50 protein-coding genes (1 of these 50 cut by a window edge) are annotated in these 56,533 nt (G+C 69.0%); 22 read left to right on the plus strand and 28 right to left on the minus strand.

Annotated features, from left to right (window positions below; translation table 11 throughout):
• Window positions 1-55: 55 nt before the first annotated feature.
• The 6 genes from AC3WRN_RS00055 (at window position 56) to AC3WRN_RS00080 (ending at window position 7,851) form a co-directional block, all read left to right on the plus strand.
• On the plus strand, window positions 56-1,606 hold the full coding sequence (locus AC3WRN_RS00055) for a peptide MFS transporter (protein WP_492621380.1): 1,551 nt from the start codon (window positions 56-58) through the stop codon (window positions 1,604-1,606).
• 64 nt (window positions 1,607-1,670) lie between these two features.
• Entirely contained in the window at window positions 1,671-2,945 is a 1,275-nt protein-coding gene (locus AC3WRN_RS00060; protein ID WP_492621381.1) for an ATP-binding protein, read from the plus strand.
• 58 nt (window positions 2,946-3,003) lie between these two features.
• A complete protein-coding gene (locus AC3WRN_RS00065; RefSeq protein ID WP_068093406.1) occupies window positions 3,004-3,588 on the plus strand; it encodes a response regulator transcription factor in 585 nt (194 codons plus the stop codon).
• Between the two features lie 225 nt (window positions 3,589-3,813).
• Window positions 3,814-6,072, plus strand: a complete 2,259-nt coding sequence (locus tag AC3WRN_RS00070) for a TonB-dependent receptor (protein ID WP_492621382.1) — start codon at window positions 3,814-3,816, stop codon at window positions 6,070-6,072.
• 157 nt (window positions 6,073-6,229) lie between these two features.
• Window positions 6,230-7,396, plus strand: a complete 1,167-nt coding sequence (locus AC3WRN_RS00075) for a sialidase family protein (protein ID WP_492621383.1) — start codon at window positions 6,230-6,232, stop codon at window positions 7,394-7,396.
• The gene (locus AC3WRN_RS00080; protein ID WP_492621384.1) at window positions 7,393-7,851 is read left to right on the plus strand and encodes a hypothetical protein; all 459 of its coding nucleotides are present in this window, start codon (window positions 7,393-7,395) and stop codon (window positions 7,849-7,851) included. Before AC3WRN_RS00075 ends, AC3WRN_RS00080 begins: the two co-directional genes overlap by 4 nt.
• Window positions 7,852-7,937: 86 nt before the next feature.
• On the opposite strand, the gene AC3WRN_RS00085 is transcribed toward AC3WRN_RS00080, so the two are convergent.
• The 7 genes from AC3WRN_RS00085 to AC3WRN_RS00115 all read right to left on the minus strand — a co-directional run bounded on the left by AC3WRN_RS00085 (window position 7,938) and on the right by AC3WRN_RS00115 (window position 15,007).
• Window positions 7,938-8,939 carry an isoaspartyl peptidase/L-asparaginase family protein gene (locus AC3WRN_RS00085; protein ID WP_492621385.1) on the minus strand — a complete coding sequence of 334 codons (1,002 nt, stop codon included), beginning with the start codon at window positions 8,937-8,939 and terminating at the stop codon, window positions 7,938-7,940.
• 99 nt (window positions 8,940-9,038) lie between these two features.
• The gene (locus tag AC3WRN_RS00090; protein WP_492621386.1) at window positions 9,039-10,589 is read right to left on the minus strand and encodes a M56 family metallopeptidase; all 1,551 of its coding nucleotides are present in this window, start codon (window positions 10,587-10,589) and stop codon (window positions 9,039-9,041) included.
• On the minus strand, window positions 10,576-10,947 hold the full coding sequence (locus AC3WRN_RS00095; protein WP_068093400.1) for a BlaI/MecI/CopY family transcriptional regulator: 372 nt from the start codon (window positions 10,945-10,947) through the stop codon (window positions 10,576-10,578). The genes AC3WRN_RS00090 and AC3WRN_RS00095 overlap by 14 nt, the downstream gene beginning before the upstream one ends.
• Window positions 10,948-11,177: 230 nt before the next feature.
• Entirely contained in the window at window positions 11,178-12,296 is a 1,119-nt protein-coding gene (locus tag AC3WRN_RS00100) for a sulfate/molybdate ABC transporter ATP-binding protein (RefSeq protein WP_492621387.1), read from the minus strand.
• 10 nt (window positions 12,297-12,306) lie between these two features.
• Window positions 12,307-13,182, minus strand: a complete 876-nt coding sequence (gene cysW, locus AC3WRN_RS00105; RefSeq protein WP_068093396.1) for a sulfate ABC transporter permease subunit CysW — start codon at window positions 13,180-13,182, stop codon at window positions 12,307-12,309.
• A complete protein-coding gene (gene cysT / locus AC3WRN_RS00110; RefSeq protein WP_492621388.1) occupies window positions 13,179-14,003 on the minus strand; it encodes a sulfate ABC transporter permease subunit CysT in 825 nt (274 codons plus the stop codon). Before cysT ends, cysW begins: the two co-directional genes overlap by 4 nt.
• A gap of 5 nt (window positions 14,004-14,008) precedes the next feature.
• Window positions 14,009-15,007, minus strand: coding sequence for a sulfate ABC transporter substrate-binding protein (locus AC3WRN_RS00115; protein WP_492621389.1), 999 nt, complete (start codon window positions 15,005-15,007; stop codon window positions 14,009-14,011).
• A gap of 189 nt (window positions 15,008-15,196) precedes the next feature.
• On the opposite strand from AC3WRN_RS00115, the gene AC3WRN_RS00120 reads away from it, so the two are divergent.
• Window positions 15,197-16,555, plus strand: a complete 1,359-nt coding sequence (locus AC3WRN_RS00120; protein WP_068093391.1) for a 3-oxoacid CoA-transferase — start codon at window positions 15,197-15,199, stop codon at window positions 16,553-16,555.
• Between the two features lie 35 nt (window positions 16,556-16,590).
• Here the strand turns inward: AC3WRN_RS00120 and AC3WRN_RS00125 are convergent, their stop codons facing one another.
• From AC3WRN_RS00125 to AC3WRN_RS00135, 3 genes are all read right to left on the minus strand, one after another.
• Complete coding sequence (locus AC3WRN_RS00125) at window positions 16,591-17,613, minus strand: sensor histidine kinase (RefSeq protein WP_492621390.1); 1,023 nt, start codon at window positions 17,611-17,613, stop codon at window positions 16,591-16,593.
• A 24-nt stretch (window positions 17,614-17,637) separates the two neighbouring features.
• Window positions 17,638-18,369: a response regulator transcription factor gene (locus AC3WRN_RS00130; RefSeq protein ID WP_492621391.1), complete on the minus strand. Its 732-nt coding sequence runs from the start codon at window positions 18,367-18,369 to the stop codon at window positions 17,638-17,640.
• A gap of 99 nt (window positions 18,370-18,468) precedes the next feature.
• Window positions 18,469-19,080 carry an arylesterase gene (locus AC3WRN_RS00135; protein WP_068093384.1) on the minus strand — a complete coding sequence of 204 codons (612 nt, stop codon included), beginning with the start codon at window positions 19,078-19,080 and terminating at the stop codon, window positions 18,469-18,471.
• Between AC3WRN_RS00135 and AC3WRN_RS00140 the strand changes: the two genes are divergently transcribed.
• The 4 genes from AC3WRN_RS00140 to AC3WRN_RS00155 all read left to right on the plus strand — a co-directional run bounded on the left by AC3WRN_RS00140 (window position 19,079) and on the right by AC3WRN_RS00155 (window position 24,286).
• Window positions 19,079-19,777 carry an ABC transporter ATP-binding protein gene (locus tag AC3WRN_RS00140; protein WP_492621392.1) on the plus strand — a complete coding sequence of 233 codons (699 nt, stop codon included), beginning with the start codon at window positions 19,079-19,081 and terminating at the stop codon, window positions 19,775-19,777. The genes AC3WRN_RS00135 and AC3WRN_RS00140 overlap by 2 nt on opposite strands.
• A gap of 163 nt (window positions 19,778-19,940) precedes the next feature.
• On the plus strand, window positions 19,941-22,424 hold the full coding sequence (locus tag AC3WRN_RS00145; protein ID WP_492621393.1) for an ABC transporter permease: 2,484 nt from the start codon (window positions 19,941-19,943) through the stop codon (window positions 22,422-22,424).
• A gap of 146 nt (window positions 22,425-22,570) precedes the next feature.
• Window positions 22,571-23,065 carry an AmiS/UreI family transporter gene (locus AC3WRN_RS00150; RefSeq protein WP_068093378.1) on the plus strand — a complete coding sequence of 165 codons (495 nt, stop codon included), beginning with the start codon at window positions 22,571-22,573 and terminating at the stop codon, window positions 23,063-23,065.
• Window positions 23,066-23,149: 84 nt separating this feature from the next.
• Entirely contained in the window at window positions 23,150-24,286 is a 1,137-nt protein-coding gene (locus AC3WRN_RS00155; protein WP_492621394.1) for an SLC13 family permease, read from the plus strand.
• 105 nt (window positions 24,287-24,391) lie between these two features.
• On the opposite strand, the gene AC3WRN_RS00160 is transcribed toward AC3WRN_RS00155, so the two are convergent.
• Window positions 24,392-25,168 carry a DUF4097 family beta strand repeat-containing protein gene (locus AC3WRN_RS00160; RefSeq protein ID WP_492621395.1) on the minus strand — a complete coding sequence of 259 codons (777 nt, stop codon included), beginning with the start codon at window positions 25,166-25,168 and terminating at the stop codon, window positions 24,392-24,394.
• Between the two features lie 161 nt (window positions 25,169-25,329).
• Here AC3WRN_RS00160 and AC3WRN_RS00165 point away from each other — a divergent pair, with 161 nt between their 5' ends.
• Window positions 25,330-25,800 (plus strand): YfgM family protein, encoded by a 471-nt coding sequence (locus AC3WRN_RS00165; RefSeq protein WP_068093367.1) that lies wholly within the window; start codon window positions 25,330-25,332, stop codon window positions 25,798-25,800.
• Between the two features lie 55 nt (window positions 25,801-25,855).
• On the opposite strand, the gene mazG is transcribed toward AC3WRN_RS00165, so the two are convergent.
• The 5 genes from mazG to AC3WRN_RS00190 form a co-directional block, all read right to left on the minus strand.
• Entirely contained in the window at window positions 25,856-26,659 is an 804-nt protein-coding gene (gene mazG / locus AC3WRN_RS00170; protein WP_082823567.1) for a nucleoside triphosphate pyrophosphohydrolase, read from the minus strand.
• 101 nt (window positions 26,660-26,760) lie between these two features.
• Complete coding sequence (gene cysQ, locus AC3WRN_RS00175) at window positions 26,761-27,582, minus strand: 3'(2'),5'-bisphosphate nucleotidase CysQ (protein ID WP_492621396.1); 822 nt, start codon at window positions 27,580-27,582, stop codon at window positions 26,761-26,763.
• The gene (gene nudE, locus AC3WRN_RS00180) at window positions 27,579-28,136 is read right to left on the minus strand and encodes an ADP compounds hydrolase NudE (protein WP_492621397.1); all 558 of its coding nucleotides are present in this window, start codon (window positions 28,134-28,136) and stop codon (window positions 27,579-27,581) included. Before nudE ends, cysQ begins: the two co-directional genes overlap by 4 nt.
• A 23-nt stretch (window positions 28,137-28,159) precedes the next feature.
• Entirely contained in the window at window positions 28,160-28,936 is a 777-nt protein-coding gene (locus AC3WRN_RS00185; RefSeq protein ID WP_492621398.1) for an inositol monophosphatase family protein, read from the minus strand.
• A 15-nt stretch (window positions 28,937-28,951) separates the two neighbouring features.
• Entirely contained in the window at window positions 28,952-29,737 is a 786-nt protein-coding gene (locus AC3WRN_RS00190) for a type II secretion system protein N (RefSeq protein ID WP_492621399.1), read from the minus strand.
• 70 nt (window positions 29,738-29,807) lie between these two features.
• On the opposite strand from AC3WRN_RS00190, the gene AC3WRN_RS00195 reads away from it, so the two are divergent.
• Window positions 29,808-31,199, plus strand: coding sequence for an adenosylmethionine--8-amino-7-oxononanoate transaminase (locus AC3WRN_RS00195; protein ID WP_492621400.1), 1,392 nt, complete (start codon window positions 29,808-29,810; stop codon window positions 31,197-31,199).
• A gap of 12 nt (window positions 31,200-31,211) precedes the next feature.
• On the opposite strand, the gene AC3WRN_RS00200 is transcribed toward AC3WRN_RS00195, so the two are convergent.
• A complete protein-coding gene (locus AC3WRN_RS00200; protein ID WP_492621401.1) occupies window positions 31,212-31,535 on the minus strand; it encodes a hypothetical protein in 324 nt (107 codons plus the stop codon).
• 160 nt (window positions 31,536-31,695) lie between these two features.
• Between AC3WRN_RS00200 and AC3WRN_RS00205 the strand changes: the two genes are divergently transcribed.
• Entirely contained in the window at window positions 31,696-32,430 is a 735-nt protein-coding gene (locus tag AC3WRN_RS00205; protein ID WP_492621402.1) for a 16S rRNA (uracil(1498)-N(3))-methyltransferase, read from the plus strand.
• Window positions 32,431-32,439: 9 nt separating this feature from the next.
• Here AC3WRN_RS00205 and AC3WRN_RS00210 read toward each other — a convergent pair whose 3' ends face one another.
• The 7 genes from AC3WRN_RS00210 to pilG form a co-directional block, all read right to left on the minus strand.
• Window positions 32,440-32,949 carry a chemotaxis protein CheW gene (locus AC3WRN_RS00210; protein WP_492621403.1) on the minus strand — a complete coding sequence of 170 codons (510 nt, stop codon included), beginning with the start codon at window positions 32,947-32,949 and terminating at the stop codon, window positions 32,440-32,442.
• Entirely contained in the window at window positions 32,946-34,586 is a 1,641-nt protein-coding gene (locus AC3WRN_RS00215; RefSeq protein WP_492621404.1) for a chemotaxis protein CheB, read from the minus strand. Before AC3WRN_RS00215 ends, AC3WRN_RS00210 begins: the two co-directional genes overlap by 4 nt.
• Window positions 34,579-40,479: an Hpt domain-containing protein gene (locus tag AC3WRN_RS00220; protein ID WP_492621405.1), complete on the minus strand. Its 5,901-nt coding sequence runs from the start codon at window positions 40,477-40,479 to the stop codon at window positions 34,579-34,581. The genes AC3WRN_RS00215 and AC3WRN_RS00220 overlap by 8 nt, the downstream gene beginning before the upstream one ends.
• Window positions 40,480-40,568: 89 nt before the next feature.
• A complete protein-coding gene (locus AC3WRN_RS00225; RefSeq protein ID WP_068093331.1) occupies window positions 40,569-42,599 on the minus strand; it encodes a methyl-accepting chemotaxis protein in 2,031 nt (676 codons plus the stop codon).
• 128 nt (window positions 42,600-42,727) lie between these two features.
• Complete coding sequence (locus AC3WRN_RS00230; RefSeq protein WP_492621406.1) at window positions 42,728-43,267, minus strand: chemotaxis protein CheW; 540 nt, start codon at window positions 43,265-43,267, stop codon at window positions 42,728-42,730.
• Window positions 43,264-43,635: a response regulator gene (locus AC3WRN_RS00235; protein ID WP_068093326.1), complete on the minus strand. Its 372-nt coding sequence runs from the start codon at window positions 43,633-43,635 to the stop codon at window positions 43,264-43,266. The genes AC3WRN_RS00230 and AC3WRN_RS00235 overlap by 4 nt, the downstream gene beginning before the upstream one ends.
• Window positions 43,636-43,657: 22 nt before the next feature.
• Window positions 43,658-44,056, minus strand: a complete 399-nt coding sequence (pilG, locus tag AC3WRN_RS00240; protein WP_068093322.1) for a twitching motility response regulator PilG — start codon at window positions 44,054-44,056, stop codon at window positions 43,658-43,660.
• 345 nt (window positions 44,057-44,401) lie between these two features.
• Here pilG and gshB point away from each other — a divergent pair, with 345 nt between their 5' ends.
• From gshB to AC3WRN_RS00270, 6 genes are all read left to right on the plus strand, one after another.
• Window positions 44,402-45,379, plus strand: a complete 978-nt coding sequence (gene gshB, locus AC3WRN_RS00245; RefSeq protein WP_492621407.1) for a glutathione synthase — start codon at window positions 44,402-44,404, stop codon at window positions 45,377-45,379.
• Window positions 45,376-46,251: an energy transducer TonB gene (locus tag AC3WRN_RS00250; protein ID WP_492621408.1), complete on the plus strand. Its 876-nt coding sequence runs from the start codon at window positions 45,376-45,378 to the stop codon at window positions 46,249-46,251. Before gshB ends, AC3WRN_RS00250 begins: the two co-directional genes overlap by 4 nt.
• A 52-nt stretch (window positions 46,252-46,303) precedes the next feature.
• Complete coding sequence (locus AC3WRN_RS00255) at window positions 46,304-46,873, plus strand: YqgE/AlgH family protein (RefSeq protein WP_068093316.1); 570 nt, start codon at window positions 46,304-46,306, stop codon at window positions 46,871-46,873.
• Window positions 46,870-47,319: a Holliday junction resolvase RuvX gene (ruvX, locus tag AC3WRN_RS00260; protein WP_492621409.1), complete on the plus strand. Its 450-nt coding sequence runs from the start codon at window positions 46,870-46,872 to the stop codon at window positions 47,317-47,319. Before AC3WRN_RS00255 ends, ruvX begins: the two co-directional genes overlap by 4 nt.
• A 37-nt stretch (window positions 47,320-47,356) precedes the next feature.
• Window positions 47,357-48,283: an aspartate carbamoyltransferase catalytic subunit gene (locus AC3WRN_RS00265; protein ID WP_068093309.1), complete on the plus strand. Its 927-nt coding sequence runs from the start codon at window positions 47,357-47,359 to the stop codon at window positions 48,281-48,283.
• Between the two features lie 68 nt (window positions 48,284-48,351).
• Window positions 48,352-50,136, plus strand: coding sequence for a hypothetical protein (locus AC3WRN_RS00270; protein ID WP_492621410.1), 1,785 nt, complete (start codon window positions 48,352-48,354; stop codon window positions 50,134-50,136).
• A 470-nt stretch (window positions 50,137-50,606) separates the two neighbouring features.
• On the opposite strand, the gene AC3WRN_RS00275 is transcribed toward AC3WRN_RS00270, so the two are convergent.
• Together AC3WRN_RS00275 and AC3WRN_RS00280 are read right to left on the minus strand one after the other, a co-directional pair.
• Window positions 50,607-51,875 (minus strand): sensor histidine kinase, encoded by a 1,269-nt coding sequence (locus tag AC3WRN_RS00275; protein WP_492621411.1) that lies wholly within the window; start codon window positions 51,873-51,875, stop codon window positions 50,607-50,609.
• Window positions 51,865-52,560, minus strand: a complete 696-nt coding sequence (locus tag AC3WRN_RS00280; protein ID WP_492621412.1) for a response regulator transcription factor — start codon at window positions 52,558-52,560, stop codon at window positions 51,865-51,867. The genes AC3WRN_RS00275 and AC3WRN_RS00280 overlap by 11 nt, the downstream gene beginning before the upstream one ends.
• Window positions 52,561-52,750: 190 nt before the next feature.
• Between AC3WRN_RS00280 and AC3WRN_RS00285 the strand changes: the two genes are divergently transcribed.
• Complete coding sequence (locus AC3WRN_RS00285; RefSeq protein WP_492621413.1) at window positions 52,751-54,910, plus strand: TonB-dependent receptor; 2,160 nt, start codon at window positions 52,751-52,753, stop codon at window positions 54,908-54,910.
• A gap of 224 nt (window positions 54,911-55,134) precedes the next feature.
• On the opposite strand, the gene AC3WRN_RS00290 is transcribed toward AC3WRN_RS00285, so the two are convergent.
• The gene (locus tag AC3WRN_RS00290) at window positions 55,135-55,359 is read right to left on the minus strand and encodes a hypothetical protein (RefSeq protein WP_492621414.1); all 225 of its coding nucleotides are present in this window, start codon (window positions 55,357-55,359) and stop codon (window positions 55,135-55,137) included.
• A gap of 274 nt (window positions 55,360-55,633) precedes the next feature.
• Between AC3WRN_RS00290 and AC3WRN_RS00295 the strand changes: the two genes are divergently transcribed.
• The gene (locus AC3WRN_RS00295) at window positions 55,634-55,762 is read left to right on the plus strand and encodes a hypothetical protein (RefSeq protein WP_492621415.1); all 129 of its coding nucleotides are present in this window, start codon (window positions 55,634-55,636) and stop codon (window positions 55,760-55,762) included.
• Between the two features lie 395 nt (window positions 55,763-56,157).
• Here the strand turns inward: AC3WRN_RS00295 and AC3WRN_RS00300 are convergent, their stop codons facing one another.
• A protein-coding gene (locus tag AC3WRN_RS00300; RefSeq protein WP_492621416.1) for a TonB-dependent receptor crosses the window boundary here: on the minus strand, window positions 56,158-56,533 show its 3' end. 2,696 nt of this gene lie beyond the right edge of the window; the window shows 376 of its 3,072 coding nt (coding positions 2,697-3,072); its start codon lies beyond the right edge, outside the window — the gene reads right to left on this strand; the stop codon is at window positions 56,158-56,160.

Below are 56,533 nucleotides of genomic sequence, written 5' to 3' on the forward strand. Positions count from 1 at the left end.
AGGGAACGGGGGAGGGCCGACCCACGCCACGGTTCGAACCACGCACGGAAAACCTATGGCAACCCAGAACCCGCCCGTCTCGCAGACGCGGTCCTTCAGCACCGTCTTCCTGATCGAAATGTGGGAGCGCTTCGGCTTCTACGGCATGCAGGTGTTGATGGTCACCTACATGGTGAAGAAGCTCGGCTTCGTCGACAGCAAGGCCAACCTGATCTGGGGCGCCGCCGCGGCGCTGATCTACGCCACGCCGGCGATCGGCGGCTGGGTCGGCGACAAGCTGATCGGCACCCGCCGCACCATGCTGCTCGGCGCCGTCGTGCTGACGCTGGGCTATGTGATGTTGTGGGTTCCCACCAACAACGCCTACTTCCTGTACGTCGCGCTCGGCGTGATCATCGTCGGCAACGGCTTCTTCAAGCCGAACGCCGGCAACCTGGTGCGCAAGATCTACGAGGGCGACGACACCAAGATCGACAGCGCCTTCACCATCTACTACATGGCGGTGAACATCGGCTCGACCATCTCGATGCTGCTGACGCCGTGGATCCGCGACTACGTGGGCGCGAAGTACGGCGATGCCTGGGGCTGGCATACCGCGTTCGGTGTCTGCGCGATCGGCCTGGTGCTCGGCCTGGTCAACTACACGCTGATGCACCGCACGCTGGCGCACATCGGCTCGCCGGCCGACGACAAGCCGGTGGACGTCAAGCGCCTCGGCACCGTGCTGCTGGCCGCGATCGGCATGGTGTTCGTCTCCGCCTTCATCCTGCAGGACCAGACCGTCGCCAAGTGGTGCGTGTACGCCGCCGGCGTGGTGATCCTGGGCATCTTCACCCACCTGATCCGCAGCAGCGAGCAGCATGAGCGGGCCGGCCTGATCGCGGCGCTGGTGCTGACCGTGCAGACGATCTTCTTCTTCATCTTCTACCAGCAGATGTCGACCTCGCTGAACCTGTTCGCGCAGCGCAACGTCGACCTCTCGTTCGAGCTGTTCGGCCTGCACCTGTTCAACTGGATCCCCGAGCAGTTCCAGTCGCTCAACGCGATCTGGATCGTGCTGCTGAGCCCGGTGCTGGTGTTCGCCTACAACACCATGGGCAAGGTCGGCAAGAACCCGTCGGTGGCGGCCAAGTTCGCCTGGGGTTTCGCCGCGGTGGCGATCGGCTTCTTCATCTACGGCGTCGGCGCCCGCTTCGCGGTGAACGGCCAGGTCTCCTCGTGGATCATGGTGTGGGGCTACGGCCTGTACTCGCTGGGCGAGCTGCTGGTGTCGGGCCTCGGCCTGGCGATGATCGCGCGCTACGTGCCGGCGCGGATGGGCGGCTTCATGATGGGCGCCTACTACGTCGCATCCGGCATCTCGCAGTACCTGGGCAGCGTGGTGGCGAACTTCGCCAGCGTCCCCACCGACATCAAGGATCCGCTGGTGTCGCTGCCGATCTACACCGCGCTGTTCAACAAGCTCGGCTTCGCCGGCGTGGCCTGCACGGTGATCGCGCTGGCAATGCTGCCGCTGATGAAGAAGCTGTCGAGCAGCCATTCCGACTCCGTCGCCAGCAACCCGCTGCCGCCCGTGCGCAGCGAGGAATTCAACACGCCGTCGTGATCCGCCGGGCCCGTCGCGCACGGCGCGCCGGGCCCGACGGTTTCAGCAAGCCTGGATGACCGCCATGCCGCACCGGCATTCCCAACGCATCGGCCCGTTCGCACTGACGCGCACGCTGGCGTGGCTGCGGATCTGCGCCATCGCGGGCCAGAGCACCGCCGTGCTGGTGTGCGCATGGTGGATGCGCCTGAGCATCCCTCTGTTGCCGCTGCTGCTCGGCATCGGCCTGCTCGGGGTGTTCTCGGTGTTCGCCGCGTGGCGGCTGACCCAGCCGTGGCCGCTGCGCGAGTGGGAGGCGGTGGGCCACATCGCGTTCGACACGCTGGTGCTCGGCTACCTGCTGTACTTCACCGGCGGCGCCAGCAACCCGTTCATCACCCTGCTGCTGGTGCCGATCGCGCTCAGCGCCGCGGCGCTGTCGGGCCGGGCGGTACTGGCGGTGGCTGCCCTGGCCGGCGTCGCCTACGTGATCCTGCTTTACTCGTTCGTGCCGTTGCCGCTGCCGATGCCCGCCGGCTCGACCAGCCGCTTCACGCTGCACGTGGTCGGCATGGGCGTGAACTTCGTGATCATGGCGCTGCTGCTGAGCTTCTTCATCAGCCGGTTGGCCCGCGTGCTGCAGCAGCAGCAGCTCGAGGTGCAGCGGGTGCGCGAACGCGCGCTGCGCGACGAGGGCATCCTGGCGATCGCCACCCAGGCCGCCGGTGCCGCGCACGAGCTCAACACGCCGCTGTCGACCATGCGCACCCTGCTGCCCGAGTTGCGCCGCGAGCATGCCGGCGATGCGACGCTGGCCGAGGACCTGGCGCTGCTGGAAGGCCAGGTCGACCGCTGCCGCACGATCCTTCGCGAGATGGTCGCGTTCGGCAAGGCACAGCTGTCGCAGGAGCCGGAGCGGCTCACGGTGGCCGCGTTCATCCACGGCTGCCTGGAGCGCTTCCAGCTGCTGCGGCCCGAGGCCGAGCTGGATCTCGCGCTGGACCCGGAGATCGCCCGCGTCGTGCTGCGCACGCCGCCGGGCCTGCGCCATGCGTTGCTCAACCTGCTCAACAATGCCGCCGATGCCTCGGCCATCAACCAATCGCACGCGGTGGCGCTGCAGGTCGCGCGCGACGGCGACTGGCTGCAGCTGGGTGTGCGCGACCACGGCCCCGGCTTCGACGCCACCGGCGAACTGACCCTCATCGGCCACTCGCAGAAGCAGACCGGACTGGGCATTGGCCTGGCCCTCGCCGAAGCGACCGCCGAACGGCTCAACGGCGAGCTGGTCGCCAGCAACACCGGGCACGGCGCCGAGGTCTGCCTGCGCCTGCCGCTGGCGGTGATCGCCGAAAAATGACCCGCCGGGCGCGCTTCCGGCAGAATGGGCCACCGAGCCACCTCCAGGAACCACCGCCATGACCGAGTTGCCCCACGCCGCCACGGCCCGCCCGCTGCTGCTGGTCGACGACGATGCCACCTTCCTGCGCGTACTGGCACGCGCATTGGCTTCGCGCGGCTTCGAGGTCATCACGGCCGGCAACTTCGACGAGGCCCGCGCGCTGACGCGGCGGCATCATCCGCGCTACTGCGTGCTCGACCTGAAGCTGGGCGAGGAAAACGGCCTGCGCCTGATTCCCGAACTGCACACCCTGGTGCCGGACCTGCGCGTGCTGCTGCTGACCGGCTACGCCTCGATCGCCACCGCGGTGGAGGCGATCAAGCGCGGCGCCCACGACTACCTGGCCAAGCCGGTCGACGCCGACGCCGTGGTGCGCGCCCTGCTCGACGGCGACAGCGACGTCGAGGACAGCGACCTGCCGGACACCCCCGAGCAGCCGTTGGCACTGCGCCGGCTGGAATGGGAACACATCCAGCGCGTACTGACCGAGTGCGACGGCAACATCTCCGAAACCGCCCGCCGCCTCGGCATGCACCGCCGCACCCTGCAGCGCAAATTGAGCAAGCACCCGGTGCGCGAACGCCCCGACCGCGAAGACTGACCAGGGCGGCACGCGTAGGAGCGCACCCTGTGCGCGATAGCTCTTGGCGTGGTTCGGCATCAGGGCATCGCGCACAGGGTGCGCTCCTACGTGCATCCCGAGTCGGGCACCTTTCGCCGTGCCTGCGCATCCCATCGCCGACCACCGCTGCGACAACGCGCCATCTGTCGCGCGCACGGCAGCGGGCTATCCTCGCAACCCTAGACCACCATCCAGAGTGTCGCCTTGAATCCCCTGCCGCTCGGCCTTTGCGCAGTCGCACTCGCCGTATCCGCCGGCCCGCTGCTGGCCGCCGACGATCCCGCCCCCGCCACCACCACCCTGGCACCGGTCTCGGTACACGCCAGCGACACCATGGTGATGGAGACGCCCAGCGTACGGGTGCGCGTCGACCGGCAGAAGCTGCTGCAGCAGAACGTCACCGAAAGCGCCGATGCGCTGAAGTACGCGCCGAACATGATGGTGCGCAAGCGCTACATCGGCGACCCGAACGCGGTGATCAGCGGCCGCAACGCCGGCACCCTGCAGAGCGCGCGCAGCCTGGTCTATGCCGACGGCCTGCTGCTCTCCAACCTGATGACCAACGGCTGGGACGGCGCGCCGCGCTGGGGCATGGTGGCGCCCGAGGAGATCGGCGCCGTCGACATCCTGTACGGCCCCTACTCCGCGCTGTACCCGGGCAACTCGCTGGGCAGCACCGTGCTGATCCACACCGTGCTGCCGCAGCGGTTCACCGCCAGCGCGAGCACCCAGTTCTTCAGCCAGGACTACCGCGACGCCTACGGCGCCGGCGGCCACTACAACGGCCGCCAGGCCGCCGCCACGCTGGGCGACAAGCAGGGCCGCTGGAGCTGGCTGCTGGAACTCAGCCGGCTCGACAACCGCGGCCAGCCGATGCAGTACGCCACCGCCCGCGCCGGCGGCAATGCGGCCACGGCGATGCCGGTCAGCGGCGCCGTGCTGGACCGCAACCCGAACGGCACGCCGCGGCTGGTCTACGGCGCCAACAGCATCGGGCACACGGTGCAGGACCAGGCCAAGCTGAAGGTCGGCGTCGATCTCACCGACCGCGTCGCCGCGCTGTTCACCGTGGGCTGGTGGCACAACCGCGCCGAAGACCGCACCCGCAGCCTGATCCGCGATGGCGCCGGCCAGCCGGTCGCCGGCGGCGTGATCAGCGCGGCAGGACGAACCTGGACCCTGCCGGCCAGCGGCCTGTCGCCCTCCTCGTCCGGCGACACCCAACTGCTGTACGGCGCCGAGCTGAACGGCCGCCTCGACAACGGCTGGCGCTGGACCGCGGTGGCCAGCCACTACGACTTCCTGCGCGCGCAGGCGCACAGCGCGAACCGGGCCGAACCTGGCAGGCCGGTCAACGGCCCCGGCACCGTCGCCGACAAGGCCGGCTCCGGCTGGGACACCGTCGACCTGCGCAGCTCCGGCCCGCTCGGCGAGCGCCACATGCTGTATGCCGGCGTGCACGGCGACCGCTACGTGCTGGACAGCCGGGTGCGCAACGCCAGCTACTGGCTCGGCGCGGCCGACGGCGCACTGCTCAGCGCGTTCGCCGGCCGCACGCAGACCCGCGCGCTGTACCTGCAGGACGTGTGGAGCTTCGCCCATGCCTGGGCGTTGACCCTGGGTGGGCGCCTGGAGCAATGGCGCGCCTACGGCGGCCTGCTCGGCAACGCCAGCAGCACGCTGCGCTATGCCAACCGCCGGCGCACCGATTTCTCGCCCAAGGCGGCGCTGAGCTGGGACCTCGCCGACGGCTGGGAGCTGCGCCTGGCCCACGGCAAGGCGGTGCGCTACCCCACCGTGACCGAACTGTTCCAGGGCAGCCTGTCGGCCAACGCGATCGTCAACAACAACCCCGCGCTGAAGCCCGAGACCGACGAGTCCACCGACCTCACCCTGACCCGCCACCTGGAGCACGGCCACTGGCGCGTCTCGCTGTATCAGGACCGCATCGCCGATTCGCTGTACTCGCAGACCGACATCACCGTCACTCCCACCGTCACCAGCGTGCAGAACATCGACAAGATGCGCAGCCGCGGCATCGAGGGCGAGCTCGGCCTCACCGACTTCTGGCTGGACGGCCTCGACCTCTCGGCCAGCCTCGCTATCAACGACGCGAAGACGCTGGCAGACCGCCAGTACCCGCGGGCCAACGGCAAGACCTTCCCGCGCATCCCGAAAGTCCGCGCCAGCGTGTTCGCCGACTACCGCTTCGCGCCGCAGTGGGATGCCTCGCTCGGCATCCGCCATTCCGGCCGCCAGTACGGCACGCTGGACAACAGCGACTACGTGGACAGCTACGGCGCGGTGAGCCGCTTCACCGTGGCCGACGCGAAGCTGCGCTGGAAGTTCGCGCCGGGCTGGACCGCCGCGCTCGGCGTCGACAATCTCACCAACGAACGTTACTGGGTCTACCATCCCTACGCCGGCCGCACCTGGTTCGGCGAGCTGCGCTGGGAGTTGTGAAGATCCTTCCAGCCAGGCGCGCACTACTCCCTCCCCTGCTTGCAGGGGAGGGTTGGGGTGGGGTCGCTCTTGATCACAAGGCCAAAAGCCGTACCCCCTCCCAGCCTCCCCCTGCAGGCAGGGGGAGGAGTAACGCTTGCAACCCCGGGAATCCGCCATGCGCCACCTGCTGATCATCCTGCTCTGCCTGCTCTCGCCCGCGCTGCTCGCGCACGACGGCATGCACATGGAGATGCCCAATGGCCCCGAGCTGGGCGCCAGCGCCGCGTTCGACAGCCACGGCCGGCTGTACCTGGTGGACGCGGCGGACGGCCATGTGCGGCTGCGCCATTCGGACGACGACGGCCGCACGCTGAGCGCGCCGGTCGAGGTGAACGCCACGGCCGAGCGTATCTACGCCGAAGGCGAGAACCGCCCGAAGATCGCATTCGGGCCGCACGACGAAATCCATGTGAGCTGGTCGCAGCCGCGCGCCGAGCCGTGGACCGGCTTCGTGCGTTTCGCCCGCTCGCTGGACCATGGCGAACACTTCAGCGACCCGCTGACCGTGCACCGCGATCGCGCCGAGATCACCCATCGCTTCGACGCGCTGGCGGTGGACGGCAAGGGCCGCGTCGTGGTCGCCTGGATCGACAAGCGCGACCTGCTCGCCGCCACCGCCACCGGCAAGCCGTACCTGGGCGCCGCGATCTACTACAGCTGGTCGGACGACGGCGGCGCCAGCTTCGCGCCCGAGCGCAAGCTGGTCGACCAGAGCTGCGAATGCTGCCGCATCGCGCTGGCACGCACGCCTGATGGCGAAGTCGCCGCGTTCTTCCGCGGCATCTACGACGACAACATCCGCGACCACGCCTATGCGGTGTTGCATACGGACGGCCGAACCAGCCAGGTCGAACGCGCCACCTTCAGCGACTGGCGGATCGCCGGCTGCCCGCACCACGGCCCCGGCCTGGCGATCGGCCGCGACGGCACCCGCCACGCCGTATGGTACGAGGCCAAGGGCCAGTCCACGATCTGGTACGGCCAACTCGACCCCGGCCATGCACCGAAACATCCGCTGGCGATCGCCGGCGCCGGCGCCAGCCACGCCGACGTGGCCGTGCACGACCGCACCGTGCGGGTGGCCTGGAACCAGGTCGGCGCCGACGGCTACGTGCTGATGCTGCGCCGCTCGACCGACAACGGCGCGCGCTTCGACGCCGCCCGCGAAATCGCCCGCAGCAGCGGTGCGGTGGGCTCACCGCAGCTGCTGCTGAAACAGGGCCGCGCGTTCGTGGCCTGGAACACCGCCGCCGGCTTCCGCCTGGTCGAGGTACCGCGATGAAGCGCCTGCTGCTCGCCTTCGCCCTGTGCCTGCCGATGCTGGCCAGTGCCGCCGCGTTGCAGCCGCTGGCCGCCGCCGACATACCCGCCCTGCTGCAGACGCCGGCGCACGGCACACGGATCATCGCGCTGTGGTCGCTCGATTGCGCCTACTGCGAACCGAACCTCGCGGCGCTGGCCGCGCTGCAACGCACCGACCCGCAAGGCATCGAGCTGGTCACCGTGACGACCGACAGCATCGCGCTGCGCCAGGCGATCGAAGCACGCCTGCACGACATGAAGATGGACGTCTATCCCGCGCGCGCCTACGCCGAAGCCTCGCCCGAGCGCACCAACTTCCTGCTCGACCCGCACTGGGGCGGCGAAACCCCGCGCGTGCTGGTGATCCGCGCCGACGGCAGCCGGCTGGGCATCAGCGGCGCGCTGACACCCGCACAACTGCAAAAGCTCTTGTAGGAGCGCACCCTGTGCGCGATGGCTCTTCGTTACGTGACGAAAAGCATCGCGCACAGGGTGCGCTCCTACAGAAGCAGAGGCGCCGTCTAAGGCTGCGCGACGCTATCGGCCGGCGCCGGCGCCGGCAACTCCGCGGTGCCGTCGTCCTCGTCGCTGAAGAGCGCCACGTGCGGCACGCCGTCGGCGCCGACCCAGCCGCGGTACATGCCGTCGGTGTTGAACGGGATCGAGATGTGGCCTTGCGCATCCAGCGCGATCGCGCCGCCGTTGCCACCCATCGACGGGATCTCCTGGTTGATCACCTCGGCGGCGGCGCGCTTCAGCGGCACGCGCATCTGGGTGACCTTCATGCAGATCTCGTGCGCGGCCACGGTGCGGATGTAGAACTCGCCCCAGCCGGTGCCCGACACCGCGCAACCGCTGTCGGCATAGGTGCCGGCGCCGATGATCGGCGAGTCGCCGATGCGGCCCCAGCGCTTGTCGTTCATGCCGCCGGTGGAGGTACCCGCGGCCAGGCGGCCTTGCGCATCCAGCGCCACTGCGCCGACCGTGCCGAAGTGCCTGGCCGTCTCGACGTCCGCATGCGGCTGCTTCGCGGCATCCTCCTTCAGCGCCTTCTGCAGCTGCTGCCAGCGTTCCTCGGTGCGGAAGTACGACGGATCGACCAGGGCGATGCCGTGCTCCCTCGCGAAGGCCTCGGCGCCCGCGCCGGACAGCATCACGTGCGGCGACTGCTCCATCACCGCGCGGGCCAGCAGGATCGGGTTCTTCACCCGCTGCACCCCGGCCACCGCACCGGCACGCAGCGTGTTGCCGTCCATGATCGCCGCGTCCAGTTCGTTCTTTCCTTCGTGGGTGAACACCGCGCCCTTGCCCGCGTTGAAGTTCGGATCGTCCTCCAGCACGGTGATCGCCGCGGCCACCGCATCCAGCGCGCTCCGGCCCGCCTTGAGCCGGGCGTAGCCGTTCTGCAGCGCCTGGGTCATCGCCGCGCGCACCGCCTGCTCCTTCGCCGGCGTCATGTCGCGCTTGATCACGCCGGCGCCGCCGTGGATCACCAGCACGGGCGGGACGGCGGCGTGGCTCATGGCGGCAACCCCAAAAGCGGCGAAGGCAAGGAACAGGCGGTGCGGTCTCACGTGGGCGTTCTCCCGGACAACGGCACGAGTATACCGGGGCCCGGTTTGTCACTTGGGCGCGAAACGCACCCGCTTGCCGTCCAGTTCCGGCTTCATGCCGACGAGGTCGGCCACCCGCTGCAGCGCCGTGCCCGCCGGCATGTCGTCGAACGACAACGTGACCGGGGCATTGCCCAGCGCGTCCGGATTGACGAGCGTCCAGCCCGCCTTCGCCGCTATCGATTCCGCCACGGCGCGCGCCGTGCCGTTCGTGACATGTTCGGTGACCTTGACCGGAGAGGCTTCGGCAGCCACACGTGCCGGACAGCCCGCCTGCGGCGTGACGTCGATGGCATACGCATGCTTGCCGTCCACTCCGCTACCGGCGGCGTGCAACGTCTTGCCGAGCGCACCGTGCAACTGGCCGGGTACCTGCGGCGGGGTGCCGGCGCCGGTCACGGCAAGGTCGATGCGTACCTGTCCATCGCCGGCGGGCACGGTGGTCGCTTCGACCTTCAGGGCGCCCACGCTTGCCGCCGCGGCCTTGCCGGGCGCCATGCACAGCGCGAGGACCGCCGTCTCCACATGGCGCTTGTGGCCGTCGTCGTTCGTCAGCTCGACTTGCATGTCCAGCTGGTATTCCGGACCCTGGACCTTCCGGGCCGTGCGCTCTCCTTGCGGCGCACTGGCGGCATAGACCGAACCGGCCACGATGACGGCGAGTGCGAGGCCGGCGATCGTCCCGGCTTGCCGACGCCGGCGGTTCGGTGATGGCAGTTTCAACATGGCAATACGCTCCGTAAGTGGATGACGAGGGGACCACGTGCACCCCACTGGCAGCGCGAACGCGGCCGATTGGGTCTTCAACATCGCGTTCGCATAGCTGCGGCGCTGTTTCCCGTGCTCGCGCAGCACGGCGGCGTCGCAGGCCAGTTCCTGGTCTTGGCGCAGCGCGGCCAGCGCCCACCATGCCAGCGGGTGGAACCAGCACAGCGCGGCAAGGGTTCGCGCCAGCAGGCACCACCAGCCGTCGCGGCGGCGCGCATGGGCGGCCTCGTGGGCGAGGATCAGCGCACGCTCGCCGACGTCGTAGCGCTGCTCGAAATCCGCCGGCAGCACGATGCGTGCGCGCCAGGCGCCGACCAGGGCCGGGCCGACATCCGTGCCCGCGGCGCGCAGCACCGGCCAGCGGGAGGACAAGTTGGTCACGGCCGTGGCTCCACGCAGCCGGGCGCGGTAGCGCTTCTGCGCGAGCACGGCCAGCAGCAGGCTCAACACGCTGCCGGCAAGCCAGACCAGCACGACGCCGGCGCGCCAGTCGGGGGCACTTGCGCGTGCGGCATCCGCCGGCAACGCGCCGGCAACCGAGATGATCGCGATCACCGCTGGCGGCAGCGTCGCGACCGGCGCCGCCGCATGCGGCAGCTGGCTGGCCAGCATCGCCAGCGGCGGCAGCAGCCACAGCTGGAACGCGCGCTCGGCGCCGAACAGGCGGCGGCACGGCTTGCGCAATGCGGCCACCAGCAGCGCGGCGGCGGTGAAGGCGAGGATCAGCAGCCAGCCGCGCCCGAGCCAGTCGATCCCGATCCAATCCATTCCGACCCGCTCAATGTTGTTCATCGTCGAGCTCCTGCAGCAGCTTGCGCAGTTCGGCGATGTCCTTCTTCGACAGCTTGCGCTGTTCGGAGAAGTGCGCGACCAGCGGCGCCACGCGGCCACCGAACAGGCGGTCGAGCAGCCCCTTGCTCTCCTGCTGGACGTACTGCTCGCGCTTCAGCAGCGGCGTGTAGAGATAACGGCGACCATCGCGCGCGGCGTGCACGGCCTTCTTCCGCAGCAGGCGATTTAGCAGGGATTTCACCGTGCCCTCCTGCCAGTTCTGCGTCGGACCGACCTCGGCGAGGATCTCCTCGGCGCTGCGCGGGGCTTCGCGCCACAGCACATCCATCACCACCGCTTCCGCTTCGCTGATCGCCATGAGTCACCGTTTACGCGTGTAAGTGAAATGATGTTTACATGCGTAAATGCTCACGTCAAGCCGTGCCGCAATGCCACGCGAAGCGCGGGGTCCATGCCATGTCCAGCCAATGGTTTCAGTGACGTCGCAAACGGGGTCCGTGACGCCTGGTCTGCCGCTGGATCCGACCGTCGTCGCACTGCGCGCGCCCTGAATGCGAGCCCGCGCGTTGCCGCAACAGCAATGTGCGGTCAACGTGGCGCGGCTGCGCCTGCCTGCCACGTCCAGCGATCGCCGGGCACCGGCGTGCCGTCCTGCGTTTGCGGAAAGACCACCGCGCTGCGCGGCGCCACGTGCAGCTGCATGCCCGCACGCAGGCCGAGGCGGGCCAGATCCTCGCTCGCGACATCCGCTTCCAGCGTCTGCTCCGGCGCATCCACGGCAAGCTCCAGGTGCGCGATGCTGCCGGCGGGATAGACATGCCGCAGGCGCGCCGTCCAGCCGGGCTGCGCGGCAGACGCGTCCAGCGCGAGATGCTCGGGCCGCACGTAGGCGACCGCGCGCGCATGCCGGCCCTGCCACGGATCGTCGCCGAGCACCCACGTGCCGGCGGCCAGCCGGCCTTGTTCGCAGCGCAGCGGCAACCGGTTGACCTTGCCGATGAACTCGCATACGAACGGCGTGGCCGGCTGCTGGTAGATGGCCTCGGGCGAACCGACCTGCTCGATCCGCCCCCGGTTCATCACCGCGATGCGGTCGGCAAGTTCCAGCGCCTCTTCCTGGTCGTGGGTGACGAACACCGTGGTCAGGCCAAGCTCCTCATGCAGCTCGCGCAGCCAACGACGCAGGGCGACGCGCACCTGTGCATCCAGCGCGCCGAACGGTTCGTCCAGCAGCAGCAGGTCGGGCTCCACCGCCAGCGCGCGGGCCAGCGCGACGCGCTGGCGCTGGCCGCCGGACAGCTGCGCCGGATAGCGGCTGCCGAGGCCTTCCAACTGCACGCGCTTCAGCAGCCGCTCCACCCGTTCGCCGACCTCGGCGCGCGAAGGACGTGAGCGCCGCGGACGCACGCGCAGGCCGAATGCGATGTTCTCGGTCACGGTGAGGTGGCGGAACAACGCGTAGTGCTGGAACACCAGGCCGACCCCGCGCTCGCGCGCATGCATGGCGAGGAAATCCTCGCCGTCGCGCGAGACGCCTCCGCTGTCGGGATAATCCAACCCGGCCAGAATGCGCAGCAAGGTGGTCTTGCCCGAGCCGGACGGCCCCAGCAGGGCAAGGAATTCGCCCGGCGCAATGGTCAGGCTGACATCGTCCAGCGCGGGAAAATCGGTGAAGCGGCGTTGCAGGCGGGAAAGTTCCAGGGTCATGCGACGTCCTTCAGTGGCCGCCGGGTGCATGGGCGGCGATCTCGTTGCCGTAGCGCCATTCCAGCAAGGTCTTCACGGCAAGCGTGACCAGTGCCAGCAGGGCGAGCAGCGAGGCCACCGCGAACGCGCCGGCAAAATCATATTCGTTGTAGCGCATCTCCACCTCCAGCGGCATCGTGGTGGTCAGCCCGCGGATGTGGCCGGACACCACCGACACCGCGCCGAACTCGCCCATCGCGCGGGCATTGCACAGCAGCACGCCGTACAGCAGCGCCCAGCGGATATTCGGCAGGGTCACCCTGAAGAACATCTGCCAGCCGTTCGCACCGAGCACGCGCGCGGCCTGTTCCTCCTCGCTGCCCTGTGCCTGCATCAGCGGGATCAGTTCGCGCGCGACGAACGGCAGCGTGATGAATACCGTCGCCAGCACCAGCCCCGGCACGGCGAAGACGACGCGCACGCCGCGTGCGTCGAGCCAGGGCCCGAACCAGCCCTGCGCGCCGAACAGCAGTACGTAGACCAGGCCGGCGATCACCGGCGAGACCGAGAATGGCAGATCGATCAGCGCGCCCAGCAGCGCCTTGCCGCGAAACTCGAAGCGCGCCATCAGCCACGCCGCCGCCACGCCGAACACCAGGTTGAGCGGCACCGCGATCGCCGCCACCAGCAGGGTCAGGCGGATCGCCGCCAGCGCCTCGGGCTGGCGGATGCTGGCCAGATAGGCATGCATGCCGGCACGCAGCGCCTCGACGAACACCGTCGCCAGCGGCAGCAGCAGGAACAGCACCATGAAGCCGACCGCCACCAGTACCAGCGCGCCGCGCAGCAACCGCCGCGGCCAGTCCGGCGGACGCGTCGATGCAGGCGCCGATGCATGCGCGTTCATCGTGCCGGCTCCGCCCAGCGGCTGCTCCAGCGCTGCAGCAGCGTGACCGCCAGCAGCAGCACGAACGAGAACAGCAGCATCACCGCGCCCAACGCGGCGGCGCCGGCATAGTCGAACTGCTCCAGCTTCTGCACGATCAGCAGCGGCGCGATCTCCGAGTGCAGTGGGATATTGCCGGCGATGAAGATGACCGAACCGTATTCACCCACCGCGCGCGACAGCGCCAGCGCGAAACCGGTCAGCAGGGCCGGCAGCAGCAACGGCAGGATCACCCGCAGGAAGGTCTGCCAGCGCCGCGCCCCCAGGCTCTCGGCGGCCTCCTCCACGTCGCGCTCCAGCGATTCGAGCACCGGCTGCAGCGTGCGCACCACGAACGGGAAGCCGACGAACACCATCGCCAGCAGCACGCCCAGCGGCGTATACGCCACCTTGATGCCGAACGCCGCGAGCCAGCCGCCGAGCCAGCCGTTCGGCGCGTACAGCGTGGTCAGCGCGATGCCGGCCACCGCGGTCGGCAGCGCAAACGGCAGGTCGATCAGCGCGTCGAACAGGCGCCGCCCGGGGAAGCGGTAGCGCACCAGCACCCACGCCACCAGCAGGCCGGCCACCATATTGATCGATGCGGCCAGCAGCGCCCCGCCGAAACTCAGCCGCAGCGCCGCCAGCGTGCGCGGCGACGCCAGCAGGTGCAGCAATCCGGCGAGGCCGATGCCGGATGCCTTCCACGCCAGCGCCGCCAACGGCAGCAGCACGATCAGCCCGAGGTACGTCAACGCGTAACCCAGGCTGATGCCGAACCCCGGCAGGATGCGACGCCGCACGGGACTCAGCTGCCCGGGCCGATCTGGTCGAAGATCGCGCCGTCGGCGAAGAACTTCGCCTGTGCCTGGCGCCAGCCGCCGAACACCTCGCCGATGGTGAAGGTGTCCACCTTGGGGAACTGCACGGCAAACTGCTGCGCTACCTGCGGCGAGCGCGGCCGGTAGAAATTCCTGGCCTCGATCGCCTGCCCCTGCGGCGAGTAGAGGAATTTCAGGTAGGCCTCGGCGATCGCACGCGTACCGTGCTTGTCGGCATTCCTGTCGACCACCGCCACCGGCGGCTCGGCCAGGATGCTTGCCGACGGCACCACGATCTCGAACGTGCCCTTGCCGAGCTCGCGCTGCGCCAGCAGCGCCTCGTTCTCCCACGCCAGCAGCACGTCGCCGACACCGCGCTGGGCGAAGGTATTGGTGGCACCGCGAGCGCCGGTGTCCAGTACCGGCACGTGCTTGAACAGTTCGTGCACGTACGCGCGCGCCTTTGCCTCGCTGCCGCCGGGCTGCCTCAGCGCATAGCCCCACGCGGCCAGGAAATTCCAGCGCGCGCCGCCGGAAGTCTTCGGGTTCGGCGTGATCACCGCCACGCCGGGCTTGATCAGGTCGGGCCAGTCCCTGATGCCTTTGGGATTGCCCTTGCGCACCAGGAACACGATGGTCGAGGTGTACGGCGAGGCGTTCTGCGGCAGCCGCTGCTGCCAGTCCTTCGCCAGCAGGCCCCGATCGGCGATGGCGTCGATGTCCCAGGCCAGCGCCAGCGTGACCACGTCGGCCGGCAGGCCGTCGGCTACCGAACGCGCCTGCTTGCCCGAACCGCCATGCGACATCTGGATGGTGACGTTGTCGCCGTGCTGCGCCTTCCATTGCGCGGCGAAAGCCGCATTCACGTCGCGGTAGAGTTCGCGGGTGGGGTCGTACGACACGTTCAGCAGGGTCACGTCCCTGGCGATCGCCGTCGTCGCCACCAGGGTTGCCGCGAGTGCCAGCCATGCAGGGAACTTGATCATCGCCGTCTCCGTTCCGGTCGGGGAAGGTCAGCCTATCAACTCGACAGGATGCCGCGAACTTGCGAAATCGCATAAGGTTATGCGCGTCCGTGCCGCGCCGGCGAACCGGCTTGCGACCATGGTACAAGGCCGGCCCGGGCCAATCCGTCGTATCCTTGGCAGCTGACCCTCACCGAGGAAGGCACAGCGATGGACAAGGTTTATCCGAGCGCGGCGAAAGCCCTTGACGGCCTGTTGTTCGACGGCATGACGATCGCCGCCGGCGGTTTCGGCCTGTGCGGCATCCCCGAGAACCTGATCGGCGCGCTGCTGGAGGCGGGCACCCGGGACCTGACCATCGTCGGCAACAACGCGGGCGTGGACGACTTCGGCATGGGTCCGTTGCTGAAGACGCACCAGGTCAAGCGCGTATACGCCTCCTACGTGGGCGAGAACAAGGAGTTCGAGCGGCAGACCCTGGCCGGCGAGCTGGAGCTGCACCTGACCCCGCAGGGCACCTTGGCCGAGAAGCTGCGCGCCGGCGGCGCCGGCATCCCCGGTTTCTACACGCGCACCGCGTTCGGCACCAAGCTGGCCGAGGGCAAGGAGACCAAGGTCTTCAACGGCAAGGAATACGTGCTGGAGGAGTCGATCACGGCGGACCTGTCGATCGTGAAGGCATGGAAGGGCGACGCCCACGGCAACCTGGTGTTCCGCGAGACTGCGCGCAATTTCAACCCGATGATCGCCACCTGCGGCAAGGCCTGCGTGGCCGAGGTGGAACACCTGGTACCGGTCGGCGAGCTGGACCCGAACAACATCCATGTGCCGGGCATCTACGTCGACCGCATCGTGCAGGGCGCGAAGTACGAGAAGCGCATCGAGTTCCGCACCATCGCCGGCGTGGCCGGCGGCAAGGAAAGCCCGCTGCGCGTGGCGATGGCCAGGCGCGCCGCGCAGGAACTGCGCGACGGCTTCTACGTGAACCTGGGGATAGGCATCCCCACCATGGTGGCGAACTACATTCCTGCGGGCGTCAGCGTCACCCTGCAATCGGAAAACGGCCTGCTCGGCATCGGCCCGTTCCCCACCGAGGACCAGATCGACCCCGACCTGATCAATGCCGGCAAGCAGACCATCACCACGTTGCCCGGCTCCAGCTTCTTCTCCAGCGCGGAGTCGTTCGCGATGATCCGCGGCGGCCACATCGACCTGTCGATCCTGGGCGGCCTGGAAGTATCCGCGCACGGTGACCTGGCGAACTGGATGGTGCCGGGCAAGATGGTCAAGGGTCCGGGCGGCGCGATGGACCTGGTCAGCGGCGTCAAGCGCGTGGTGGTGCTGATGGAGCACACCGCGAAGGACGGTTCGCCGAAGATCAAGAACCAGTGCGACCTGCCGCTCACCGGCAAGCAGGTGGTGGACCTGGTCATCACCGACCTGTGCGTGTTCGAGGTGGAGAAGGGCAAGGGCCTGACCCTGGTCGAGCTCAACGATGGCGTCAGCCTGGACGAGGTGAAGGCGAAGACCGGCTGCGCGTTCGCGGTGGCCCCGGCGCTGGCCGGCTGACCCGCAGCGGCGCTCGCGGGCGGGCCACACCCGCCCTACAGCTGTCCGCTCCTGCCCGCCTCGCCGATCGGCAGCGGGTGCGGGAAACGGATGCGGGCGATGTTCTCGCTCCCGGGGCAGGTCTGCAGTTCCAGCGGCCACGCAAAACGTTCGCTGATCCGCAGCGCGATCGCCAGCTCGAAACCGTGCCGGTCGGCGTCGCGCACCCGCAGCGGGCGCGGGTGGTCGCCTGCCGCCTGCGGCGGGATCCTGTTGCGCACGCTGACCGCGCCGGGCAGCACGCAGATCACCACGCTGCCCTGCTCGGTCTGCTGGCAGGCATTGCGGATCAGCTGCCAGCACAGCACCGAGAACGCCTGCGACGAGCCCCGCAGCGCAAAGCGGGCAGGCTCGTCCAGCAGCAGCTCGATCGGCCGGCCGGCGATCAGTTCGCGGGCGGACTCCACTTCCTTGCGCACGACATCGTTGACCACGAAGTACTCGTCGTCGGTGGCGCTGTCCGTCTCGCGCGCCAGGATCAGCAGGGCCTCGACCAGCACCTCCATCTCGCGGGTGGCGCGCTTGATCCGGCGCACCGAGCGCATGCCGAAGTCGGTGAGGCCCTCTTCCTCGGCCAGCATGTCGATCGACATCTTGATCACCGTGAGGGGGCTGCGCAGCTCATGGCTGGCGTCGCGGGTGAAGTTGCGCTCGCGCTGGTTGTAACCGGCCAGGCGGGTGGCGAAACCGTGCAGGCCACGCGCCAGCGAGGCCACGTCCGCATCGGTGTCGGCGGACAGCTGGTCCAGGTGCAGGGCCGCCGGATCGAACAGCTGGCCGTCCCACCGGCTCACCAGCCGGGCCAGCGCACGCACCGGTCGCCACTCGCGCCGGGTGGCGAACCACGCGAGTGCCGTGGCGAGCACGATCACCGCAATCACCACGGCCGTCGGCACCACGTCATAAAGACCCAGCACGGTGACGGCTACCACCGTCAGCGACTGCAGCCCGAAGACCCGGCCGATGCGCCAGCGGAAGGCACCCACGCGGCTGATGACTGCGTTGGCGCGGCTATCCATTACATGCAAGTGCCATGTGCGTTGTCAGGCTGTCTGGGGCACGGACGCCACTTCCGATTCGAGATCCGCGAGTCGGTACCCTGCGGAGTGGATGGTATGTAGCAGGGGCCGCGCAAAGGGTTTGTCGATGACCCGGCGCAGGTTGTACAGATGCGAGCGCAGGGTATCCGAGTCGGGCAGCGTATCGCCCCAGATCTCGCGCTCGATGTCGCGCCGGCTGACCACCCGTGGCGACTCGCGCATCAGGATCGCCAGCAGCTTCAGGCCGATCGGCGAAACGGTCAGTTCCTGGCCGTCGCGGGTCAGCCGCAGCGTGGCGGTATCCAGGGTCATGTCGCCGACCGTGAGCACCTCGGTGGAGACCTGGCGGCGGTCGCGGCGGATCAGCGCGCGCAGCCGTGCCTCCAGCTCGCGCACCTCGAACGGCTTCACCAGGTAATCGTCGGCGCCGGCCTCGAGCCCGGCCAGCTTGTCCTCCAGCGTGTCGCGGGCGGTCAGCATCAGCACCGGGGTGGATTTCTTGGCCTCCCGGCGCAGCTTGCGGCAGACCTCCAGCCCCTCCAAGCCCGGCAGCATCAGGTCCAGTACCAGCACGTCATAGCTGTTGGATACCGCCAGGTGCAGGCCGCTCACGCCGTCGGCGGCGTAATCCACCGAGTAGCCGCGGCGCTCCAGGAATTCACCGACCATCTCGGCTATCTGGCGGTTGTCCTCGACCAGCAGGATCAGTCCCGCCTGTTCGTCATGTACGGTCATCGTCCTTACCTCCATGCCTTCACATACGTGAAGAGCTAAGCGGGATACAAGTGACGACCGCGTGAAACCGGGCCGCGGCGGTTCAGAGCCGATTCGGTTTCAACGCAGCAACGCCTGCAACGGCTTCCATACGGTATCCAGGACCCGCGGCTGGGCGGCAGCCACCGGATGCAGTCCGTCCGCCTGCATCAGCGCCGGGTCGAGCGCGACGCCCTCGAGCAGGAACGGCACCAGGGCAACGTGCCGGCTTTGCGCCAGCTCCGCGTAGATCGCGCGCAGCCCGTCACGATAGCGCGGACCATAGTTCACCGGCAGCTCGATGCCGACCAGCAGCACCCGCACCTTCGCCTGTTGCGCGGCCCGGATCGTCGCGTCGAGGTTATCGCGCAGCGCCGGCAGCGGCAGGCCGCGCAGGCCGTCGTTGGCACCCAGTTCCAGCACCAGCACGGCCGGCCGGTACGTCGCCAGCAGCGCCGGCAGGCGGTTGCGACCGCTCAGCGAGGTCTCGCCGCTGATGCTGGCATTGATCGCGCGCCACTTCGGTACCATCTGGTCGAGACGCGCACCCAGCAGATGCACCCAGCCGGCCTCGACCGGGATGTTGTGCGCGGCGGACAGCGAATCACCCAGCACCAGCACGGTTTTCGGCGCCGCCGCCTGGGCGCTGCCGATCCCGCACAGAAAAACCAGCAACCACAGGCATCGACGCATGAGCGATTCTTCCCGGCCTCTTCTTGAAGCCTGCGATGTTAGCAAGTCGGTCAACGGCCCCGAGGGGAGACTGGAGATCCTCAGCCAGGTCAGCCTGCAGGTGCGGCCGGGCGAGAGTTTCGCCATCGTCGGCGCCTCCGGCTCCGGCAAGACCACCCTGCTCGGCCTGCTGGCCGGGCTGGATACGCCGGACGGCGGCAGCATCGCGCTGGACGGCCATGCGCTGCAGCGGCTGGACGAGGAGGCCCGCGCCGACCTGCGCCGACGCCTGGTCGGCTTCGTGTTCCAGTCGTTCCACCTGCTGCCCGCGCTCACCGCCGAGGAGAACGTGATGCTGCCGCTGGAGCTGGAAGGCAGCAGCGCAGCGCGCTCGCGCGCACGCGAAGCGCTCGAAGCGGTGGGGCTGGGCGCGCGGCGGCGGCATTACCCGGCCCAGCTCTCCGGCGGCGAGCAGCAGCGGGTGGCGATCGCCCGCGCGTTCGTGCACGGCCCGCGCGTGCTGTTCGCCGACGAGCCCACCGGCAACCTCGACCAGCGTACCGGCCACCACATCTGCGACCTGCTGTTCGCACTGAACCGCGACCACCACACCACCCTGATTCTGGTCACCCACGACGCCACCCTGGCCGCGCGTTGCGATCGCCGGATCGAGCTGGAAGAAGGTCGCGTGGCTTCGCGCATGGAAACACCCGCATGAACAAGAGCAGCACGATGTACCGCTGGTCTCCCTCCCCTGCTTGCCCCACAGGGACTTCCTTCGGTCGCAGGGGAGGGTTGGGGTGGGGTGCTTTTGATCTTTACCGCGACCCTGGGCAACCCCCTCCCAGCCTCCCCCTGCTTGCAGGGGGAGGAGCAAATCCATGAACTTGCTGCGCCTGTCCCTGCGCAGCCTGCGCCGCGAATGGCACCTGCCCGAGCTGCGCACGCTGGCCGCCTCGCTGGCGCTGGCGGTGGTGGCGCTGGGCGTGGTCGCCACGCTGGCGACGCGGATCGAGCGCGGCATGCTGGCCAGCGCCGCCGAACTGATCGGCGGCGACATCGGCGTGTCGTCGCCGCAGGCGGTGCCGGACACGTTCGCCGACCGCGCCCGCCGCGACGGCTTGCAGGTCAGCCGCACCGCCGGCTTTCCCAGCGTGGCGTTCGCCCATGAGCAGACCCAGCTGCTCGACGTGCAGGCGGTCGATCCGCCCTATCCGCTGCGCGGCAAGCTGGAGCTGCGCGACGCCGGCGGCCGCACGCGCAATGGCCATGCCCCGGCCGCGGGCGAGGTCTATCTCGACCATCGCGCCCTGGTCGCGCTGGGCCTCAAGGTCGGCCAGACGCTGCAACTCGGTGGCCGCGAGCTGACCATCGCCGCCGAACTGCTGCGCCAGCCCGACGGCGGCGAGCTGCTGGCGCTGGCGCCGCGCGCGCTGATGAGCCTGGCCGATGCCGAACAGGCCGGCCTGCTCGGCACGGGCAGCCGCGCCCGCCACCGCCTGCTGCTGGCCGGCGCGCCGGCCGCGGTGCAGGCCTGGCGCGACTGGGCGCAGGCGACCGCGCTGCCGCAGGGCGCCGAGCTGGTCACGCCGGAACAGACCCAGGAGCGCATGCGCACCTCGTTCGACCGCGCCGGTGCGTTCCTGCGCCTCACCGCCCTGCTGTCGGCGCTGCTGGCCGGCATCGCGATCGCGCTGTCCGCGCAGCGCTACGCGCGGCGCAAGACCGCCGAAGTAGCGCTGCTGCGCGCGCTGGGCACGCCGCGCCGGCGTGTGCTGGGCCTGCTGCTGGGCACGCTGGGCGCACTCGCTGTGCCGGCGACGGCACTCGGCATCCTGCTGGCGCTGGGCCTGGCGCAACTGGCCTGGCTGCTGGCCAGCCAGCTGTTCGGCAACGTGCCGACCGTGCTGCCGCTGGCGCCCTCGTTCGCCGCCGCCGCGATGGGTATCGCGGTGCTGGTCGGCTTCGCCCTGCCGCCGCTGGCGCGGCTGGCCGAGGTGCCACCGGTGGCGGTGTTCCGCCAGAGCATGCAACGGCGGGTGCGGCGCTTCGATGCGCTGTACCTGATCCCCGCCGTGGTGGCGCTGGGCCTGATCTGGAGCCAGAGCAGTTCGCTCACCCTGGCCGGCATCCTCGCCGCCAGCCTGCTCGGCGTGGCCTTGATCGCGGCGCTGCTGGCCGGCCTGCTGCTGTGGCTGGCCCGGCGCATCGCACCGGGCGCGCACCCCGCGTTGCGGCTGGGCCTGGCCGCATTGGCGCGGCGGCCGGCGCTGAGCGTGATCCAGGCCACCGCGCTCAGCCTCGGCCTGTGCGCGCTGCTGTTGCTGGCGATCGTGGCGCCGGCGCTGCTGCAGGGTTGGCGCCAGGAGCTGCCGGCGGACACGCCGAACTGGTTCGCGCTGAACCTGCAGGACGACCAGCGCGCCGGCTTCACGCAGGCGCTGACGACCATCGGCGGCGACCAGCTCAACATGCTGCCGCTGGCGGTGGGCAAGCTCACCGCGATCAACGGCCGCCCGGTCGACCAGCTCGGCTTCGCCGACGAACGCGCCAAGGACTGGGCCGACCGCCAGCTGCGATTGTCCTGGTCCGCCGCGTTGCCGCCGGCGAACGAGGTGATCGCCGGCCGCTGGCACGGCGCGCAGCCGGCGCAGGCCGAGGTCTCGATCGACACCATGTGGCGCGACATGTTCGCGCTGAAGCTCGGCGACACCATGCGCTTCGACGTGGGCGAAGGCAGCATCGAGGCGAAGGTCGGCAGCGTGCGCAAGGTCGACTGGAGTTCGTTCCGGGTCAACTTCTTCCTGCTGCTCGACCCGGCCCACGCCGGCGCGCTGCCGCATACCTGGCTGGCCAGTTTCCACCTGCCGCGCGGGCACGCCGCCGGCCTGGCGCGGCTGTCGCGCGACTACCCCAACCTCAGCCTGGTCGACGTCGACTCGCTGCTCGACCGCGTGCGCGAGATCGTCGACCGGGTCGGCAACGCGGTGCGCTGGATCCTCGGCTTCAGCCTGCTCGCCGGCGCGCTGGTGCTGGCCGCCGCGCTCGCCGCCAGCGCCGCCGAGCGCCGCCACGAAGCCGCCCTGCTGCGCACGCTGGGCGCACGCCGCGCGCAGCTGCGCGTGGCCGCCGCCTGCGAGTTCGCCCTGCTCGGCCTGGTCGCCGGCCTCACCGCCGCACTCGGCGCCGCCGGCGCCGGACTGTGGCTGGGCCAGGCGGTGTTCCACATCGAAAACTTCGTGCCGCCGCTGTGGCCGCTAGTCGGCGGTGCCGCGGGCGCGGCGCTGGTGGTGATGCTGCTGGGCCTGGCCGGCACCCGCAAGGTCAGCCGCACGCCGCCGATGCGGTTGCTGCGCGAGGGCTGAAAACAGGCATCGGCAGGAGCAGATCCCGTCGATGGCGAAGCCATGCGAGACTGGCAACCGTGGGCGCATGGAGCAACCCTCTTCCGGCGTACCGCGGCTCCACCAGGCCAACCCCATTTCCAACTTGAAGCCACGGGAATCCGCCCATGCTCGGTGTCGTCCTGCTTTTTGTCGGTGTCGTCCTGATCGTCAACGGCCTGACCCTCGCCGGACGCATCGAGGCGAAGGAAGCCGCCGTGCTCAACCTGCTGGTCGGCAGCCTCTCGGCATTCGCCGCGGTACTGGGCGCCATCCAGGCTTCCACGCCGGCGGATTTTCTCGCCGTGGGTTCGGGCCTGCTGTTTGCATTCACTTACCTGTACGTGGCCGGCGTGCATTGGTTCAAGCTGAGCGGCACCGGGCTGGGCTGGTACTGCCTGTTCGTCGCGATCACCGCGCTGCCCCTGAGCTGGGACGCGTACACCCTCGGCGAGCTGCGCATGGCCGGCATCTGGCTGGTCTGGTCGAGCCTGTGGCTGCTGTTCTTCATCGACCTGTGCACCAGCGTGCGGGTGAAACGCTTCCTCGCGCCTTATGCGGTGATCGTGGGGATCGTCACCTGCTGGATACCCGGCATGCTCATGCTGCTGGCGCGCTGGTGATGCCCGGCCGCCCGGGTCACTGAAAAGCATCCCGATGCAGGACATGCACGATGATGGCGTGGTTTCCAGGCCCGCGTTGAAACCATGAATCCATCCACGCAAAAGCCGCCCGGCTGGGCCCGGCACCTGCAGAACGAATGGCTGCTGCTGGTGTTCGCGCTGCTGGCGCTGGCGCTTGCCGTGCTGGATCCCCGTCCCGCGAGCGACTACCGGCGCTGGCTGCAGTTGCCCACGCTGGCCGGCCTGACGGGCCTGCTGATCGCGATCCAGGGCATCCGCGACAGCGGACGGGTGCAGCATGCGGCGGTGGCCGTGGTGGCGCGCGCGCATTCGCTGCGCAGCCTGGGCCTGCTGCTGGTGGTGGCGACGGCACTGCTGTCGATGGTGCTGACCAACGACGTGAGCCTGTTCCTGATCGTGCCGCTGACCCTGGCGATCGGTGGCGTCTCGAACCTGCCGGTGCTGCGCATGGTGGTGCTGGAGGCGCTGGCGGTGAACGCGGGCTCCACCCTCAGCCCGATCGGCAACCCGCAGAACCTGCTGTTGTGGCAGCACTCGCGGCTGCCGTTCCTGCATTTCGCGGCGGCGATGCTGCCGGCCGCCACGGTGACGTTCGTGCTGCTGGCGGCGCTCGCCTGGCTGTGGCTGCCGCGCGATCGCGTGGCGTTGAACCCGGAACGGATCGACGGCATCGCCGCCTCGACCCGCCTCGGCGCGTGCTCGATGGCCGCACTGGTGGGCATGGTGCTGCTGATGGAATACGGCCACGCGCTGCCCGGCGCGCTGCTGATGCTGGCGCTGTTCGCCCTGCTGGCGCGATCGAGCCTGGCGCGGATCGACTGGCTGCTGCTGCTCACCTTCGCCGCGATCTTCCTGGGCGTGGGCCACCTCGCCGAGCTGCCGCTGGTACGGCGGATGCTGGACCGGCTGGACTTCAGCCAGCCGCTGACCCTGTACGCCAGCGGCATCGTCGCCTCGCAGCTGATCAGCAACGTGCCGGCGACGGTGCTGCTGCTCGAGCGCACGCCCGATGCGACCGCGCTGGCGGTGGCGGTGAACGTGGGCGGCTTTGGCACCGCGATCGGTTCGCTGGCGAACCTGATCGCGCTGCGCCTGGCGAAGCAGCCGCATGGCCTGCGGCTGCTGCACCTGGTGTCGATTCCGTTCCTGCTGGTGTGCGCGCCGCTGGTGTACCTGGCCTGGCGCTGGATCAGCCTGTAGGAGCGAACCCTGTGCGCGATAGCTCTTCGTCGTGTCACGAAAAGCATCGCGCGCGACCGAAGGAAGTCCCTTGTGGACAGGGTGCGCTCCTACAAGAAGCCGCGCTCAATCGTCGCCGTGCGGCACGCTGACCTTGCCCTTCACGCCGGAGTGGCCGACGTCGCCGCTGCCCTTGGCGCCGAGACTGAGATCGCCGGCCACGTCGTGCACGTTCAGGTCGCCCGAGCCCAGCGTATCGGCGCGCACGCTGCCGCCGACGTTGCGCAACGTGACGTCGCCCGAGCCGATGCTGCCGATCCGGGCGTCGCCCTTGATGCCCGCGGCCTTGAAGTCACCGGAGCCGACCGAGCCCAGCTCCAGGCTGCCGATATCGGCGGCATCGACGTCGCCCGAGCCCACGCTGGTGGCGAACTTGCCGGACACCTGGCGCACGTGCAGGTCGCCCGAGCCCACGCTGGTCTGCAGCTGCTGCACGCCGCTGACGTCGGCGTCGCCGGAACCCACGCGCACGGTGACCGGCAGGTTCGCCGGCAGTTGCACGGTGACGTCGAGGCTGCTGTAGGAACTGCCGCCGAACAGGCTGAAACTGAAGCCGCCGCTGCCGCCGATATCGATCAGCAGTTGGTCGCCCTCGCGCCGCTGGGTGACCTGCAGCTTGTCCAGCGCCGCCTGCTCGGAGGCGCAGGCGCGGCCGTGAAGGGTGAGGCCCCTGGCGTTGTCGCTGCCGGTCAGGTGCAGGTCGTGGCTGTTCACCTCGATCTGCACGCCGCGCACGCCGGCCAGGTCGAGTTGCAGGTTGCGCGGCGCCTCGTACTTGCACGGCGTGGCGGCGAAGGCGGCGATCGGTGCGAACAGCAGGGCGGTGGTGAGAAGGCGGCGCATGGGACTCTCCTTGAGTGGTCGGCCCGCCTGGGATGCGGCCGGCGGGAGAAAGGTTGCAAGAGCCTGTCCATGGTCTCCAGGCACGACGGATGCATGAGCGTCCCGGTCAACGCGCCCGGGCCGGTCGCGTTGACCTGGTCTACCTGCCGAGGAGATTTACCATGCACCGCAAAACCCTGTTCGCTTCCGCGCTGGCCGTGCTGATCGCCGGATCGGCCTCGTTCGTGATGGCCCAGAATACGCCGCCCCCGCCATCGGCTCCCCACGCAGTAGCCAGCAGGGACATGCACGTGATCCGCGGCGATCGCGGCCACGGCATGCGCATGCACGGCTTCGACCACCGGCGCAGCGGCGTGATCGGCGACCTGCGTGGGCTGGAACGGTTGTACATGCAGGCCGGCCGCAGCAAGGAAATGGCGTCGGTCTACAACGACGTGCTGGCCAGGTCGCAGGATCCGCGCGTGCGCGACTATGTCTACCACCGGCTGGCCCGCCTGCAGGCGCAGCCGGCCAACGTGGACCAGGCCATCGCCACGCTGCGCAAGGGGCTGGACGAGAACCTGGCCGACGAGGCGAAGATGCGTGCCGCCTGGCAGCAGCGTGCCGGCGAGGCGGCACCGGCGGCCAGGTAACTTCCGCGAAAGTCCGCCCTGGCCGGCGCGCTGGCCTGGCGCCATCGTGCCTGCTCTACGGTTGGCGTTCCATCTGCTTGGCGCGCTGCCAGAGCTGTTCCTGTTCGGCCAGCGTGCGCTCGCCGAACGCGGTGCCCTCGGCCGCGGCCAGGTGTTCCATCCGGCGGAAACGCCGCTCGAACTTGGCATTGGCGTGGCGCAATGCCTGCGAGAAATCCACCCCGGCGTGGCGCGCCAGGTTCACCGCCACGAACAGCACGTCGCCGACCTCGTCCTGCAGCCGCGCCGGATCGGCGCCGTCGGCGAATTCGGCGCGCACCTCGTCCAGTTCCTCGGCCAGCTTGGCCAGCACCGGCTCGGGACCGGGCCAGGTGAAGCCGGTGGCGGCGGCACGCTGCTGCAGCTTGTGCGCCCGCTTCCATTCCGGCAGCCCGGCGGAGACGCCGGCCAGCGCGCTGTGGTCGACGGCGTCGCCCTTGTCGGCACGCTCGGCCGCCTTGATCGCCTCCCACGCCTGCATCTGCTCGCCGAGATCGGCGTAGCGCGTGTCGCCGAACACGTGCGGATGGCGCCGCACCATTTTGGCGCCGATCGCGTGCACCACGTCGGCGAAATCGAACAGCCCCTGCTCTGCCGCCATCTGCGCGTGGAATGCCACCTGCAGCAGCAGGTCGCCCAGCTCGTCGCGCAGGTCGTGCCAGTCGCGGCGGTCGATCGCGTCGGCCACCTCGTAGGCTTCCTCGATCGTGTACGCCGCGATCGAGGCGAAATCCTGCCGCACGTCCCATGGGCAGCCGCGCTCGGGATCGCGCAGGCGCGCCATGATCGCGAGCAGATCATCGAGGGAGTGTCGGGTCATGGGAAAGCGAGAAGTGAATGGAGAGGAGTGAGAAACGAGAGAGAGCGGCTTGACGCAAGGACGTCCGACCGGTCGGATGCGGGATGGCTTTTACTCACTTCTCACTCCCCGTTCCTCGCTCCTCGTTCCAGGCGCGCGGCCCAGTCGATATCGCGGTCGCCCACCGCGACGAACTCGGGGTTCAGCAGCGACTCGCCGCGGTTGTAGCGGAACGGCTGTCCCGCCATGTCGAGCACGGCGCCGCCGGCCTCGTCCAGCACGCACTGCGCGGCGGCGGTGTCCCATTCGCTGGTGGGACCGAGGCGCAGGTACAGGTCCGCCGCGCCGCGCGCGATCAGGCAGAACTTCAGCGACGAGCCCAGCGGCACCAGCTGGTAGTCGCTGCCGACCAGCGACCGCAGCCGCTCGCCCTGCGCGCCGCCGTGCGAACGGCTGCCGGCCACCAACGGCGGCTGCGCCAGCGCGCGGGTGCGGATGCGTTGCCAGGGGCCGCCGGCTTCGGCCTGCAGCCATGCCCCCTGCCCTTGCTCGGCGACGTAGAGCTCGCCGGTCACCGGCGCCAGCACCACGCCGAGCGTGCTGCGCCGGTCGTCGATCAGGGCGATGTTGACGGTGAACTCGCCGTTGCGCTTGATGAACTCGCGGGTGCCATCGAGCGGATCGACCAGCCAGTAGCGCGACCAGTGCCGGCGCTCGGACCACGGCAGCGCCTTCGCCTCCTCCGACAGCACCGGCAGCACCGGATCGAGCGCGGCCAGGCCGGCCATGATGACCCGCTGCGCGGCCAGGTCGGCGGCGGTCAGCGGCGAGGCATCGTCCTTGGTCTGCACCGCGAAGTCGCCGCGGTAGACCTCGAGGATGGCGGCCCCGGCGGCACGGGCGATCTCGCCGACTTTCCGGGCGAAAGCGGGCGCCATGCTCATGCGCGCGGGAAGCGCCCGGCGAGGTACTCGCGGGCCATGAACAGCGCGGCGATCGAGCGCCCTTCGGTCACGTCGTCGCGACCGAGCAGGGTGTGCAGCTCGGACAGCTTCCACGGCACCACTTCGAGTTCCTCCGGTTCGTCGCCGGCCAGCTTCTCCGGATACAGGTCCTGCGCCAGCACCACGTGCGCCATGTGCGTCATGTACGAGGGCGACAGCGACAGGTTGTGCAGGATCTTCAGCCGGCGCGCGCCGTAGCCGATCTCCTCCTTCAGCTCGCGCTCGGCGCCCTGCTCGGCGGTCTCGTCCTGGTCCAGCCGCCCTTTCGGCAGGCCCAGTTCGTAGCGGCCGAGCCCGCCGGCGTACTCGCGCACCAGCAGCACCGTGTCGTCGTCCAGCATCGGCACGATGATCACCGCGCCCAGGCCGCTGCCCTTCAGCCGCTCGTAGGTGCGGCGCTCGCCGTTGGAGAACTCCAGGTCGAGCTGCTCGACGTGCAGGAAGTGGCTATCGCTGACGTCGCGCGTGGCGTGGATGACGGGTAGTTTGCGCATCGGGGCATTCTAGCCTGCACGGCTCAGCGCCGCAGGCGCCGTAACGCCTGCGCGTGGATCGCCGGCGTGCCGGCCAGCACGCTGCGCGTATCCAGCGTGGGCGGCGCACCGTCGAGGTCGGTGAATTCGCCGCCGGCCTCGCGCACGATCACCGCCAGCGCGGCGATGTCGAGGATGTTCACGTCCGACTCGATCACCAGGTCCAGGCTGCCGCGCGCCAGCAGGTGGTAATGGCAGAAATCGCCGTAGCCGCGGATGCGGTTCGAGTCGCGGATCAGCGCGCCCAGCACCCCCCAGCGCGCGTCGCCGGTGAGCGTCTTGACGTTGCCGGTGGAGATCGAGGCCTGCGCCATCTCCGTCGTGTCCGCCACGCGCACGCGCTCGCCGTCGAGCCAGGCACCCTGGGCCGCGCTAGCCCACATCGTCTCGCCGTAGACCGGTGCGCTGGACACGCCGAGCACCAGTTGGCCGCGCTCCATCAGCGCGATCTGGGTGGAGAAGAACGGCGTGCGGCGCACGAAGCTCTTGGTGCCGTCGAGCGGATCGACCAGCCACAGCAGGCCGTCGCGCTCGCCGTCCAGGCCGAACTCTTCGCCGTAGATCGACGCCTGCGGCAGCGCGGCCTGCAGGATCCGGCGGATCGCCTGCTCGGCCTCGCGGTCGGCGACGGTCACCGGGGTCGCGTCGGATTTCAGCTCCACCTCGACGCCGCGCCGCCAGTAGTGCCGGATCACCTCGGCGGCCGCCGCCGCCGCTTCACGTGCGGCGGCCAGGGCGGTGGCGGCGATGTCGGAATTCATGTTCGTCTCGTGTCCTCAATTCGTGGGTGATGCCGGCGCGCTGCCGGCCAGGCCGCCGCCGCGGCGGACATGCACGCTGCCGTCGGCCGCGGCCGGTCCCAGCGTGGCCAGCCAGCGGCGCATGGCCGGGTCAGTCTGTCGGGCGCGCAGCGTCGCGTCCAGTCGCCAGCCGAGCGGACTCAGTTGCAGCTCGCCGGCGACCTGCAGCGGACCGTGGCCGTCGTCCTGCCACTGGGCACGGATCACTCCGCTGGTCGCCTGCGCTTGTCCCTGCAGCGCGCCCAGCGCCAGGTTGCCGTCGCGGGTACGTACGACCGCCTCCGGCCACCGCGCCTGCGCCTGCAACTGCACGGGCCAGCCGCCCTGCAGCAGCGCGTGCGCGATGGCCAGTTGCAGTTCGCCACGCGGCTGGCCCAGCGGCGACCTCGTGTAGGCATCCAGCGCGGCCAGTTGCACGCGCGCGTCGACATCGTCGATCGCGAGGCGCGCATCGGCGAGGCGCCGCACGCCGCCGGAAAACCACAGTTGCGCGCCCTCGAAGCGCAATTGCAACCACGGCTGCCCGAGCAGGCTGCGCCGCGACAGCCGCCATTGCAGCTGCCCCAGCCTGCGTCCATCGGCGGCCACTACCGCGCCGGCGCGGCCATCCCACAGGCTGCCCTGTACCTGCTGCAGTTGCAGCCCGTGCAGTCGCGGCTCGATCCACGGCAGCGCCCAGCGCGCCGGCAGGAACCACAGCAGCAGGGCCGCGGCCAGCGCCAGCACGCCGAGACCGACCAGGCATGTTCGCAGGGGCTTCAAGGGTCGCTTCCCGGGACTGTCATCCATGCGCGGGCTTGAGCGCCCGTCACGCAAGGCCGATCATAGCCGGATGAACAACCCCGCAAGCGGCAATGCCGCCCTCGCCGCGCGCGACCTGCGCCACATCTGGCATCCCTGCACGCAGATGCACGACCACGAGAGCGTGCCGATGCTGCCGATCGTGCGCGGCGACGGCGCCTGGCTGGTCGATGCCGACGGCCATCGCTACCTGGACGGCATCAGTTCGTGGTGGACCAACCTGTTCGGCCACGCCAACCCGCGCATCGCCGCTGCCCTCGCCGACCAGGCGCAGCGGCTGGAGCACGTGATCTTCGCCGGCTTCACGCACACGCCGGCGATCGAGCTGGCCGAGGAGCTGGTGCGGATCACGCCGCCCGGGCTCGACCGGGTGTTCTACGCCGACAACGGCTCGGCGGCGATCGAGGTGGCGCTGAAGATGAGCTTCCACTACTGGCTCAACCAGGGCCATGGCGAGAAGACCCGCTTCATCGCGCTGACCGGCAGCTACCACGGCGAGACGCTAGGCGCGCTGTCGGTGAGCGACGTGGCGCTGTACCGCAAGACCTATGCGCCGCTGCTGCTGACGCCGTTCCTGGCGCCGTCGCCGGACGCGTACGAAGGCGAGCCGGGCGAGTCCGCCGAACAGACGGCCGTGCGCCGCCTCGGCGAATTGCGCACACTGCTGGAACGCCACGCCCACGAGACCTGCGCGGTGATCGTCGAGCCGCTGGTGCAATGCGCCGGCGGCATGCGCATGTACCACCCCAGTTACCTCAGTGGCCTGCGTGCGCTGTGCGACGAGTTCGCGGTGCACTTCATCGCCGACGAGATCGCGGTGGGCTTCGGCCGCACCGGCACCCTATTCGCCTGCGAACAGGCCTGTCCTGAGCCCGGTCGAAGGGCCGGCGTGACGCCGGACTTCATGTGCCTGTCGAAAGGCCTCACCGGCGGTTTCCTGCCGCTGTCGGCGGTGCTGACCCGCGACGCGGTCTACCAGGCGTTCTACGCCGAATACGGCGCCGGCAAGGCGTTCCTGCACTCGCACAGCTACACCGGCAACCCGCTGGCCTGCCGGGTGGCGCTGGAGACCCTGGCGATCTTCCGCGACGAGCCGGTGCTCGCGCGCAACCGCGAACTGGCCGCGCACCTGGCCCGGCGGCTGGAGCCGCTGCGCGACCACCCGCATGTCGCCGACGTGCGCCAGACCGGCATGATCGCCGCCGTCGAGCTGGTCGCCGACAAGCCCAGCCGCCGGCCGTATCCCGCGGCGGAACGGCGCGGCCTGCGCGTCTACCTGCACGGCCTGCAACACGGCGCGCTGCTGCGCCCGCTCGGCGACGTGGTGTACTTCATGCCGCCGTTCGTGATCACCGAGCCGGAGATCGACCGGCTGGTGGAGATCGCCACGGCCGGCATCGCCAAAGCCGTGAACGGTTCGTAAGCGGCCTCCCGGTCAATGGCCGACGCTGATGCTCGGGTCGAGCATCTGCAGGGCACGCGCCGTGTTGTTGACGCCGGTACGCCGCAGCTCGTCGCCGCTGTAGCTGCGTCCCGCCACCGGCAGGCATTGACCTTCCCTGGCCGGAATCAGGCTGCCGGTGCTGCGCAGGCAGTTGCGGTCGCCGGGCCGGAGGGGCGACCTGTCCGCCCCCGCGGCGGATCGGCCGGCCTGGCCGGCCAGCGCCGGGTTCGCCGCCGGCGCGTCCTGCGCTAGCGCCGTCGTGCCGGCAGCCATGCCGGCGAACAGGATGAACGAAACGAGGATCAGTCTGGACATGGCGGGGACCTCCGATGGTCACGGGGGAGAGGCACCTCCATGCTGCGCCGATCACGCGCCCCGGGCAACCGCATCCGCGGCGGACATCCCGCTTCACACCACCGGCACCGTGCCGCGGCCGGCGGCCTCGGCTATGCTGGAATTTTGCCGCCGTCGTTCCATGCGAAATATCCGTATCCATGCCGACCTGCCGCTTGCCGCCGGCGCCGAACGCATCCTGCCGGCGCAAGCCGGCGAGCACGTCGCGCGCGTGCTGCGCATGGCCGCCGGCGACCCGTTGACGCTGTTCAACGGCGATGGCAACGACTACCCCGCCACGATCCTCGCCGTCGGCAAGCGCGAAGTCGTCGTGCGGGTGGATGGCTGCCACGCACTGGCCAACGAGTCGCCGCTGCCGCTGACCCTGGCCCAGGGCGTCGCCCGCGGCGAGAAGATGGACCTGATCGTGCAGAAGGCCACCGAGCTTGGCGTGACCCGCATCGTGCCGCTGCTGACCGAGCGCGCCGAGGTGAAACTCGACGCGGCCCGCGCGGAGAAGCGGCTCGCGCACTGGCGCGCGGTAGCGGCCAGCGCCTGCGAGCAGAGCGGTCGCGCGCGCCTCCCCGAAATCGTCCAGGCGCGGCCCTTGCCGGCCTGGCTGGACGGCCTGGCTGCGGACGGCGCGCTGCGCCTGGCGCTGCTGCCGGAAGCCGGCCGCTCGTCCCGGGAATTGCGCTTCGGCGCGGCCGGCGGCCTGCTGGTGGTCGGCCCGGAAGGCGGGCTGGGCGAACGCGATGCCGGCGCGCTGACGGCCGCCGGTTTCGAAGGCCTGCGGCTGGGCCCGCGCATCCTGCGCACGGAGACGGCCGGGCTGGCCGCGCTGGCGGCGCTGCAGGCCCTGCACGGCGACGGCTAGCCTGCCGGCTCAGCCTTCCGTGGTGGACGATGCCGCAGCTTGCGCCGGCTCGCCATCGTCGAACAGATCGAGCAGGGTGGCTTCGATCCACTCCAGGTCCGGGATCATCGCCACGTCGTCGCGCACCAGCACGTGGGCACGCACGCCCGGCGGCAACTGCCTGCCGTCGTGGGTGGGGATGATCAGCTCGGCATTGAGCGTGGTCAGGCGGGGGAAGCCCTGGGTCTGCACCGCGATGAACGGCATCGCCGGGTTGCCGCCGAGCGCCTTCAGCACGGCCACGCGCACGACCAGCTCGGCGTCGCCCTCTTCGGTGCCGGCCAGTTCGGTGAACGACACCAGCGGCACGCGCCAGCCGCGCCAGGCGATCCGGCCGAGCAGCCAGGAGGGGCCGCCGGGTACCGGCTCGGGCCGGCTCTGGGTGATCACCTCGGCGATGGTCGCATTCGGCAACAGCAGGCGCAGGTTGCCGACCGGCACCAGGACGCAGCGGATTTCACGCGGCAGCGGATCACTCATGGGAACACCTCGATCAGGCGCGCCGCCAGTTCGGGCGGCGTACCGGAGAAACTGACCAGCCGTTCGGCGAGGATTCCGCTGACCATGTCGGCAAAATGCTCACCGGACGACGACTCTACCCAGACCTGGCCGCCACGGTCATGGATCGCCTGCGCACCGGCCACGGCGTCGTTGCCGCGCCCGGCGAACACAATCGCCAGCGCATCGCGGCCGAACGCTATGGCGGCCATGGTGAGGCTGGCGTCGATCGACGGCTCCTGCGCGACACCGGCCTGCAACTCGACACCGCCGTCACGACGCAGGCGCACCTGCTGCCCGGCGGGAACGACCAGCACCTCGCCGAAGCCGACGCGGCTGCCCTGGCTGGCCAGCCGCACCGGCAGCGCGCAGTGCGCCGCCAATTTTTCCACCAGACCCGCGTCCGGCCGCCCGCCCAGGTGCTGGGTGTGCAGGAAGGTGAGCCGGGTGGTCGCCGGCAACGCCGACAGGAAACCGCATACCGAATCGACACCGTCGGTCGCGGCACCCAGCAGCACGATCCGGCTCAGCGCGCTGCCGAACTCGTCGAGCACCATCGCGTGGTCGTGCTCGTACACCTGCGGGGCGATCGCCTCCTCCATCGACACCAGCTCGAGGCTCATGGTCGGTTCGAGGTCGGGCGCGACCGTCTCGATATCGGGCGCGAGGAAATCGGCGGCGCTCAATTTCTCGATGCCGAACGCCGCGGCCTGGGGCTTTTCGGCGGCGGGCGCAGCCGCCGGAGGATCGTCGTCCAGCAGCGCCCAGTTGTCCGGCGCGCGCACGGCCGGCGCGGCGGCGGCACGCGCCGGGCCAGCCGGCACGGCGGTTTTCGTGGCGTCCGCCGGATCGGGCAGCGGCGACAACTGCAGGTGGTCGAGCTGGAACGCCGGCGCCGGCGCGCCTGCCGCGGGCTTCGCGGCCGCGACGGGCGTGGGCGCGGCCGGCGCCGGCGCCGGCGCGGGCCGCGACTCGCCGAAATGGCCATCGTGCAGCGGCGGCAGCTCGTCGTCGTCGCGGTAGCGCAGGCCGGGGCCGGTCTCGTCGGCGCCGTCATCCGGCGGCTCGCCGGCGGCCAGCAGGGCCTCCAGTTCCGCCGCCAGGTTCTCCGATTCGGCCGCGGCGACCTGCTCGTGCCGGCCGTCGGGATCGTGGTAGGCCGGGAGGTCGATCCCGGGCTCCGCGACGAAGGAGGCGACGGCCGGTTCCGCCGCCGCTTCGGCGGCCACAACGGCCGCCGGTGTCTCGACGCCGCGGGCATCGCCCGGACGCGGCGGATCGATGTCGCCCATCGCCATCACCTTGACCGCGAGGTGGCGCGCCCAGCGCGCGCGATCCCAGCCGGTCAGCTCGCGGCTGGCCTGGGCGTCATTGAAGACCACCCGCGGCCGGTCGTCGTCGATCACTTCGTACAGGCGGTCGAGCGCGTCGTCGGCGCCATCGTCCAGGTTGACCACCAGCACGTCCGCGCCGACCTGCTGCAGCAACTCCCGGCTGAGGCTGGAGACCCCGCCTTCGTGGACGATCCGGGCGCCGCGCTCGTGCAGCGCGTGGCGCAACTGGCCGCCCAGGTCGGTGTCGTCGAACAGCAGGGCCACCGCCGGAACGGTATCAGTCATGTATCGGCTCCACCGCACGTTGCTCCAGCACCTCGGCGATCTGCGCCAGCAGCTCGGCCTCCTGGTACGGCTTGCCGAGGTAGCGATCCACGCCGATGTCGAACGCCCGCTGGCGATGCTTGTCGCCGCTGCGCGAGGTGATCATGATGATCGGCACGTCGCGCAGCCGCGGGTCGGCCTTCATGTGTGTGGCCAGTTCGTAGCCGTCCATGCGCGGCATCTCGATGTCCAGCAGCATCAGGTCGGGCACGCGCTCGTGCAGCTTCTCCAGCGCGTCGACGCCGTCCTTCGCGGTGCTGACCTCGTACTCGTGGCGCTCCAGCACGCGGCCGGTGACCTTGCGCATGGTGATCGAGTCGTCCACCACCATCACCAGCGGCCGCACCTGTGCCTCCTCGACCTCCGGCGTCTGCACGGCGCTGAGGCCTTCGGCCAGGCGCTGCTCGCGACGGATGATGCCGTGACGGACCAGCGGCGCCAGATCCAGAATGATCAGCACCGAGCCATCGCCCATGATGGTCGCGCCGAGCAGGCCGGGCACCGAGCTGATCTGCGGGCCGACCGACTTGACCACGATCTCGCGCGAACCGAGCACGGCGTCGATGCGGATCGCCGCGCGCAGGTCGCCGGCGCGGGTCAGCAGCAGCGGCTGCTGCTCGTCCTCGGCCGGCAGCCCCGGCGGCAGGCCCAGCAGCTCGGCCAGGTCGTGGATGCCGTAGGCCTCGCTGCCGTAGCGGAACGACGGCTCGTCCTCGGCCATCAGTGCGGCCAGATCGGCCGGATTGACCCGCGCCACGCCCTGTACCGAGGTCATCGGGATCGCGAACGTGGCCTCGCCGATGCGCACCAGGATCGCCTGGGTCACCGCGAGGGTGAACGGCAGGCGCAGCACGAAGGTGGTGCCCTTGCCCTCTTCCGACTCGATCGACAGCGAACCGCCGAGCTGCTTGATCTCGTTCGCCACCACGTCCATGCCGACGCCGCGCCCGGCCAGCTGGGTGACCTGGCTGGCGGTGGAGAAGCCCGGCTGGGCGATCAGCGAGAGCAGCTGGTTGTCGGTCGGCCGGGTCTCCGGGCGCAGCAGGCCGCGCTCGACGCCGCGCTTGCGGATCGCCTCGCGGTTCAGGCCGCGGCCGTCGTCGCTGACGCGCACCACCACCTCGGTGGCCTCGCGCGCCACGGTGATGTGCACCGCGCCCTCGGCCGGCTTGCCCAGCTTGCGGCGTTCGGCAGGAGCTTCGATGCCGTGCGCGATCGCGTTGCGCAGCATGTGCTCGAACGGCGCCTTGATGCGGTCGAGCAGGTTGCGGTCCATTTCGCCGTGGGCACCGTCCACGTAGAGCTGGGCGTGCTTGCCTTCCTCCTGCGCGGCCTGGCGCAGCGTGCGGCGCAGGTTCGGCACCATCGTGTCGAACGGCAGCATGCGCGTGCGCAGCAGGCCGTCCTGCAGCTCGGTGCTGACGCGCGACTGCTGGATCAGCAGCGTCTCGGCCTGGCGGGTCAGTTCGTCCAGCATGTTCTGGATGGACACCAGGTCGGATACCGACTCGGCCAGCGCACGCGAGTACTGCTGCAACTGCGAATAGCGGTCGAGCTCGAGCGGATCGAACGCTGCCATGCCCGCTTCGCGGTGCTCGCGCTGGAAGCGCGCGATGATCTGCGCCTCGGTCTCGATCTCCAGCATGCGCAGCTGGCTGCGCAGGCGCGAGACGGTCTGCTCCAGCTCGACCAGGTTGAAGCGGTAGCCGGCAACCTGCTGCTCCAGTCGCGAACGGTAGATCGCCACTTCGCCGGCATGGTTGACCAGGTTGTCGAGCAGGTCGGCGCGGACGCGGATCTGCTCCTGCGAGGAACGCACCTCCTCTTCCACCTCCGGCATCAGCTCGGGCAGATGATCGGTGCCCTCCGCCGCGACGGCCGCCAGCGACGGCGGCACGGCCGCTGCCGGTGCCGGTGCCGCGGCTGCCGTTGCGGCCACATGCGGCTGGGCGTCGTCGGCCAGCGCCGTTTCGCCGGCCAATGCCAGCAGGCGGTTGATCATGGCCTGCGGGTAATCGGGCGTACGGCCCTGCGACACCTGCTGCACCAAGGCATGCAGCTGATCGAAGCTCGCCTCGAGTGCGGCGATCAGCGGGCCGGTCCCCGACGAGTCACGGATCGGCTTTTCGAGCAGGGTCTCGATCGCGTGGCTGAGGTCACCCACCGGCACCAGGCCGGCGATGCGCGCACCTCCCTTCAGCGTGTGCAGGTCGCGCTGCAACTCGGGCACGTGCACCAGGTTGCTCGGCTCGGCATGCCACTGGGCCAGCACGCCATCGGCGTGGTCGAGGATCTCGCGCGCCTCGTCGATGAACACTTCCAGCAGGTCGGCGTCGATCTGGCCGGACCCCGCCAGGGCATGAACCGGGGCCTGCGTGGCGGCAACTTCGGTAGCGGCCTTGCCCGCCGCGGCGACCCGTTCGGCCTCCGCACGCTCGGCCGCCCGTTTCCCGGCGGCGACCCGCTCGGCTTCCGTACGCTCGGCCGCCTGCTTCTCGGCGGCAGCCCGCTCGGCTTCCGCACGCTCGGCCGCCTGCTTCTCGGCGGCAGCCCGCTCGGCTTCCGCGCGCTCGGCCGCCTGTTTCTCGGCGGCCAGTTTTCCGGCCATGGCCTGCACGGGGTCGAAGGCGCCCAGGGCCGCCATCAATTCCGCCGTCACCTCGTCATGGTGGGCCTGGTCCGGATGGACATCGGACGCCTGCCCGACGGCAGGCGACTCGTCCGCCGGCGCGCTGGTGGCTTCGAGCATGCCAGCCTCGAGCGAGGCGGTCATGACCGCCTCGTCGACGCCGGCATGATCCGCGGCGGTAGCGAGCTCCTCGGGTTCCATCTCGTCGGCCCGCGGCTCGTACACGACGTGCGCGACCTTGGATTCGGGATAGCGGTCGCGCAGGTTGACGATCTGCGCGGTCAGCGGGTCGGCGTTGGGCAACCGCGGCTCGGCGGCGTCGAACTGGCCCATCACGCGGTCGACCACGTCGACCGCCTGGTCGAGCAGGTGCACGCCTTCGGAGGTCAGTGGCAGGTTGGCCGCACGCAAACGCTTGAACAGGCCCTCCAGCGGCGACAGCAATTGCGTGAGCAACGGGATGTCCACCATCGCGATCGCGCCATGCAAGGTGTGCACGGCACGCAGCAGCTCCTCGCCGATCGGCAGCTCGATGTCGCTGCGCTGGACCGCGGCGCGGATGGTCTGCAGGTATTGCGCCACTTCGCTGCGCAGGATCTCCAGCAGCACCGGATCCACCGGCGGCATCACCGGCTCCGCCATGACGGGCTCGACCGGCGCCTGCGCGGCGGCGGTTTCCCGATCGGTCACGCCCGCCACCGGTACCGCTCCCGCGGCCGCCTCGAAGCGCGGCACGCGCCGGCGCACGATGCGGCGGACCGTTTCGGTGGCCCGCGGCGCATGATCCTCCACGCGCGCCGGCTTGCCGGCCGCCAGTTGCTCGGCGGTATGCATGATCGCGCTGAGCGGCGCCACCGGCGCGCCCTCGCCCTTGAGCGCGGCCAGCAGCTGCGGCAATGCGTCGATCGCGTGCTGCACCAGCGCCTGCACGTTCGCGTTCGGCTCGATGGTGTTGTCGAGCACGCGGTTGAGCATGTCCTCCACCTTCCACGCGAACTCGCCCAGCACGCCGGCGCCGACCAGCCGGCCCGAGCCCTTCAGCGTGTGGAACGAGCGGCGGATGCCGACCAGGGACGCGGTCTGCGCCGGATCGACCAACCACGCCTGCTCGGCGGTGCGCAGGTTGTCGATCTCCTCCTGCATTTCCTCCAGGAAGATCTCGCGGATGTCGTCGTCGATGCCTTCGGCGCTGGTGTTGAAGCGGGTGTTCGCGGCCAGTGCGTCGCGCACCGGCACCTGTTCGACGACCTCTTCCTCGATCTCGACCCAGTCGTCCTGGTCGACTGCGGCATGCCCCCCCCACCCGGCCGCCGCGGTCGCCTCGGTCGGTGCCAGGCGCAAGCCGTCCAGGTCGTGGACGGGCCCGGCAGGCGACGCGCTGTCGCCGACGAACAGGTGTCCCAGATCCTGGCCCGGCAGCAGGCTGACGGATTCGGACAGTTCCGGATGCTCCTCGTCATCGATCCGCCGGCTGGCCGGCACGGCCGCTTCGACGGCGGCGGGCGCCACGCGCGCCGACGGCACCGGCCAGTAGCCGAGCAGGCCGAGGCTGTGTTCCGCCACGTCGAGGATGTGCTCCAGGCCGCCGCGGTGCTCGCGCGCAGCCTCGAGGTAGTACTCCAGCGCCGCCAGCGCATCGGCCAGCTGATCCATCTGCGCGCCGCTCGGCACGCGCCGGTCGTCCAGCAGCTCATAATGGATGAAGCGGCCGATGCCCTGCGCCAGCTCGGCCGGCCGCGGCGACGACAGCATGTTCATGGCGCCGGCGACTTCGTCCATTAACGCCGGTGCGCCGGCAAGGCGATCGTGCTCCCAGCCGGATTCGACGAACGCCACGATCGCGTCCTTGACCCGGCCGGTATTGCTGATCGCTTCCTGCATCAGGGTGGTGACCACCCCCAGCGCCTCGCTGCGCGGCAGGCCATGCGCGGCTTCGGAGCTGCCCGACTCATCCTCGGAGCCGAGGCTCTCGATGTGGTCGTCCAGCGACGCCTCGACGTACAGCAGCGCGCCGGCCACGTCGAGCAGGGTCTCCTCGTCGGCCGGGCGCATGCGGTTGGCGATCTCGTCGAGCACCCGGCGCTGTTCGCCGACCACCCGGCGCGGCACCGACAGCGCCAGCATGCCGAGCGTGTCGCCCACGCGTTCGAGCACTTCGCCCTGCGCGGCGAGCTGTGCCGGGTCGCCGTTCTGCTGGCGCAGGAACAGATCCAGCGCCTCCTTGACGCGCAGCAGGTCGTCCTTCAGCGCGCGCGAGACGGAATCGAGCAGTGCGCGGTTGTGCCCGGCCATCGAACCGCGGGCATGTTCCAGCTCGCCGGCGTCGGGCAGCAGGCTGTCCAGCGCATAGGTCGTGCGCAGCAGTTCCATCTGCGGGCTGCGCTGCTTGGCCTGCGCCACGATGTAGAGCAGCTTGCAGGCCACCTCGTCGGCTTCGCCGCCGCGCAGGCTGCCCTCGCCGTGCTCGATCAGCTGGCGGATGTTGCGGTCGACCTTGCCGACCAGCTGGCGTATCTCGCCGGCAAAGCCCTTGAGCTGGCCCTGCTCCAGGCCTTCCAGCACGCCGGAGGCGATCCACCACAGGCGCCGGCCATGCACGTGATGGCAGCGGGCGGTGATCGCCAGCAAGGTCTTGCGCATGTTGGCCAGCTGCACCGCCGCGTTCTGCCCGCGGAACCAGCCCAGCAACTGCTGCTGGAAGCGCAGGCGCAGATCCACCAGCTCGCCGCGATGCGCCTCGGCGTAGGCCTCGCTCATCGCCGCGGGCGCCTGCTCCGGCAGGAACGCGTCGAGGTTGGGGTGGAACATCGCCGACTCGGGCAGCGGCTCCAGCCCGCGACTGGCGCGTAGGTCGTTCAGCAGCGGCAGCAGCACCACCGGCACGTCGCGATGGCCGCCGGACAGGCGCTCTAGATAGTCGGGCAGTTGCATCAGGCCGCGCATCAGCGCGGCATAGGCTTCCTCGCGCTGGGCGACGCGGTCCCCCAGCAGCGCGATGGCCAGCTCCTCCATCTCCGCGGCCACCGTCGCCGCGCCGTACAGTTCGACCATCTGCAAGGTGCCACGCACCTGGTGCAGGTGGTCGGCGCAGGTGCGCATGTAGTCGCGCTTGCCCGGATTGTCGACGTAGGACTCCAGCGCCTCGCGGGCGATCGACAGGGTGTCGTCGAGCTCCGGCTTGACCCACTGCAGGGTGGTGAAATCGATGTGGTCTTGAAGTCTCATGCGCCTCTCTCAGCGGTTGCGCCATGCATGCATCACGCAACCAACGAGACTACTCCCCGTCAAAATGCCCATACCAGCCAGGCCCGTTGTCAGCCCGGCAGCTTGAAGTGCGCCACCGAGCGCCGCAGGTCGCTCGCCAACTGCGCCAGCGTACCGATCGAGTCAGCCGTCTGGCTGGCGCCCTGCGAGGTCTGCGAGGTGATTTCCTGGATCGCGTTCATCGAATGCGAAATGTCGGTCGCCGCCGCGGACTGCTCGCGCGCCGCGGTGGAGATGTTCTGAATCAGCGAGGACAGGTCGTGCGAGACGCGCTCGATGTCGCCCAGCGCGCTGCCGGCGTCCTCCGCCTTGCGTGCGCCGGCGACCACCTCGGCGGTGGTCTGCTCCATCGAGTTCACCGCCTCGTTGGTATCGGACTGAATGGTCTGCACCAGCGCCTCGATGCGCTTGGTGGCGCTGGTGGAGCGTTCCGCCAGCCGCTGCACTTCGTCCGCGACCACCGCGAAACCGCGGCCCGCCTCGCCGGCCGAGGCCGCCTGGATCGCCGCGTTCAACGCCAGGATGTTGGTCTGCTCGGCGATGTCGTTGATCAGTTCCACGATCGAGCCGATCTCCTGCGAGGATTCACCCAGCCGCTTGATGCGCTTGGAGGTCTCCTGGATCTGGTCGCGGATCGAGTCCATGCCGGAGATCGTCTCGCGCACCACCTCGGCGCCGTGCGAGGCGATCTTCACCGAGCGTTCCGCCACGTCGGCCGACTCGGCGGAGTTCTTCGACACGTCGTCCATCGAGCTGGCGATCTGGTTGATCGCCGAGGTCGCGGTGCTGATCTGCTGCGCCTGCTGCTCGGCCGCATTGGCCAGGTGGCGGGCGGTGGTCTGGGTTTCCTGCGCCGAGGACGATACCTGCTCGGAGGTCTCGTTGATGGTGGTCACCAGGGATCGCAGCTCGTCGATGGCGTAGTTCACCGAGTCGGCGATGGCGCCGGTGATGTCCTCCGACACCGTGGTCTTCACGGTCAGGTCGCCTTCCGCCAGCGAACCCATCTCGTCCAGCAGGCGCATGATCGCCTCCTGGTTGCGCTGGTTCAGCTCGGTACTCTGGGCGAACCGGCGACGCTGGTCGCGCACCAGGGTAATGACCAGCAGCAGGGCGAACGCCACCGCGGCGATCGCGCCGAGCAGGCCCCACCACACGTTCGGGAACAGCCGGCGCAGCGGCAGCTTGCCGATCTGCTCGGACAGGTCGTTCGCGCGCAACAGCACGGTCTGCGAATCCAGCGAGGCCTGGTTGCCCGCGCGCTTCACGTCGGCGATGTTGCCGGCGGCGGCGACCAGCCTGGCCACCGGGTCGGCCAGATGGGTCCAGCCGGCATCCATTTCGGTGAGGATCTTGCGCGCGTTCGCGTCGTTGATCGGCCGCACGCCGCTGTCGGGGTTGCCCTCGATCAGGCCCTTCAGCACGCTGCCGTACAGCTGCGCGTCGCGGGACAGGCCGTCAGCCGCCGACTGGGCGTTGTCGCCGCCCTGCAACACTTCCTGCACGCGGCGGATGATGCGGTCGGCGGACAGCATCTGGCGGGACGTACCCAGCATCTGTTCGGCGCTGCCGTTGCGCTGCTGCAGGATGTTGACGACCTGCTCCATGCTCGAGTTGAGCAGCGGCATTTGCTGCGACAGCGTGGCGGCGCGCTGGCCGGAGTCGAGCACGACGGCCTTGTTGGAGAGGATCTTGCCGATGTCGGCGTCGAGCTGCTTCCATGAGGCATCGAGCGCGCTCACGGCGCGGCCGGCCGGCGTGGCGTTGTTGTCCGCATAGGGCTTCATGCTGCCGCTGGGATCGCCCCTGCCCAGTTTCTGCACGGCCGAATCGATCGCGTTGCGGGTGGATTCGAGCTCCTTGAAGGAGTCGGTGTTGCCGTCCGCCGACTCCAGCGCGAACTTCGCCGTCTGCTGCGACAGCACCTGGATCTGCGTGGTCAGCGCGATCGCCTGGCGGTCCTCGCCGTTCTTCTGGTTGAGCATGAAGAAATCCAACGCGGCAAAACCCATCGCTATCAGCAGCAGGACAATGAGTACGGTGTAACCGCGCTCCCGGCTGACGCCCCCTGTAGTGCTCATGTTCACCTCATCCGTCTAACTGATTACGTCACCGGCTCCGCAGAGCGCGCACCGCCAGGGAATGCCCGTCCCGAGATCGCCGGCCCTGCAGGCGCCGGCCCTTCATGCCACTGCGGCAAGCCGCGGCCTCAGGCCGCGGCTTGCCGGAAATCCGGTGCGCGCACCAGCCGGTTCATGCTGAACATCGCCAGCTGCTGCTCGCCCACGCGGCTGTCGACGAAACGGGCAAGCCGCGGATCATCCTCGGGCCCGGCCTCGCGCCGCTGTTCCTCGTCCACGGTGCGCTGGCCGAACACCTCGTCCACCAGCAGCGCCACGCTGCCGCCGCTCTGGCGCACCACCAGCAAGCGGGTACGGTCGGTGTACTGCGTGCGTTCGCCGAACAGGAAGCGGCCGAAGTCGATCACCGGCACCAGGTTGCCGCGCACGTTGGCCACGCCTAGCAGCCACGGCTGCGTCCCCGGCACCGGGGTGAGCACCGGCACCGCGAGCAGTTCGTTGATCTCGTCGATGCCGCTGACCAACAGGCGCGAGCCGACCCGGAAGCCGATCCCGCGCCACAAGCCGGGCGCCTCGAACTTCTCCTGCGTATCCGATGCGTGCGCCAGCGACAGCCGCTCGTACTGCGCCAGGATCTCGAACGGCGTGCGGTTGACGGGCTCGTTCATGTCGCGCTCGGCAGCAATTCGTTGATGCAGGCCAGCAGTTCTTTTTCGTTCACCGGCTTGGTGATGAACGCGCGGGCGCCCTGGCGCAGGCCCCAGACGCGATCGGTTTCCATCGACTTGGTGGTGATCATCACGATCGGCACCGCCGAGGTGGCCGGATCGCGGGTCAGCGTGCGGGTGGCCTGGAAGCCGTTCATGCCTGGCATGATGACGTCCATGATGACCAGTGCCGGAAGGTCGGCGCGCACGCGCTCGATGCCTTCCTCGGCGGAGCTTACGGCGACGACCTGGTGCCCGGCCCGTTCAAGCAGCGTGGTGAACACGCGCACGTCGGTCGGCGAATCGTCGATGATGAGAATATTGGCCACGGGCCCCCCTCAGAATCTGCAGTCAGCGGCTCGATACCGCGCCGACATGGCGATGGATGGCACCCAGCAGTTCGTCACGCGTGAACGGCTTGGTCAGGTACTGTTCGGCGCCCACGATGCGGCCGCGCGCCTTGTCGAACAGGCCGTCCTTCGAACTCAGCATGATCACCGGCGTGGCGCGGAACTGCGGATTGTTCTTGATCAGCGCGCAGGTCTGGTAGCCGTCCAGCCGCGGCATCATGATGTCGACGAAGATGATCGCGGGCTTCTGGTCGGAGATCTTGGCCAATGCCTCGAAGCCGTCGACGGCGGTCAGTACTTCGCAGCCCTCTTTCTTGAGCAGGGTCTCCGCGGTGCGGCGGATGGTCTTGGAGTCATCGATCACCATGACCTTGAGACCAGCCAAGTCATTAGCACTCATGTTCAAATTCACCTACTCCCCCCTGCGGCTCACCCGAGCTCAGGATAGGCACCATGGCATGCAATGGTCATGCCGGACGGTGCGCAGCAAAAAAAGTCGAAACGAACCACCCGAATAAGACCGTGCTGTAGCGGGATATCCAAGGCTTTGCTGTTTACTGCCTGCCCGCCGAGACTGTCAAGCAATAATCACCCCTGCTGCCAGCTGCCCGCACAAGGTGCCCCATATTGGCACCATCCGGCCGCCGGCGACAGCGACGCGGCACGGGATTTCCCGCATCCGCCTTAGTATAGCGGCCTGACGATCCCGACCCGCCTCACGGGTAGCCACCCACGGAGAATCCCGATGACCCTTTCGGTCGGCGTGCTGATGGACCCCATCGGCGCGATCAAGATAGCCAAGGACACCAGCTTCGCGATGCTGCTGGAAGCCCGGCGCCGCGGCCACTCGCTGCATTACTTCGAGCAGGGCGACCTGGCCCTGCGCAATGGCGAGCCCTGGGCGCGGACCGCCCCGCTCGAGGTGCGCGAGGACCCGCAGCGCTGGTTCACGCTGGGCCCGGCGCAATGGCGCGACCTGCGCGAGCTCGACGTGGTGCTGATGCGCAAGGACCCGCCGGTCGACGCCCAGTTCATCTACGACACGATGGTGCTCGAAGCGGCCCAGCGCGGCGGCGTGGCCGTGATCAACGACCCGCGCTCGCTGCGCGACAGCAACGAGAAGCTGTTCTCGCTGGAATTCCCGCAATGCATCGTGCCGACCCTGGTCGCGCGCGATGCGGGCGAACTGCGCCGGTTCGCCGCCGAGCACGGTGAGGTGGTGCTGAAGCCGCTGGACGGCATGGGCGGGCGCGGCATCTTCCGGGCCAGGACCGGCGACGGCAACCTCAATTCGATGCTGGAGACCCTGCTGGGCGGCGATGCCCACGGCGAGGGGCGGCAATTCACCGTTGCGCAGAAATACATCCCGCAGATCAGCGCCGGCGACAAGCGCATCCTGGTGATCGACGGCGAACCGGTGCCGTACGCGCTGGCGCGCATTCCGCAAGGCGACGAATTCCGCGGCAACCTTGCCGCCGGCGGCCGCGGCGTCGGCGTGCCGCTGTCCGAGCGCGACCGCTGGATCGTGGGCCAGGTGGCGCCGGAGCTGCGTCGGCGCGGCCTGCTGTTCGTGGGGCTGGACGTGATCGGCGAGTACCTGACCGAGATCAACGTCACATCCCCGACCTGCGTGCGTGAGCTGGACGCGCAGTTCGGGCTTAACATTGCCGGCCAGCTGTTCGATGTCGTCGAGCGGCACGTCTCCGGAAACCGCAACGCGTGAGCGCCACCGCAACCGTCAACGTCGACTCGCCGCCCGATCCGATCGGCGCCACCCTGCTGTTCTCGCTGCTGCTGCACGGCGTGCTGCTGCTGGGCATCACGTTCCACTTCGTGAAGCCCACGCCCAGCCTGCCCACGCTGGACGTGACCCTGGTCAACGTGGCCAACCAGCAGGCGCCGGACAAGGCGGATTTCCTGGCCCAGGCCAACAACACCGGCGGCGGCCGCAGCGACCGCGCCGCACGGCCGTCGGAGCCGTTCTCCGGCGCCATCCCGAAGCCCGACCCCGGCATCGCGGCACAACCCGTCGAGGCCACCACGCCGCGGCCGCGCGAGGCCACCCCGACACGCATGGTCACCACCAGCGGCGCCACCGATTTCCGCGTGACCAGCGATACCGCGCAAACCGAGGTCGATCCGCACGAGCAGACCCCGACCGCCGCCGAACTGAGGCGCCAGCAGGCGATCGCCCAGCTGGCCGCCGAGCTGAGCAGGAAGAAGGTGGACTACGCCAAGCGGCCGAAGGTGAAGTACCTCACCGCCAGCACCCGCGAATACGCCTATGCCGCCTACATGCGCGGCTGGTCCGACCGGGTCGAGCGGGTCGGCAACCTCAATTACCCGGAAGAAGCCCGCCGCCGTGGCCTGCATGGCGACGTGCTGCTCACCGTGGTGCTCAACCTCGACGGCAGCATCAAGAACATCGAGGTGATCCAGAGTTCCGGGCAGAAGGTGCTGGACGCCGCCGCCGAGCGCATCGTGCGCCTGGCCGCCCCGTTCCCGCCCGCGCCACGGAGCAACGAGCGCATCGACGAACTCAACATCACCCGTACCTGGCGCTTCCAGCCGAACAACGTGCTGCAGACTCGCTGAACGGCCGTCCCGGCCTTCAGCGCGCGCCGCGCCGTGCGCTTACAATGCGCGCATGACCGCCGTGCAGTCCTCGACCCTCACCGGGCACTTCCTGATCGCCATGCCGGGCCTGGCCGATCCGCCGTTCTCCCGCGGCGTGGCGCTGTTGTGCCAGCACGACGAGGGCGGCGCGGTGGGCCTGCTGGTGAACCAGCTCTCCGAATACCGTTTCGGCGACGTGCTGGCGCAGATGAAACTCGAGTGCGCGGACAGCGAGCTGGCCGACGCGCCGGTGCTGATCGGCGGACCGGTGCAGCAGGAGCGCGGCTTCGTGCTGCACCGCGAGCCCGGCGACTGGGATTCCAGCTACCGCGTCAACGCCGAATGGTCGGTCACCACCTCGCGCGACATCCTCGTCGCGATGGCCGCCGGCGAAGGCCCACGCCAGGCCATCATGGTGCTCGGCTACGCCGGCTGGGACGCCGGCCAGCTGGAACAGGAACTGATGGCGAACGCCTGGCTCACCGCCGAGGCGTGCGGCCGCGTGGTGTTCGACACCCCGCTGGAGGAACGCTGGAGCGCCGCCGCCGGACTGGTCGGGGTGGACCCGCGCCAGCTGTCCGGCTACGCGGGCCACGCATGAGCTGCGTGTTCGGCTTCGACGTGGGCAGCCGGCTCACCGGCGTGGCCATCGGCAATACCTTCACGGCCAGCGCCCGCGCGCTGGCCGCGCTGGCGGTGCATGACGGCGAACCGGACTGGAACCGGCTCGACGCGCTCAACCGGGAATGGCGGCCCGACACCCTGGTGGTCGGCCTGCCGCTGACCCTGGACGGCGCCGAGCAGGCCGCCAGCCGCCGTGCCCGCCGGTTCGCCGCCACCTTGCAGCAGCGCTACGGCCTGCCCGTGGTGCTCGTCGACGAGCGCCACAGCTCGCAGGAAGCCGCGCGGCGCTTCGCCGCTGCCCGCGCTGTCGGCCTCAGGCGCCGCCGCGATGCGGCCGGCATCGACGCCGAGGCGGCGGCGGTCATCCTGGAGCGCTGGCTCGCCGGCGCCGAAACGCCACCGGCCGAAAGCCCCGGCCACTGAACGGACATTCCCCTTTCCACCTCCAGACCCTGCCGCCATGAGCCCTCGCCTGCGCCACCTGACCACCCTGGAAAACCTGCCGCGCGAGACGATCGAGCGCCTGCTCGACCGCGCCGAATCCCTGCGCGACGCCTGCGCGCACGGCACGCGCAAGCTCGACGTGCTGGCCGGACGCACCGTGCTGAACCTGTTCTTCGAACCGTCCACGCGCACGCGCACCTCGTTCGAACTGGCCGCGCGGCGACTGGGCGCCGACGTGGTCAACTTCGACATCGGGCTGTCCTCCACCAGCAAGGGCGAGGAGCTGTTCGACACCCTGCACACGCTGGAGGCGATGCACCTCGACGCGATCGTGGTGCGCCACAAGCACTCGGGCACTCCGGAAGAGCTGGTGCGCCACGCCATGAGCGGGGTTTCGGTGATCAACGCCGGCGACGGCAACCGCGCACACCCCACCCAGGGCCTGCTGGATGCGCTGACGATCCGCCAGCACCGGCCGGACTTCGGCAACCTCACCGTGGTCATCTGCGGCGACATCAAGCATTCGCGGGTGGCCCGCTCGGACATCCACGCCTTCACCGCGCTGGGCGTGAAGGAGATCCGCCTGTGCGGCCCGGCCGAACTGATGCCGGCGGCGGACGACATGCCGCTCGGCCGCCGCTACGACGACTTCGACCAGGCCATCGACGGCGCCGACGCGGTGATCATGCTGCGCCTGCAGAAGGAGCGCATGGCCAGCATCGAACTACCGGACGAGGCGGCCTATTTCGCCCATTACGGGCTGGACCGGCGGCGCCTGGCACTGGCCGCCCCGGGTTGCCTGGTGATGCATCCGGGGCCGATCAACCGTGGCATCGAGATCGCCTCCGAAGTGGCCGACGGCGCGCAGTCGCGCATCCTCGAACAGGTCGGCAACGGCGTGTTCGTGCGCATGGCGGTGCTGAACGAAGTGCTGGCCCGCTGAGCCGCCTCCGCGCGACGCAAGCGGGCATAATGGCGAGTGCGGCACCCACCACCTCTCTGGGGATCAACATGCGATCGATGACGCGATACATCGCGCTGGGTCTGGCCGGCGCCATGCTGGCCGCCTGCGGGCACAAGGACAAGGATGCGCCGCTGGCTTTCGTGCCGGCGGACACGCCGTACGTGGTGGCCAATCTGGAGGTGCTCGACGACGGCACCCGCACCGCGCTGCTCGCCCAGGCGGACGCGCAGCTGCCATCGCAGCTGGCCCAGCTCGAGGCGACCGCCGACCGGCTGGCGGTGAAGGACCCCGACGGCGCCCGGCTGTTGCGCGCGCTGCGCGCCGAGTTCGACGGCAAGACGGTCGAGGGCTTCGCCCGGGGCGCCGGCCTGAACCTCAAGGGCTACTCCGCGCTGTACGGCCTGGGCCTGGCGCCGGTGCTGCGCTTCGAGCTGAGCGACCCGGCCGCCTTCGACGGCTTCGTCGGCCGGCTGGAAACCGCCTACGGCAGGAAGCTCGACGTCGCCAAGGTGGGCCAGCAGGGCTACCGCAAATACGCGTTCCCGGCCTCGGGCACCGAAATGGTCCTCGCCACGGTCGGCAAGCAGGCCGTGGCCGCCTTGCTGCCCGCCGATGCCTCGGCGACCCTGCTGCGCCAGGCGCTGGGCCTGGACCGGCCGCAGAAAAACCTGCAGGACGACGGCCGCCTGGCCGCGTTGGCCAAGGCCAAGGGCTATCAGAAATGGCTGGTCGGCGAGCTGGACCTGGCCCGCGCGCTGCCGCTGGCGATCAGCGGCAAGGATGCATTGATCGGCGCGATCCAGAAGGCCCATGCCGAAGCTATCGCGGCCAAGACCGGCGAGCCGGTCGCCACACAGCTGCAGACCTCGCCCAGTTGCACCACCGACGCCGCGCGCATCGCCGCCCGCGTTCCGGCGATGAGCTTCGGCTACACCCGGCTCGACGCCAAGCATCAGGACGTGCGCTTCGACGTGGCGCTGGCCGACGACATCGGCAAAGCGTTCGCCGGCCTCAAGGTGGAACTGCCCGGCCTGGGCCGCGCCGGCACGGCGCCGTTCGACCTGAGCCTCGCCCTGCCGGTCGCCAGCCTGCGCACGTTCTGGATGGCCCAGGCCGATGCGGTGGCCGCCAAGCCGTTCAGCTGCCCCTCGCTGACCGACCTCAACGACAGCTTCGCCAAGCTCGGCCCGGTCATGCAGAAGGCGGCGATCCCGCCGTTCGGCGACATGCTCGGCCTGCGCGTCGCGCTGGATTCGCTGGTGCCGCCGGCCAAGGATTCCAGCCTGCCCACGTTCAGCGGGCGCCTCGTGCTGGGCACCAACAACCCCGACGGCCTGTTCGCGATGGGCCAGATGATGGTGCCTGCGCTGGCCCAGCTGAAGCCGGGCCACGACGGCAAGCCGCTGCCGCTGCCGAAAGACATGGTCGGCATACTGGGCCAGCCCGCCTGGATCGCCATGAGCGCCAAGGCGCTCGCTCTCGGTGTCGGCACCGGCGAGGATGCACACCTCGGCGACACGCTGAAGGATCCGGCCGGCGACGCCGGACAGGTCGGCCGCATGCACATCAGCGGCGCGATGTACCTGAGCTGGCTGCAGCTGATGGAAGAAAAGATCGACAACCTGGCCGCCGTCACCGCGACGCTGGGCAAGAACGACCAGCCCTCGGTCGACGACACCGACGATGCCGCCAGTGCCGCCGCGGAGCTGAAGCGCTCCAAGGCACAGTTCGCCGCGATGAAGTTCCAGGCCGAACGCGTCGACCGCATCGACGCGGAGATGCACGTGGACAGCAGCGGCATGGTGATCACCAGCCAGACCGCACTGAAGTAGACGCCAGCCAGCGATCGACGGGACGCCGGGACATTGCAACGTCCCGGTTTTTTTCATGCATCGCGCCCGGCATCGAACGCGGTCCCTGCACCGCCGTGACCCTTCTCCGCCTCGGCAATCCCCCTGAACCCGCTCCGCTGGACCGAGGAAGGGCGCCGAGGCCCGCAGGCGTTAGCCAAAGCTAGGGATGTCCTGATCTATCCAGCGCAGGCGTTACCGGCCCGGTCTGTCCGCAGATTCGTGGTGCGCTGACGAAGGCAGGCGTCCGCCTGTCGCGGAGGCGCACCGCGGAGATGCGGACAGACAGGGCCGGCCCCATAGCTTGAAACACAATGATGGGGTGATATCCAGAAGGCCCGCAGCCGGCAGCGCGCGGCTTGCCAAGGCGGCCAGCCCTGCCTGCGCCACGCACTGCCGGCTGCGAGCCTCCTGGATATCATGCCGCCTGCGCTGGATAGATCAGGACATCCCTAGTGCGCAAAGGCCAGCGATGCCGTCGTGCCGGTGCCTCCGCCCGAAGTCAGTTCAAGCGTCCAGCCCAGGTGCTCACATAAACGTCCTATGAGTTCCAAACCGATGCCATCGCGGCCCAGTCCACTCTCCCGTGCATGCCGTGAATAGACGCGGGAGATTTCTTCCGCCGTCATTCCGTGCCCGGGGTCGGAAATAACGACCTCGGCCGGCAGCTCCAGGCTGACCCGAATCGTGCCGGCATCGCTGTTCTCGATCGCGTTGCGAATCAAGTTTCCGATGGCTGCCCGTACGATCTGCGGCGGCGCCTCGATCCAAGCGCTCGGCAACGTTCCTATTTCAAACGCCAAAGCCTTGCCGCTCATCAGGGGGCGGTGGTCGTTCACTATCTCTGGAACCAATGCAGCCAGGTCCGTCATTTCGGAATGTTTCAGCAATCGCACAGGGTCCTTCGCCAGGACCAGGACCAGGGCCAGCAGTTCGTCCATGCCTTCGGCCGTGTGGCGGATGCGCTGCAGGTAACGCTGTGTCATTTCGGAGATGTCATGGTGCGAGAGAGCGAGTTCGGTCGAACTGCGGATTACCGCTACTGGCGTACGCAGTTCATGGCTGGCCATGTTCAAGAACGTTCTTTCGCGTTCCACGGTCTGGTCTATCCGTCCGAGGTAGCCATTGAATGCCCTCATCACCACACCGATCTCGGCGGATTCGCCCGCGGCCATGACCAGCCTCTGGCCGGATATCGCCGGCTGCAGGTCGACGATGCGGCGAGCCAGATCGCTCAATGGCTTTGTCAGTCGTCCAACACCAATGGCTGTGGCAAAGGTCAAGAGCGCGACCATGGCCGCGGCTGAGCCAATGACAAGCGCATTCAGCCCCGATTTGCTGGACCCCATGCCCGATATGTTCAGCGCGAGGATCGCATGGTCTCCTCCGACCGAACGCACCAGGACGACGTACTCCTTGCTGCCGACGACGACCTCATCATGCACCCCGACATCGAGCGAACGGAATTCGATGGGCGGTTCCTGCCCCACCAGCGTGCCGTAGAGCGTCAAGGTCTCGGAGTCGTTCCACCGGTAGTTGGGGTCGAGCGAGTGGCGCCCCAGGAAATGGTCCATCTCCGTATTGAGCAGGGATTCCCAGACCAATGCCCCGGCCCGCTTATTGACGAGGTAACCGTGCGCCAACAGCGCCAAGGTCAGGAACAGGCTGTAGATGACGATGCCGCTGACCATCCGCTGCTTGAGGCTGGTCTCAGTGGCCACCGATGGCCTCCGAAGCAATGATCCGGTAGCCAACTTTCGGCACCGTTTGGATCAGCTTGCTTTCGTGGGGCCCGTCGATGGCCTTTCGCAAGTCATAGACATGCGAGCGCAACAAGTCGGTGTCCGGCGGGTTGTCGCCCCATAGCGCGGACTCCAGGGTGCTGCGGGCGACGACCAAGGGACTGGCTGTCATCAACAACGCCAGTATCTTCTTGCAGCTGGCGTTGAGTTGAAGTACCGCTCCATTCCGATCTATCTCCTGCGTTGATGTATTGAAGCTCAGGTCACCGATTCGCAATGTCTTGCAGGCAACACGGCCCTGGGACCGCGCAATCAAGGCCTCCACTCGTGCAGCGAGTTCGTCGAAGGCAAAGGGCTTGGTGAGGTAGTCGTCCACGCCGGCACCAAAACCGGCCAGTTTGTCGGGCAGTTCGTCGCGCACGGTGAGCATCAGGATCGGGAGGTCCGACCCCGACGCACGCAGCCGCCTGGCGACTTCCTTGCCCTCCAGGCGCGGAAGCATCCAGTCCAGGACCATCGCGTCGTAGTTACCCGTTTGCGCCAATTGCAGGCCGACAACGCCATCGGGCGCTGCGTCGAGCGTGTAGCCGCGCTGCTCGAAGAACGCGAACAGGTTCGAGACCAGGCTGTGGTTGTCTTCGACGACCAATAACCGACTGAGCATGGGGCATCCAAAGGCGAGGGCCGGGAAGCGGGCCGGAATATCGGGCCAAACAAGAGCGCGCGCGGGGCGCCGGGGACCCGCCAACGGCCCATCCGACAAAAATCCGACATCACGGCGCGCATCTTAATACGAATCATTCTTGTCCGCATCCTTGATTCAACCCACCTTCCATCCCTTCCGGAGTCTTTCAATGAGTTCCCTCTCGCACCTCTCGACGAGTGCTGTCGCTCGCGCCATCCGCAATGCCCTGTACGGCCTGCCGATCCTGGCTGCCGCGTACGTGGCCCCCGCGATGGCGATCGATACGGCTGCCGCGGACGCGGGCCGCGATGTCAAAACGCTTGGTACCGTGAAAGTCCAGGGCGAGTACCAGAGCTATGAGGTAAAACGCAGCTCGACGGCCACCAAGACCGACACGCCATTGCTGGACGTACCGCAGTCGATCACAGTCATCACCGACGACCTGATCCGCGACCAGTCGATGCAGACCATGGGCGATGTCGTTCGCTACGTGCCCGGCGTGCAGATGGCGCAGGGCGAAGGCCACCGTGACGCACCGATCCTGCGCGGCAACACCTCCACTGCCGACTTCTTCCTCAATGGCGTGCGCGACGACGTCCAGTACTACCGGGATCTGTACAACGTCGAGCGGGTCGAAGTTCTCAAAGGTCCGAGCGGCATGATCTTCGGCCGCGGCGGTTCCGGTGGACTGATCAATCGCGTCACCAAACAGGCCAACTGGACCGATGCCGGGAGCCTGAATCTCACGCTGGGCTCGTGGGACGGTCGACGCGTTACCGGCGATTTCAACCACGTAGTCAAGGAATCGGTGGCATTCCGGATCACGGGCATGTACGAGAACGCGGACAGCTACCGCGACTTCGCGCACATCGAGCGCTGGGCAATCAACCCGACCCTGACGATCCGCGCCAGCGACGCCACCACGCTTGCGTTCGGCTACGAGCATTTCGAGGACGACCGCGTGACCGATCGCGGCATCCCGTCCCAGCTGCCGCTGCTCGGCCGTCCGCTGCCGACCGACAGCTCGACCTTTTTCGGCAAGCCGTCCGACAGCCCGACGTGGGCGCGCATCAATGCGCTGAACTCGGTGATTACGCACGACTTCGGCGGCGGCGCCAGGCTCACCAACACCACGCGCATCGCCGACTACGACAAGTTCTACCAGAACGTATTCCCCGGCGCGTACACGGCAGCCAACGGCCGCGTCGCGATCAGTGGCTACAACAATCTGACCGGCCGCAAGAACTTCCAGAACCAGACCGACCTGACCTTCTCGGCCAGGACCGGCTCAGTCAGCCACGAATTCCTCGTTGGCCTCGAACTCAACCGCCAGGAAACCGACAATTTCCGCAACACGGCGTTCTTCCCCACGGTGGGCCCGGACGCGCGGGGCGATTTCGTCACGATCCAGAACCCGATCTACACCAGCCCGGTCGTGTTCCGACAGGTCGCCAGCGACTCCGACAACCACAGCGTCGCCAAAACAGCCGGCGCCTACGTCCAGGACCAGATCGAATTCTCGTCGAAGTGGAAGGCCATCCTGGGCGCACGCTTCGACCGCTTCGATGCCACCCTGCACAACAACCGCAACGGCGTCGAGCTGTCCAGCAGCGACAACCTGCTCTCGCCACGGGCGGGCTTGATCTTCGAGCCGCAAGAAAACGTTTCGTTGTACACGAGCTACTCCATCGCCTACGTCCCGCGCGCTGGCGAGCAGCTGGCGTCGCTGACGGCCACCAATCGCAACCTCGACCCGGAGCGTTTCAAAAACGTCGAGATCGGCGCGAAGTGGGACGTCAACGGCCACATGTCGGCGACCGCCGCGATCTATCGCCTCGACCGCACGAATGTCGCGATCGTGGACCCGAACAACCCAGCGCAGCAGATCCTCGTCGACGGCCAGCAGGTCAAGGGCGTCGAGTTGGGCCTGAGCGGCCAGGTCACCGATTCCTGGCAGATCATGGCCGGCTACGCCCATCAGAACAGTGAGGTACAGACCCCGGGCGCAACCAATGGCAAAGAGCTCGGCCAGGTGCCGCGCAACTCGGCTTCGTTGTGGAACCGCCTTGATTTCAACCCGCAGTGGGGCGTCGGCCTCGGAGCCGTCTATCAGGACAAGGTGTTCGTGTCGACCGACAACGCCGTCGTCCTGCCGAGCTTCACGCGGGTGGATGCCGCGGTGTTCTACACCATCAATAGCAGCTTCAAATTGCAGTTGAACGTCGAGAACTTGCTGGATAAGAAGTACTACGCGACGGCTCACAGCAACAACAACATCATGCCGGGTTCGCCCCGAGCGGTGCGTCTCGGTCTCAATCTGACGTTCTGATTGATACAGGAACCGAGATAAGGGCGCCCGACTGGCGCCCTTCTTCTTTTTGACGCTGTTCGGTAGCCGACTTCCCCCAAGTCGACACATTGACGGCGCCTTGTCTTTGTCCGATTTCCATACTTCCGCGTAGAACCAAAAAAAAGCCGCCGGAAAACCCGGCGGCCAAGGGGAGATGGTCCGATATTCGACACGTCAAGCCGAACCCGCGTTATCCACTACTTTCAGAAGTCGTACCGCGCAGTGATCCGCACATAACGCGGGTCGCTGCAGTTCAGCTCACGCCCGCAGAGCGGATTCGGCGTGTTGCGGGCGGCAGTTTCGTAGCGATAGTCGTACGAGCCCGCCACCTGGCGGTCCAACACGTTGATCACGCACGCCTGCAGGGTCGGCTTCTTGTCCAGCCACGCCGGCGTGCAGGCGGCGTGAGGTTCAACTGGCAGGTCCACGGAGCAGCGCCATGCGAACCACGCAGTGAGAACGCGTAATCCGGGGCGGCCGCGGCGTAGTTCGGCATGCCGTTCTTGTCCACCGAACCAGGACGGGTACCCGAGCCGGCCAAGCCGCAGAACCAGTAGGCGGCACCGGCATGCAGGCCGGCATCCGCTGTCGGATAGTGGCCGGTGCAGTTCTTCGGACGGCCCGGCGCGATCAACACGTCGGCACCGAAACGCCTCTCAACCCTGAAGGACCCGGTCGGCGACGCCGGGCCGGATGGATCGCATGCACATCAGCGGCGCGATTTACCTCGGCTGGCTGCAGCTGATGGAACGGAAAATCGGCAGCCTGGCCGCTGCCGCCGCGACGTTCAGCAAGAGCGAGCAAGCCTTCGATCGACGTCAGCGACCGTGACGATGCCGCCGCCGAACCGGCGCGTCCCAAGGCGCAGTTCGCCGCCATGAAATCCCGGGCCGGGCGCGTCGACAGCATCGACGCCGAGATGCATGTGGACAACAGCGGCATGCTGATCACCAGCCAGACCGTGCTGAAGTAGACGACCGGCCAAAGCGGGAAAAGGCACATCGCGCTTTCTTCTTGCCAGCTTGCGGCATCGCGACGCCCTTGCGAGTGATCTACACGGGTAGGGCCACCGGGCATGGGCCCCGCAGCACCTCCATGGCCCGGCACTTGGTGGGAGGGCAATACCTCCAAAAAAAACGCCGCCGAAACGTTCGGCGGCGAATCTCGGGAGACAGGCTCCGCCCCGGCATGCGGGGCGGAGCCGATTCCTTGCAAGTGAAGCGTCGTCAGAAGTCGTAACGCACGGTGAAGCGTACCGTGCGCGGATCGGTGTAGTTCAGCACCCGTCCGTAGAGCTGATTCACCGTGCTGCGATTGGTCGCATAGCGCATGTTGTAGTACTGGGGCGTCTGGCGGTTCAGCAGGTTGAACACATCGACCTGCAGCGTCAGCTTGTTGTCCGCCCAACCCGGGGTGTACGCCGCATTGAGGTCCAGCTTGTAGGTCCAGGGCGTGGTCCCGCTGGTGCCACGCGGGGCGTACACGACCTGCGAACCCGGGATATTCAGGCCGCAGTAGTGGTAGCTCGACGAGTTGTAGATGCCCTTGGTGGTCGGATCAGGCCAGAAGCTGAGGCAGCTCTTGGGGCGGCCGGAAGCCACC

Source organism: Rhodanobacter sp. FW101-FHT13A11 (assembly GCF_058790335.1).

What these genes read in the sequence shown, in the direction of transcription:
- AC3WRN_RS00225 (WP_068093331.1), bottom strand. Translation starts at nt 42,599, where the DNA reads ATGAGCACTACAGGGGGCGTCAGCCGGGAGCGCGGTTACACCGTACTC.
- AC3WRN_RS00205 (WP_492621402.1), top strand. Translation starts at nt 31,696, where the DNA reads ATGCGAAATATCCGTATCCATGCCGACCTGCCGCTTGCCGCCGGCGCC.
- AC3WRN_RS00080 (WP_492621384.1), top strand. Translation starts at nt 7,393, where the DNA reads ATGAAGCGCCTGCTGCTCGCCTTCGCCCTGTGCCTGCCGATGCTGGCC.
- AC3WRN_RS00130 (WP_492621391.1), bottom strand. Translation starts at nt 18,369, where the DNA reads ATGACCGTACATGACGAACAGGCGGGACTGATCCTGCTGGTCGAGGAC.
- AC3WRN_RS00265 (WP_068093309.1), top strand. Translation starts at nt 47,357, where the DNA reads ATGAGCCCTCGCCTGCGCCACCTGACCACCCTGGAAAACCTGCCGCGC.
- AC3WRN_RS00100 (WP_492621387.1), bottom strand. Translation starts at nt 12,296, where the DNA reads ATGACCCTGGAACTTTCCCGCCTGCAACGCCGCTTCACCGATTTTCCC.
- AC3WRN_RS00125 (WP_492621390.1), bottom strand. Translation starts at nt 17,613, where the DNA reads ATGGATAGCCGCGCCAACGCAGTCATCAGCCGCGTGGGTGCCTTCCGC.
- AC3WRN_RS00150 (WP_068093378.1), top strand. Translation starts at nt 22,571, where the DNA reads ATGCTCGGTGTCGTCCTGCTTTTTGTCGGTGTCGTCCTGATCGTCAAC.
- cysQ (WP_492621396.1), bottom strand. Translation starts at nt 27,582, where the DNA reads ATGAGCATGGCGCCCGCTTTCGCCCGGAAAGTCGGCGAGATCGCCCGT.
- AC3WRN_RS00165 (WP_068093367.1), top strand. Translation starts at nt 25,330, where the DNA reads ATGCACCGCAAAACCCTGTTCGCTTCCGCGCTGGCCGTGCTGATCGCC.
- AC3WRN_RS00210 (WP_492621403.1), bottom strand. Translation starts at nt 32,949, where the DNA reads ATGAGTGATCCGCTGCCGCGTGAAATCCGCTGCGTCCTGGTGCCGGTC.
- AC3WRN_RS00280 (WP_492621412.1), bottom strand. Translation starts at nt 52,560, where the DNA reads ATGCTCAGTCGGTTATTGGTCGTCGAAGACAACCACAGCCTGGTCTCG.
- AC3WRN_RS00135 (WP_068093384.1), bottom strand. Translation starts at nt 19,080, where the DNA reads ATGCGTCGATGCCTGTGGTTGCTGGTTTTTCTGTGCGGGATCGGCAGC.
- AC3WRN_RS00220 (WP_492621405.1), bottom strand. Translation starts at nt 40,479, where the DNA reads ATGAGACTTCAAGACCACATCGATTTCACCACCCTGCAGTGGGTCAAG.
- AC3WRN_RS00270 (WP_492621410.1), top strand. Translation starts at nt 48,352, where the DNA reads ATGCGATCGATGACGCGATACATCGCGCTGGGTCTGGCCGGCGCCATG.
- AC3WRN_RS00155 (WP_492621394.1), top strand. Translation starts at nt 23,150, where the DNA reads ATGAATCCATCCACGCAAAAGCCGCCCGGCTGGGCCCGGCACCTGCAG.
- ruvX (WP_492621409.1), top strand. Translation starts at nt 46,870, where the DNA reads ATGAGCTGCGTGTTCGGCTTCGACGTGGGCAGCCGGCTCACCGGCGTG.
- AC3WRN_RS00060 (WP_492621381.1), top strand. Translation starts at nt 1,671, where the DNA reads ATGCCGCACCGGCATTCCCAACGCATCGGCCCGTTCGCACTGACGCGC.
- AC3WRN_RS00055 (WP_492621380.1), top strand. Translation starts at nt 56, where the DNA reads ATGGCAACCCAGAACCCGCCCGTCTCGCAGACGCGGTCCTTCAGCACC.
- AC3WRN_RS00195 (WP_492621400.1), top strand. Translation starts at nt 29,808, where the DNA reads ATGAACAACCCCGCAAGCGGCAATGCCGCCCTCGCCGCGCGCGACCTG.
- mazG (WP_082823567.1), bottom strand. Translation starts at nt 26,659, where the DNA reads ATGACCCGACACTCCCTCGATGATCTGCTCGCGATCATGGCGCGCCTG.
- AC3WRN_RS00115 (WP_492621389.1), bottom strand. Translation starts at nt 15,007, where the DNA reads ATGATCAAGTTCCCTGCATGGCTGGCACTCGCGGCAACCCTGGTGGCG.
- AC3WRN_RS00075 (WP_492621383.1), top strand. Translation starts at nt 6,230, where the DNA reads ATGCGCCACCTGCTGATCATCCTGCTCTGCCTGCTCTCGCCCGCGCTG.
- AC3WRN_RS00145 (WP_492621393.1), top strand. Translation starts at nt 19,941, where the DNA reads ATGAACTTGCTGCGCCTGTCCCTGCGCAGCCTGCGCCGCGAATGGCAC.
- AC3WRN_RS00160 (WP_492621395.1), bottom strand. Translation starts at nt 25,168, where the DNA reads ATGCGCCGCCTTCTCACCACCGCCCTGCTGTTCGCACCGATCGCCGCC.
- pilG (WP_068093322.1), bottom strand. Translation starts at nt 44,056, where the DNA reads ATGAGTGCTAATGACTTGGCTGGTCTCAAGGTCATGGTGATCGATGAC.
- AC3WRN_RS00215 (WP_492621404.1), bottom strand. Translation starts at nt 34,586, where the DNA reads ATGACTGATACCGTTCCGGCGGTGGCCCTGCTGTTCGACGACACCGAC.
- AC3WRN_RS00185 (WP_492621398.1), bottom strand. Translation starts at nt 28,936, where the DNA reads ATGAATTCCGACATCGCCGCCACCGCCCTGGCCGCCGCACGTGAAGCG.
- cysW (WP_068093396.1), bottom strand. Translation starts at nt 13,182, where the DNA reads ATGAACGCGCATGCATCGGCGCCTGCATCGACGCGTCCGCCGGACTGG.
- nudE (WP_492621397.1), bottom strand. Translation starts at nt 28,136, where the DNA reads ATGCGCAAACTACCCGTCATCCACGCCACGCGCGACGTCAGCGATAGC.
- AC3WRN_RS00230 (WP_492621406.1), bottom strand. Translation starts at nt 43,267, where the DNA reads ATGAACGAGCCCGTCAACCGCACGCCGTTCGAGATCCTGGCGCAGTAC.
- AC3WRN_RS00285 (WP_492621413.1), top strand. Translation starts at nt 52,751, where the DNA reads ATGAGTTCCCTCTCGCACCTCTCGACGAGTGCTGTCGCTCGCGCCATC.
- AC3WRN_RS00200 (WP_492621401.1), bottom strand. Translation starts at nt 31,535, where the DNA reads ATGTCCAGACTGATCCTCGTTTCGTTCATCCTGTTCGCCGGCATGGCT.
- AC3WRN_RS00090 (WP_492621386.1), bottom strand. Translation starts at nt 10,589, where the DNA reads ATGAACAACATTGAGCGGGTCGGAATGGATTGGATCGGGATCGACTGG.
- AC3WRN_RS00255 (WP_068093316.1), top strand. Translation starts at nt 46,304, where the DNA reads ATGACCGCCGTGCAGTCCTCGACCCTCACCGGGCACTTCCTGATCGCC.
- AC3WRN_RS00095 (WP_068093400.1), bottom strand. Translation starts at nt 10,947, where the DNA reads ATGGCGATCAGCGAAGCGGAAGCGGTGGTGATGGATGTGCTGTGGCGC.
- AC3WRN_RS00085 (WP_492621385.1), bottom strand. Translation starts at nt 8,939, where the DNA reads ATGAGCCACGCCGCCGTCCCGCCCGTGCTGGTGATCCACGGCGGCGCC.
- AC3WRN_RS00065 (WP_068093406.1), top strand. Translation starts at nt 3,004, where the DNA reads ATGACCGAGTTGCCCCACGCCGCCACGGCCCGCCCGCTGCTGCTGGTC.
- AC3WRN_RS00120 (WP_068093391.1), top strand. Translation starts at nt 15,197, where the DNA reads ATGGACAAGGTTTATCCGAGCGCGGCGAAAGCCCTTGACGGCCTGTTG.
- gshB (WP_492621407.1), top strand. Translation starts at nt 44,402, where the DNA reads ATGACCCTTTCGGTCGGCGTGCTGATGGACCCCATCGGCGCGATCAAG.
- AC3WRN_RS00140 (WP_492621392.1), top strand. Translation starts at nt 19,079, where the DNA reads ATGAGCGATTCTTCCCGGCCTCTTCTTGAAGCCTGCGATGTTAGCAAG.
- AC3WRN_RS00295 (WP_492621415.1), top strand. Translation starts at nt 55,634, where the DNA reads ATGCACATCAGCGGCGCGATTTACCTCGGCTGGCTGCAGCTGATGGAA.